Origin of the sequence: Methanosarcina horonobensis HB-1 = JCM 15518, assembly GCF_000970285.1 — an archaeon.
In the GTDB taxonomy this organism is placed as follows: domain Archaea; phylum Halobacteriota; class Methanosarcinia; order Methanosarcinales; family Methanosarcinaceae; genus Methanosarcina; species Methanosarcina horonobensis.
The window spans coordinates 2,190,967-2,248,637 of sequence record NZ_CP009516.1; the positions used below are offsets into that span (position 1 = coordinate 2,190,967).

46 protein-coding genes and 1 pseudogene (1 of these 47 running past the window's edge) are annotated in these 57,671 nt (G+C 40.8%); 32 read left to right on the plus strand and 15 right to left on the minus strand.

Translation table 11 applies throughout. The features are described 5' to 3' along the window. Nucleotides 1-298: 298 nt before the first annotated feature. The 4 genes from MSHOH_RS09585 to MSHOH_RS09600 all read left to right on the plus strand — a co-directional run bounded on the left by MSHOH_RS09585 (nt 299) and on the right by MSHOH_RS09600 (nt 4,207). Nucleotides 299-1,468, plus strand: coding sequence for a hypothetical protein (locus MSHOH_RS09585; protein ID WP_048139213.1), 1,170 nt, complete (start codon nt 299-301; stop codon nt 1,466-1,468). A gap of 694 nt (nt 1,469-2,162) precedes the next feature. Further along, nucleotides 2,163-3,059: a hypothetical protein gene (locus tag MSHOH_RS09590; protein ID WP_052730797.1), complete on the plus strand. Its 897-nt coding sequence runs from the start codon at nt 2,163-2,165 to the stop codon at nt 3,057-3,059. Between the two features lie 136 nt (nt 3,060-3,195). Further along, nucleotides 3,196-3,858 carry a hypothetical protein gene (locus tag MSHOH_RS09595; protein WP_048139214.1) on the plus strand — a complete coding sequence of 221 codons (663 nt, stop codon included), beginning with the start codon at nt 3,196-3,198 and terminating at the stop codon, nt 3,856-3,858. Continuing rightward, the gene (locus MSHOH_RS09600) at nt 3,851-4,207 is read left to right on the plus strand and encodes a hypothetical protein (RefSeq protein ID WP_048139215.1); all 357 of its coding nucleotides are present in this window, start codon (nt 3,851-3,853) and stop codon (nt 4,205-4,207) included. The genes MSHOH_RS09595 and MSHOH_RS09600 overlap by 8 nt, the downstream gene beginning before the upstream one ends. A 508-nt stretch (nt 4,208-4,715) precedes the next feature. Here the strand turns inward: MSHOH_RS09600 and MSHOH_RS09605 are convergent. Further along, nucleotides 4,716-5,894: a hypothetical protein gene (locus MSHOH_RS09605; RefSeq protein ID WP_048139216.1), complete on the minus strand. Its 1,179-nt coding sequence runs from the start codon at nt 5,892-5,894 to the stop codon at nt 4,716-4,718. A gap of 871 nt (nt 5,895-6,765) precedes the next feature. Here MSHOH_RS09605 and MSHOH_RS09610 point away from each other — a divergent pair. The 4 genes from MSHOH_RS09610 (at nt 6,766) to MSHOH_RS09625 (ending at nt 18,668) form a co-directional block, all read left to right on the plus strand. After that, complete coding sequence (locus tag MSHOH_RS09610) at nt 6,766-10,524, plus strand: NosD domain-containing protein (protein ID WP_052730798.1); 3,759 nt, start codon at nt 6,766-6,768, stop codon at nt 10,522-10,524. Between the two features lie 575 nt (nt 10,525-11,099). Next, nucleotides 11,100-15,407 carry a NosD domain-containing protein gene (locus MSHOH_RS09615; protein ID WP_158024108.1) on the plus strand — a complete coding sequence of 1,436 codons (4,308 nt, stop codon included), beginning with the start codon at nt 11,100-11,102 and terminating at the stop codon, nt 15,405-15,407. Nucleotides 15,408-16,020: 613 nt separating this feature from the next. Continuing rightward, complete coding sequence (locus tag MSHOH_RS09620) at nt 16,021-17,574, plus strand: dicarboxylate/amino acid:cation symporter (protein WP_239451311.1); 1,554 nt, start codon at nt 16,021-16,023, stop codon at nt 17,572-17,574. Nucleotides 17,575-17,939: 365 nt separating this feature from the next. Continuing rightward, nucleotides 17,940-18,668, plus strand: a complete 729-nt coding sequence (locus MSHOH_RS09625) for a right-handed parallel beta-helix repeat-containing protein (protein WP_048139217.1) — start codon at nt 17,940-17,942, stop codon at nt 18,666-18,668. 57 nt (nt 18,669-18,725) lie between these two features. Here the strand turns inward: MSHOH_RS09625 and MSHOH_RS09630 are convergent, their stop codons facing one another. Together MSHOH_RS09630 and MSHOH_RS09635 are read right to left on the minus strand one after the other, a co-directional pair. Beyond that, nucleotides 18,726-20,489 (minus strand): aldehyde ferredoxin oxidoreductase family protein, encoded by a 1,764-nt coding sequence (locus MSHOH_RS09630; RefSeq protein WP_048139219.1) that lies wholly within the window; start codon nt 20,487-20,489, stop codon nt 18,726-18,728. Beyond that, nucleotides 20,486-21,004, minus strand: a complete 519-nt coding sequence (locus tag MSHOH_RS09635; protein WP_048139221.1) for a 4Fe-4S binding protein — start codon at nt 21,002-21,004, stop codon at nt 20,486-20,488. The genes MSHOH_RS09630 and MSHOH_RS09635 overlap by 4 nt, the downstream gene beginning before the upstream one ends. Before the next feature lie 1,662 nt (nt 21,005-22,666). Between MSHOH_RS09635 and MSHOH_RS24300 the strand changes: the two genes are divergently transcribed. Continuing rightward, the gene (locus MSHOH_RS24300; protein ID WP_162197623.1) at nt 22,667-22,813 is read left to right on the plus strand and encodes a hypothetical protein; all 147 of its coding nucleotides are present in this window, start codon (nt 22,667-22,669) and stop codon (nt 22,811-22,813) included. A 61-nt stretch (nt 22,814-22,874) separates the two neighbouring features. On the opposite strand, the gene MSHOH_RS09645 is transcribed toward MSHOH_RS24300, so the two are convergent. The 3 genes from MSHOH_RS09645 to MSHOH_RS09655 all read right to left on the minus strand — a co-directional run bounded on the left by MSHOH_RS09645 (nt 22,875) and on the right by MSHOH_RS09655 (nt 25,682). After that, a complete protein-coding gene (locus tag MSHOH_RS09645) occupies nt 22,875-23,579 on the minus strand; it encodes a type 1 glutamine amidotransferase (protein ID WP_048139224.1) in 705 nt (234 codons plus the stop codon). A gap of 85 nt (nt 23,580-23,664) precedes the next feature. Then, nucleotides 23,665-24,306 (minus strand): HAD family hydrolase, encoded by a 642-nt coding sequence (locus tag MSHOH_RS09650; protein ID WP_048139225.1) that lies wholly within the window; start codon nt 24,304-24,306, stop codon nt 23,665-23,667. 326 nt (nt 24,307-24,632) lie between these two features. Beyond that, nucleotides 24,633-25,682: a tetratricopeptide repeat protein gene (locus MSHOH_RS09655; protein WP_048139227.1), complete on the minus strand. Its 1,050-nt coding sequence runs from the start codon at nt 25,680-25,682 to the stop codon at nt 24,633-24,635. A gap of 486 nt (nt 25,683-26,168) precedes the next feature. Between MSHOH_RS09655 and MSHOH_RS09660 the strand changes: the two genes are divergently transcribed. The 5 genes and pseudogenes from MSHOH_RS09660 to MSHOH_RS23705 all read left to right on the plus strand — a co-directional run bounded on the left by MSHOH_RS09660 (nt 26,169) and on the right by MSHOH_RS23705 (nt 30,668). After that, nucleotides 26,169-27,623 carry a phytoene desaturase family protein gene (locus tag MSHOH_RS09660; RefSeq protein ID WP_048139230.1) on the plus strand — a complete coding sequence of 485 codons (1,455 nt, stop codon included), beginning with the start codon at nt 26,169-26,171 and terminating at the stop codon, nt 27,621-27,623. Nucleotides 27,624-27,783: 160 nt separating this feature from the next. Next, nucleotides 27,784-27,918 carry a Rieske (2Fe-2S) protein gene (locus tag MSHOH_RS23695; protein WP_239451373.1) on the plus strand — a complete coding sequence of 45 codons (135 nt, stop codon included), beginning with the start codon at nt 27,784-27,786 and terminating at the stop codon, nt 27,916-27,918. 82 nt (nt 27,919-28,000) lie between these two features. Further along, complete coding sequence (locus MSHOH_RS23700; protein ID WP_048139232.1) at nt 28,001-28,291, plus strand: hypothetical protein; 291 nt, start codon at nt 28,001-28,003, stop codon at nt 28,289-28,291. Nucleotides 28,292-28,618: 327 nt separating this feature from the next. Beyond that, nucleotides 28,619-29,272 carry a methyltransferase cognate corrinoid protein gene (locus MSHOH_RS09670; protein ID WP_048143342.1) on the plus strand — a complete coding sequence of 218 codons (654 nt, stop codon included), beginning with the start codon at nt 28,619-28,621 and terminating at the stop codon, nt 29,270-29,272. Nucleotides 29,273-29,291: 19 nt separating this feature from the next. Then, nucleotides 29,292-30,668 (plus strand): annotated as a pseudogene (locus MSHOH_RS23705) (monomethylamine:corrinoid methyltransferase). Nucleotides 30,669-30,797: 129 nt separating this feature from the next. Here MSHOH_RS23705 and MSHOH_RS09685 read toward each other — a convergent pair. Then, nucleotides 30,798-31,043, minus strand: coding sequence for a DUF2769 domain-containing protein (locus tag MSHOH_RS09685; protein WP_048139235.1), 246 nt, complete (start codon nt 31,041-31,043; stop codon nt 30,798-30,800). Between the two features lie 712 nt (nt 31,044-31,755). Here MSHOH_RS09685 and MSHOH_RS09690 point away from each other — a divergent pair. Beyond that, complete coding sequence (locus tag MSHOH_RS09690) at nt 31,756-32,319, plus strand: hypothetical protein (RefSeq protein WP_048139236.1); 564 nt, start codon at nt 31,756-31,758, stop codon at nt 32,317-32,319. A gap of 537 nt (nt 32,320-32,856) precedes the next feature. On the opposite strand, the gene MSHOH_RS09695 is transcribed toward MSHOH_RS09690, so the two are convergent. After that, entirely contained in the window at nt 32,857-34,926 is a 2,070-nt protein-coding gene (locus MSHOH_RS09695) for an amylo-alpha-1,6-glucosidase (protein ID WP_052730800.1), read from the minus strand. 659 nt (nt 34,927-35,585) lie between these two features. Here MSHOH_RS09695 and MSHOH_RS09700 point away from each other — a divergent pair. Continuing rightward, nucleotides 35,586-36,590 carry an Nramp family divalent metal transporter gene (locus MSHOH_RS09700; protein WP_052730801.1) on the plus strand — a complete coding sequence of 335 codons (1,005 nt, stop codon included), beginning with the start codon at nt 35,586-35,588 and terminating at the stop codon, nt 36,588-36,590. A 2-nt stretch (nt 36,591-36,592) separates the two neighbouring features. On the opposite strand, the gene MSHOH_RS09705 is transcribed toward MSHOH_RS09700, so the two are convergent. Further along, a complete protein-coding gene (locus MSHOH_RS09705; RefSeq protein WP_082089301.1) occupies nt 36,593-37,576 on the minus strand; it encodes a TIGR03885 family FMN-dependent LLM class oxidoreductase in 984 nt (327 codons plus the stop codon). A gap of 306 nt (nt 37,577-37,882) precedes the next feature. Between MSHOH_RS09705 and MSHOH_RS25160 the strand changes: the two genes are divergently transcribed. From MSHOH_RS25160 to MSHOH_RS25625, 4 genes are read left to right on the plus strand one after another with little or no spacing between them, the layout of a single operon-like run. After that, nucleotides 37,883-38,215 carry a hypothetical protein gene (locus tag MSHOH_RS25160; RefSeq protein WP_239451312.1) on the plus strand — a complete coding sequence of 111 codons (333 nt, stop codon included), beginning with the start codon at nt 37,883-37,885 and terminating at the stop codon, nt 38,213-38,215. A 16-nt stretch (nt 38,216-38,231) separates the two neighbouring features. Next, nucleotides 38,232-38,336, plus strand: a complete 105-nt coding sequence (locus tag MSHOH_RS26005; RefSeq protein ID WP_394297762.1) for a hypothetical protein — start codon at nt 38,232-38,234, stop codon at nt 38,334-38,336. Nucleotides 38,337-38,396: 60 nt separating this feature from the next. Then, nucleotides 38,397-38,594, plus strand: coding sequence for a hypothetical protein (locus tag MSHOH_RS25165; protein ID WP_239451313.1), 198 nt, complete (start codon nt 38,397-38,399; stop codon nt 38,592-38,594). Beyond that, nucleotides 38,591-38,725 carry a hypothetical protein gene (locus MSHOH_RS25625; RefSeq protein WP_275425565.1) on the plus strand — a complete coding sequence of 45 codons (135 nt, stop codon included), beginning with the start codon at nt 38,591-38,593 and terminating at the stop codon, nt 38,723-38,725. Before MSHOH_RS25165 ends, MSHOH_RS25625 begins: the two co-directional genes overlap by 4 nt. Before the next feature lie 83 nt (nt 38,726-38,808). Here MSHOH_RS25625 and MSHOH_RS22125 read toward each other — a convergent pair whose 3' ends face one another. Beyond that, nucleotides 38,809-39,639 (minus strand): HNH endonuclease, encoded by an 831-nt coding sequence (locus tag MSHOH_RS22125; protein WP_052730802.1) that lies wholly within the window; start codon nt 39,637-39,639, stop codon nt 38,809-38,811. A 250-nt stretch (nt 39,640-39,889) separates the two neighbouring features. Here MSHOH_RS22125 and MSHOH_RS09720 point away from each other — a divergent pair, with 250 nt between their 5' ends. From MSHOH_RS09720 to MSHOH_RS09750, 7 genes are all read left to right on the plus strand, one after another. Continuing rightward, entirely contained in the window at nt 39,890-40,693 is an 804-nt protein-coding gene (locus MSHOH_RS09720; protein ID WP_048139238.1) for an indole-3-glycerol-phosphate synthase, read from the plus strand. Nucleotides 40,694-40,930: 237 nt separating this feature from the next. Further along, nucleotides 40,931-42,142: a tryptophan synthase subunit beta gene (trpB, locus tag MSHOH_RS09725; RefSeq protein WP_048139239.1), complete on the plus strand. Its 1,212-nt coding sequence runs from the start codon at nt 40,931-40,933 to the stop codon at nt 42,140-42,142. Nucleotide 42,143: 1 nt separating this feature from the next. After that, nucleotides 42,144-42,962 (plus strand): tryptophan synthase subunit alpha, encoded by an 819-nt coding sequence (trpA, locus tag MSHOH_RS09730; RefSeq protein ID WP_048139241.1) that lies wholly within the window; start codon nt 42,144-42,146, stop codon nt 42,960-42,962. A 36-nt stretch (nt 42,963-42,998) separates the two neighbouring features. Next, complete coding sequence (gene trpD / locus MSHOH_RS09735) at nt 42,999-44,111, plus strand: anthranilate phosphoribosyltransferase (protein WP_048139243.1); 1,113 nt, start codon at nt 42,999-43,001, stop codon at nt 44,109-44,111. Then, nucleotides 44,108-44,812: a phosphoribosylanthranilate isomerase gene (locus MSHOH_RS09740; RefSeq protein ID WP_048139245.1), complete on the plus strand. Its 705-nt coding sequence runs from the start codon at nt 44,108-44,110 to the stop codon at nt 44,810-44,812. Before trpD ends, MSHOH_RS09740 begins: the two co-directional genes overlap by 4 nt. Beyond that, on the plus strand, nt 44,799-46,505 hold the full coding sequence (trpE, locus tag MSHOH_RS09745; protein WP_048139247.1) for an anthranilate synthase component I: 1,707 nt from the start codon (nt 44,799-44,801) through the stop codon (nt 46,503-46,505). The genes MSHOH_RS09740 and trpE overlap by 14 nt, the downstream gene beginning before the upstream one ends. A gap of 33 nt (nt 46,506-46,538) precedes the next feature. Next, nucleotides 46,539-47,141: an aminodeoxychorismate/anthranilate synthase component II gene (locus tag MSHOH_RS09750; RefSeq protein WP_048139249.1), complete on the plus strand. Its 603-nt coding sequence runs from the start codon at nt 46,539-46,541 to the stop codon at nt 47,139-47,141. Nucleotides 47,142-47,248: 107 nt separating this feature from the next. Here MSHOH_RS09750 and MSHOH_RS09755 read toward each other — a convergent pair whose 3' ends face one another. The 5 genes from MSHOH_RS09755 to MSHOH_RS09775 all read right to left on the minus strand — a co-directional run bounded on the left by MSHOH_RS09755 (nt 47,249) and on the right by MSHOH_RS09775 (nt 52,442). Further along, entirely contained in the window at nt 47,249-47,998 is a 750-nt protein-coding gene (locus MSHOH_RS09755) for a hypothetical protein (protein WP_048139251.1), read from the minus strand. A gap of 513 nt (nt 47,999-48,511) precedes the next feature. Further along, on the minus strand, nt 48,512-49,111 hold the full coding sequence (locus MSHOH_RS09760; protein ID WP_048139254.1) for a hypothetical protein: 600 nt from the start codon (nt 49,109-49,111) through the stop codon (nt 48,512-48,514). A gap of 260 nt (nt 49,112-49,371) precedes the next feature. Beyond that, nucleotides 49,372-50,259, minus strand: coding sequence for a hypothetical protein (locus MSHOH_RS09765; protein WP_048139255.1), 888 nt, complete (start codon nt 50,257-50,259; stop codon nt 49,372-49,374). A 415-nt stretch (nt 50,260-50,674) separates the two neighbouring features. After that, the gene (locus MSHOH_RS09770; RefSeq protein ID WP_048139261.1) at nt 50,675-51,508 is read right to left on the minus strand and encodes a hypothetical protein; all 834 of its coding nucleotides are present in this window, start codon (nt 51,506-51,508) and stop codon (nt 50,675-50,677) included. Nucleotides 51,509-51,674: 166 nt separating this feature from the next. After that, nucleotides 51,675-52,442, minus strand: coding sequence for a hypothetical protein (locus tag MSHOH_RS09775; protein ID WP_239451314.1), 768 nt, complete (start codon nt 52,440-52,442; stop codon nt 51,675-51,677). Between the two features lie 826 nt (nt 52,443-53,268). Between MSHOH_RS09775 and MSHOH_RS09780 the strand changes: the two genes are divergently transcribed. From MSHOH_RS09780 to MSHOH_RS09800, 5 genes are all read left to right on the plus strand, one after another. After that, nucleotides 53,269-53,736: a peptidylprolyl isomerase gene (locus MSHOH_RS09780; protein WP_048139268.1), complete on the plus strand. Its 468-nt coding sequence runs from the start codon at nt 53,269-53,271 to the stop codon at nt 53,734-53,736. Between the two features lie 332 nt (nt 53,737-54,068). Continuing rightward, nucleotides 54,069-54,332 carry a hypothetical protein gene (locus tag MSHOH_RS09785; protein ID WP_048139271.1) on the plus strand — a complete coding sequence of 88 codons (264 nt, stop codon included), beginning with the start codon at nt 54,069-54,071 and terminating at the stop codon, nt 54,330-54,332. 254 nt (nt 54,333-54,586) lie between these two features. Next, nucleotides 54,587-54,994, plus strand: coding sequence for a helix-turn-helix domain-containing protein (locus MSHOH_RS09790; RefSeq protein WP_048139272.1), 408 nt, complete (start codon nt 54,587-54,589; stop codon nt 54,992-54,994). Nucleotides 54,995-55,324: 330 nt separating this feature from the next. Next, complete coding sequence (locus MSHOH_RS09795) at nt 55,325-56,992, plus strand: adenosylcobalamin-dependent ribonucleoside-diphosphate reductase (protein WP_048139273.1); 1,668 nt, start codon at nt 55,325-55,327, stop codon at nt 56,990-56,992. A gap of 209 nt (nt 56,993-57,201) precedes the next feature. Further along, nucleotides 57,202-57,671 carry the 5' end (the start) of a DMT family transporter gene (locus tag MSHOH_RS09800; protein WP_048139274.1) on the plus strand. The gene runs 496 nt beyond the window's last position, so 470 of the gene's 966 nt are visible here — the first part of the coding sequence; it begins with the start codon at nt 57,202-57,204; its stop codon lies beyond the right edge, outside the window.

The following is a 57,671-nucleotide window of genomic DNA, read 5'->3' on the forward strand; positions in this document are numbered from 1 at the left end:
CCTTTTCTTGTTTCCTGTTGAGCGCCAGTGAGTCTATGGATGAACCAATAGCTGACAATTCATTATTTGGTTCTAAATAACTTATTAACCTTCAAAGTTTTTGTTAGATTTCTCCAAACATGCTCTTTTTGATTCTTTCTTAAGTCTCAAAATTTACAGTTTTAATATTTAATTTAATACAGAAAGATTTTTTATGAGTAAAGACGTGATATTATTTGCAATGTATTCTCTATTTTGTAAGCTGTTTTAACTTAAGGATGGCTTACCGAATTTGAATTAATCATCTGGAGGGAGTTATTTGAACCCAAAATACTTGAAAACAATGATTTTATTGCTTTTTATACTCTGCACCGCAAGTGTGGCATGTGCGGAGCCGAGCAGCAAAAACTCAAAATGCGTAGCGGTTTTGGATTACACTGAAGGAGGACATAATGATACCGATTTTAATGCTAACTTTATGTCGGAATGGTGGTATCAGAACGGAGATATGAGACTTGTTGCAAAGGACGGAGAAAAGAAAGAACTTGCCTTCTTTGTTGTAATGGCTCATCAGGAGTCTCCGGAACTCATAGATCCTGATTCGGGAAACCAATTGTCATACCTGTCTACATTCTACGGACTTTATCCCTATGGGGAAACTGCTACTCACAATTTTACCCGGACGCTTGTGCCAAGGTCCAGTATTGAAAATTACATCGAGTTTCATGTGCCTTACCTTAACTTTATTTATCCTGATGGTTTGAAGAGATTTCATGGATCAGGTTCCAAAGGATACATGCTGAATTACTCTTTTGATGATATGCAGCTTAATTTGTTTTTCAAGCCCCGTGTCGAAAAAACGGTCGATAGTGCCATAGAACCTGTGAATTTCACCACATACGAACACGCTTACGGAAAGCTTGGGGGCAGTGTGGTACTTGATGGCAAGGAATACAGGGTTACGCAGACTGACGGGTATTTCGACCATATGATCCCTTATACCCCTGACCAAACTACATGGGAAATGGAAATGCATGGATGGAGCTGGTCGGAAGTTACAACGGATAGATACCAGACAATTTTCTACGGTGTAAGAAGCATTGATGATGGATATGAGAATTATACATACAAGCATCTGACCCTTATAAACAAACATACCGGGAAGGTAATCGCAGAATACTCCGGAGACGAGGTTAGTGTCGATGAAGAAGAATGGGAGTACATAACAGTAAAGGGCCGTACCGTGGAAAGGCCTTCCAAACTTGAAATCTCGACCCCCGACCTGGATATTTCCATAAATGCTCAAAGTGTGGTTCAACTTGATGAGACCTCTCTACCAAACGGACAGCCTGTAGGTTTTGTCGATTTCATGGCTTTCCAGCCCGATAACGCAACAATCAAGTACGGGGAAAATCATGAAAAGGGAAGCGCATTCTATGAGTATATGGTAACTGACCCAGGTATATCTACTTCTCAGAGTAATCCCTGAGAGGGCAGCGAATAAGATTTCTTGAGTTCCCGTTTGAAGGAACTCACTTTTTACCTATATTTCTTTTTTCATATAACTACCCCGAGCACTGCTGCAAGCACCCAGAGAGAGCTCATAAAAGGAGCACTTTTTGATTCCTGAGTAGTGTTGGATTTACAATTGTATCGGAATAGTTAGTTAACTCCTCATGAGTGTATAGTTCAAAGTCTACGCATATGCCAATCTCAATAGGTTCATTGTTATTATTTTTCTAGTTTGGCACTGTCTGAAGAATCGGGCAACATTAAAGCATTTGATGTCAGTAAAGAAAGAACCCCAAGCAAAAGTGTTCCATATTTTACAATATTCCTTATTGCACTGCCTTCAAGGATGGAGTAAAAATCAGTTTTGACTTAACATTTGGGCTTTTTGACTAACCTTTAATAAATCTTTGTAAAATTTTACGCTCAATCCATCAAATTAACTCTTTCATCTATTTTCCAAGTCCCTAATTATTTCCTGATCTCTGGTTGTTTGATGGCCTGGACAGAAAATTTATAAGGATTCAGCAAAAAGAAATTTATGGAGTTTAAATGCACTTTTCAGGTTCATCAGAACTCCGGTATCCTGAGATGCATGATTATGTTAGCTTTGCTAATTTTTAAAGCTTAACTTACCTGATCTGCCTCCTGGAAAATAAGAAGGAGTGAAATAAATGGCTATAAAGGAATTTGGAACAAGAACACTTCTTTTTGCAGTGTTACTAGCTGGTATGGTGATGATACCATCTGTTAATGCAGAGACTGAAAATAATTATTCTGTAACTTCGGAGGAAGCATTTAAGCATGCAAATGCTTATGTAATAAATTTTATAGCAGCCAATGCACCGAACTTTGAAAACTGGACAGGAGCATCTATTGATCCCAAACCACTGGAGCTCTATGATATAAATGGTCAAAAATTGTTTTATCAGTTTTCTGTGTATAAAAATGGTAACATAATAGGTACAATCGACATTTTTGCCAACAAAACTCTGGGGCATTCATTCAACGACATTACATTTGATCCATACCAGTTTAACAGGACTGAAGCTATGGAAAAGTCAATTGAAATAGCCAAAAACGAGTATCCAGCCGGAGAAATCAGGTCAACCATGATGGTTGTATACAGCTATCCCTGTATCGGGGCAGTAACCGTAGTAAAAGACAAAACAACAGGGGATGAGCATCGGATAATTGTAGACGTATATACTCTTGATGTAATACCAGATAGACCTGCAACTGAAACACAACCTGGAGTTTGGTCAATGTATGAACACAGATTGAGAAATGGAGTAGAGGGAAATTTAAGAGAGTGGCAGGCAAGTGAACAGCTTATCAGATCTATAGAACAGCAAGTGACTAAGAATGGAACTAATGTCATTGTGCCAATTACTGAAGAAAAGACGGAAAAAGTGAGTAATGATTCCGCGACAACGTCAACAGTTACAGATGACACACTCAAAGTCCCCTCACACGGACAGAAAATTAGCTCTCTAAGCGGCGGTATAAAAGGTATCCAGATGATTGCGCTTGCTAAATACTATATCGCAAACCCGAACATACATCTATAAAATAATATGTGGGGATATTGAGTCTGCTGTTGATGATAAACTACGTATGCTTCATTGAGACTGAATGGAAACTATCTGTTCCGGGGTGATAGAACGGTTAAGAGTATTAAATCTAGATTGTTCCAGAAAATCTAGATTGTTCCAGATTTTTCTCATTTTAATTCTTTTTTCACTGGCTTCGGATTTAGCCGCCGCAGAAGCGCCTGCAGAACAATGGAACCGGTCTTTTGGTGGGGATGGTGAAGATAACTCCAGATGTGTTGAACAGACGTCAGATGGCAGATATATAGTTGCAGGCACAACGGATTCATATAGTAAAGGCCCAGATGACCAGTCTGATGCCTGGTTAATTAAACTTGATAAAAACGGGGATATGGAATGGAACAAAACTTATGGAGAAACTTACGCTGAGTGGGGCTTTTTAACAAAACAAACTTCGGATGGAGGCTATGTGTTATCGGGTTACTCGTTTCCTCATGGATATAACCAATCTTATCTTGTAAAGACGGATAAGGATGGAAACGAAATCTGGAGCAAGATTTCTGAAGAAATAAGCCATGAAGATTATCTTCAGCATGTAGCTGAACGCACTGATGATGGTGGTTATATAGTCGGGGATATTGTTGAGTATGAAATTCCCGATTATGATAATTATGAGCTTTTCATTGATACTGATATCAGACTAACTAAATATGATATAAATGGCAATCAGCAGTGGAATAATACTTTTGGTAATAAGAACAATTCTGAAATGGCAGATTTGTGGTCATATCCTGTCAGGCAAACTCCCGATGGATGATATTGTGGTTTCTGTTTCGATAACTTCAGACAATGGTTACTTGCTGACAGGAAGATATAATGATTCTTCGTCTTTTGTTATAGATGGTTCTGCTTTTATACTTAAAACTGACAGCGAAGGTAATCAGAGATGGATTAAAACACTTTCAAATTGTACACTCTATTCTGTTCAACAGACTTTAGACGGCGGGTTTATTGCTGCTGGAGTTAAAAATGAGAATGCTTGGGTAGTTAAGCTGGCAGGAGATGGAGAAAGTGTTGAGTATGAGGATGCATCAGAAGGCAGCTTCAGCCAAATAAAAAATTGCATTTATGATGTTTTTCCATGGCTTTTCAGTGGAATAACTTAAGTAATTGAGATTTTTCTTCTTACTTTCTCCTTACCCCTCCAAAAAATTTATAAAAAAATTCCCTACTTCACTGTTTGGCAGTTTCTTGATTCCTCTGTCAAACTTTCCGGTTCGATTATTTCCATCTAAATGGCACAGCAGGAGAGATTCTTAAGTTTAGGATTAAAGGATACTGTGAACTCTTCCCAAATAACCGGGTGGGTGGCTCGAAGCATACTCCATCTTTAGGATTGGGGTGACCGCACATAATTTGATTTTTAAGAGGGCAAGGGCTCTTGCTTCCAATATTTTTGAGGTGACCTTAAATTAGCTTTTTTATCAAGAAATAGAAAGACTCTGAAGCCTGTCAAGAACCTATAAAAAATACCAGTTTATCCCCTATGAAAAGATTTCTGAGTTTTTAATGACATTAGGGGATAAAAGCCTGTTTTATTACTGTTTATACGACTTGTCGTTCCAAAAGATTTTGAGATATCTAAATATTTGTTAAATTAGCAACTGATGGATTTTAACTCTTAACTTCCCATCCTCTAGAAGTTAAATTGTTTGCATATGCCATTCCTATGACTGATGGTGCAGCATTTCCAGTTAAATCTAAGGATCCATCACTAGTATCATAAGCATCCAGTGTTTGGAGTATACCATCTACTGCTGTTTGATCTAGCGAATTACGGCTGACATTTAAATGAAGTAAACCAGGGTCATTGGAAATATCCAAACTTGTGAGGTTATTATTATCGATATTCAAAATACATTTTCTGCCAGCAGGGAAACAACCAGAAAAATTGACCGCAGTATAATAATTGTTGGATAATAGAACGCTTTTCAAATTTGTTGAAGTTAGGTTCAGAGTACCGTTTTGATTACAATTCCAAATAAAAAATTCTTCAAGCAGTGGGAACTGATTTACCGGGAACGTGCTGTTCATCTGTGGGTTATCCCTCACACATATATGCCATACCTGAGCCCCTGTATCACCCCAATTTATTGTATATGTTGAACTTAGTTGAGATGCTCCACGAAGATCAGCCAGAGAAGGAGCTTCTGATAGATCAAGATAAGAGATGTTACAATGCTCGAGGCAAAGCCTGGTAAGAGATGGAACGTTATGGAGTCTGATGGTCTCCAGTGAGGTACAATATAAACACTCAATCGTATGCAGTGCCGTGAAGTTACTGAAATCCAGTTCGGTTACTGGATTATAACTTGAAGCCCAAACCTGGAGGTATGGCGCAACATTTTCTAAACCAGTAACAGCTATTACATTCTGGTTTTTTAAATTTTCTATTGTATTGGGACCTGGAGTTACCCCTCCGTCTGAACCGTCATAACCTATATTAATCTTAGTTACTGCACTCCATGGTGTTACTACCAAAGTGTTTGCTCTTGTCCCCTCTGAACCAAAATTTACATTAGGAGATGTAGAATCAGATGTTGAACCGTCACCAAATTTCCATTGAATTTCAGGATTGCCTGTAACTGTGATAATTGGTGAAAATGATGAACCGGTGGTAACAAACGTGATATTTCCTTCAGGTACTGGATGTATCACCTTTGCATCTGGACTGGAGCTTGGATTGATCTTTTTCAAGACTGAATCCGTACATCCTAGACTAGAAACAACTAAAAAAATAATGGCTAATTGTCCTGCAAATTTAATTCCAAAAATTCTATTAGGGAATCGCATAACAGTCTCCTGGTATTATTTACTTTGAGATTTACTTTGAGATTATTTTTTCTGGAAATTTACATTATTTTTGAACAGAGTGAGTTTAGAAAAATACTTTGCTTTTACTAAATATTCAAATTTTCTGATCTAAAAAAGTTTTCTTTTTAACCAGTTTTTAAGATATCTGAACAAAAGATTATTTCTCTAAGAGCAGAACTTTCAAAAGAGACACAAGCAAATAAAATTTAAAAGCAACTCTGAAGATTTAAAGTTGCTCAAGAAGGCAGATTATCGAACTTTTTACCAAGACTATCTTTGTTATTTCATAAGTTTTCTATAAAACTCAGCATATATTTTTAATTTTATTCAAAATTTTGGCTAATTATGATTACCAGATCAAAATTGACTATAAGTACTGCCCAAAAACTTTTCTTCAAATAATTTTTATTATCTTTTCTGGATTTTCCGTTCCTTTTCTGGAGTCAACGCCAGACAGGCTGGCAGGGGTAAATTATAGTTTCTTGATTGAAAAGCGGTTATCGGGATTAAGGATAGTATTCCTCAGATTACATGGGATACTTTTCCGTTATTACTCAGCTACTGGTTTTTCAGAAGAGTGGACTATTTTATTCTTTACTTTTTCTCGACTGAGTTTCGCTTCCTTTCGGCAATTTCGTGCGTCTCATTTTTAATTTTTGGCCCTCAACGGACGCATTTTACTCAACAGTGTCCATTTATGATCAAATAGCTCTCTTAAGGATCAAATTATTTATACTTTAAATTACACTAATATTTTACAATATATAAAAATTTAGTAGATATTTCATCTGAAATAAAGTTAAACTCAGTGCAAAGCTTGTCCAATTTAATTATATGGGGATCTAAAAAAATGGGAAAACTATACAAAAAAAATAAGTTGCAATTTATCACGATTGCATTTTTTATCATTCTTGTTATGAATGGAACCGCAACCGCTTCACCTTCCACTATATATGTTGATGCAGAGGGTGGCGAAGACTATACAACTATCCAGGGAGCAATAAACAGTGCATATCCTGGTGACACCATCATTGTCTATCCAGGAATCTACACAGAAAGCGTGAATGTTTATAAAGCAAATCTGCAAATCCTTTCATATTCAGGAAATCCTGAGGATACAGTTGTAGAAAATCTGGGATCTGGATATAATTTCGCAATAAGTGCCAACAATGTAACTATCAGTGGATTCAATATTACCGGGACAAACTCTACAGGAATTTATATGAGTGGGATTTCAGGAGCTAACATCACCAACAATAAGCTTTCCGAAGTTGACCGTGGTGTTTACCTGGATTCATCCAGTAACTGTACCTTGGACGATAACACAGTTTCAAACACTTATGACTATGGTATATTTCTGGATGAGTCTGTGAGCTGTACTCTGACTGACAATGAAGTCTCAAACGTTGATGGTAACGGTATCTACTTGTGGTATTCCAGCGACTGTACTCTAACCGGTAACATAGTCTCAGATGCTTACGATGGCATTTACCTGGATTCATCCAGTAACTGTACCTTGGATGATAACACAGTTTCAAACACTTATGACTATGGTATATTTCTGGATGAGTCTGTAAGCTGTACTCTGATCGACAATGAAGTCTCAAACATTGATGGTGATGGCATCTACCTTTACTATTCAGGAAGCTGTACTCTTACCGGCAACATAATTTCAGATGCTTATGATGGTATTTACCTGGATTCATCCGATAACTGCACTCTTACCGGCAACATAATTTCAGATGCATATGATGGTATTTACCTGGATTTATCCGATAGCTGCACTCTTGCCTACAATACAGTTTCAAGCACTTATGATGAGGGTTTCTTCCTGGGTAACTCTGATAACTGTAGTCTGACCAGCAATACAGTTTCAAACGCTAATTATGGTATTGATCTGTATGATTCGAGGGAATGTATCCTTAGAAATAACACTGTAAGCTCAGGAATTTATGGGATCAGCCTTTGTGAAGTTCAAAACTGTACATTTACAGACAATAATATGTCAGGAAACTGGTACAATTTCAATTATGATATTTATGATTTCTACGATTTTGATAATGTAAGCGGGAATGTAATCGATACCAGCAATCTTGTTGACGGAAAAGTGGTTTATTTCCTTGAAAATGAACCAGATCCCTCTATTGGAATAAATGCCGGCGTTATTTACTGCATAAACTGCGGTGAAGTCGAAATTAAGGACTTTGTCCTGCAAAACAATTCTTATGCAATTTTCCTGTACAATACAAGCTCGAAAATGCAAAATAATACCATAAATAATACCGAATTTGGAATCTCGGTTTTCTCTTCCCAGGATGTCGAGCTCTCGGACAGCAGGGTAAATAATTCATGGGCCGGAATCGTGTTTGAAGAGGATCTGAACATAAATCTCACAGGCAACACAGTTAGAAACTCTACATATGGGATTGTCACCTATTACTCTGAAAATTGTACGCTTACGGGTAACTCTGTTCTGGATTCGATGGACTATTATGGATTTATTGCGTCCGGAAATTCAAAGCTTGTAAAAAGTGAAGAAAGTACTCCTGTACATGAAAATACTTTCATAAACTCTAACCTGATACAGGCCGTGATGCCCCGTAGTTATGGAATCTATTCTGTGTACTGCCAGAATCTCCGTATTGAGAACAATCTCATTGACCAGATAGCTTACAGAGGAGTTTATCTTGAAGATTGTCAGAATGCCAGGCTTGTGAGCAACTCGGTAAGGAATATCGAAAGTGTGGGAATTTATCTGGTTTCTTCTTCCGGTGTCGACCTTCTGGGCAATACAGTTCATAATGTAACAGGTACACTCTTAGTGTATGATGCAGGAGTAAAGGAAAGTATGGTAAGTACTCCAGTAAACTCGAGTCTTGTACAGGTCTCGAACAGATTCTCTGGAGTTGGGATCTTATCCGAGTACTCACAGGACCTCAGGCTTGAAAACAACGATGTTTCCCAGATGGATGTAGGAATTCTTCTTGGTGTGTGTCAGAATATCGAGCTTGTGAGCAATTCGGTAAGTGATGCAGAATATATGGGGATTTGTGCGGTTGAATCTTCCGGTGTAGACATTCTGGACAATGTAGTTCATAATGTAACAGGTGGGTATATACTACCTGCAGCTGGATATCTACCCCTTGTCAGTTCCCCCCTTGTCAGCGATAGTGTAGATCTCTTGGGATATGGAATATGTTTAGGCTATTTAGAGGATCTCAGGCTTGAGGGCAATACTGTTAAGGACTCTTATCAGGTTTGGGGCGTTTATCTTTATGAACCTGTGAATGCAACTCTTGAAAGCAACGTTCTTCAAAACTGCAAAGGTGGACTTGTTACCGTCCTGAGTGAGAACCTCAGCGTAAGTGACTGTTCCGTAATTAACTGTACTTCCGGAGGAGTCCTTGTCATTAATCCAGAGGAAGGAACAGGAAACGGATATACTGTCTCAAGCTGTACTGTAGACGGAAGTGATATTGGACTGCTGGTAACAGGAGAAGGTACCCTTAGAGGGAACACTTTATCCGGAAATTCTTACGGACTTGTGCTCTATGACGTGAACAACAGTCTTATCTATGGCAACACAATGACTGAGAACAGCCTTGCAGGACTTGCCATTGATCTCGAGGATTCCGAATTTATGTCACACATCGGGCTTGTAAGGAGCATGGAAAGCCCCGAAAGTGGCAATAATACTATTTACAACAACTACTTCAAAAACATAAATAACACCCTTATTAACAGCGAGGCAAATAACACCTGGAACATTAGTAAAACCTCAGGAGAAAGCATAGTTGGCGGTCCTTATCTTGGAGGGAATTACTGGGCAAATCCCAATGGGACGGGCTTTTCCCAAAACTGCATTGACGCTGACAAAGACGGAATTGCAGATTCCTCCTATGAAATTGTGAATGGAACCTTTGACTATCTGCCCCTTAAGATTATTCCAACACCACACAAAAGCTCTGCCAATTACATTCCTTCGAGTGGAAATTCCGGAGTCACAGGTGTTGACAGCGCACAGAAGAGGGTTGCTGCAGGAACTCCGACAAGCTTCAACTTCAATAATCCTGTTTCCGGTATACTGGGACTCAGTTTCACTTCCCAGCAGTACTCCGGAAATGTCATTGTAAGGATAGAGGTGCTCGGAGAAGGAGCTTCCGGAGAAGCCCCTGATGGAGAAGTCTATCGGTTGATGAACATCCTTGTCGGAAACGAGAGGTTCGAAAGTGGAAACAACGTCAACGGAGCATCCATTAACTTCAGGATCTCAAAGAGCTGGATAGAAGAAAATAACATTGATGTCTCAACCATAGCAATGAACAGGTTCCATGATGAAGAGTGGAATGAGCTTCCAACAGAAATGACCGGTGAAGATGAAGAATACTACTATTTCACGGCAGAAACTCCGGGATTCTCCCGCTATGCAATTACAGGAGACAAACTGGGTACTCAAACAATTACTCCTGCTGAAGAGGAAGAAAACGGGACAATCACTGGGGATAAACAAACAAATGAAGATAAGAGTACACCCGGATTCGAAAGTGCCTTTGCGGTCCTCGGAATCCTTGCTTCGGTATTCTTTGCAAAGAAGAGCATCAGGAAATAAACAATTAGGAAAAACAAGAAGTCTATAGAATTGGGGATATCATTTCATATCCCTAATTTTTCATTTTTTCGATACTTATAACTCATTAAAACTTTTTTGCTTTTATTCTTCTAAACTTTTTTGCTTTTATTCTTCTCTTTTTTTATTTTACATTTTGAGCACAATTTATTTCCTATTTGATAGCTGAACAGAATAAATTTCACTCTATCTATCAGTCCTATCCTATCTTTCTTCTACGGTTTCAAGGTGATGCATCAATAACGCTCCAAATATTTTATTATTCAAATCTTTTATTAATTTGATTGTTTACAACCCTGATGTCCCTTAATAACAGTGTCCATTTTGATCAGGTAGCTCTCATAGACAGCTCTCATCAGGATCAAACTATTTATACTTTTAACTCTTAAATATTTTAACAATATATAAAAATTAAGAAGATACTTCATATGAAATAAAATTAAACTTCATGCACAGCTGATCCAATCTAAATATATGGGGACCTGAAAAAAATGGGATTACTAAGTAAAAAAAATAAGTTGCAATTTTCGATAATTGCATTTTTTATCATTCTTATTATGAACGGAACTGCAGCCTCTTCCGCTCTATACGTGGACGCAGAAGGTGGCGAGGACTTTACAACTATTCAGGCTGCAATAAACAATGCAAGTCCTGGAGACACCATTATTGTTTATCCTGGAACTTATACGGAAAACGTGAACGCTAATGTTGAAAACATAACCATCCGTTCCCTTTCCGGGAATCCTGAGGATACAATTGTAGTACATGTGGGTTCTGGTAGTAATTTCAACATAGACGCTGATAGTGTGACTATTAGCGGATTCAATATTACCGGAACAGACTCTACAGGAATTTATATGAGTGGGATTTCAGGGGCCAATATCACAAATAACAAGTTTTCCGGAATCGGTTGCGGTGTTCAGATGGAAAGTTCCGGCATGTGCAGTCTGATAAGTAACACAGTTATTGATTCTGCTCAACATGGATTTTATCTCGAGTCCTCAAGTGACTGTATCATCTCCAATAACGTAATATCGGACACAGGAGAAGAGGGTATATTACTCGAGAATTCTGTTAACTGTACTCTGACTAATAATACAATTTCAAATACAGAGTATGACAGCATCTACCTTTACTATTCCGGAAGCTGTGTTCTAACGGGTAACAGTATATCAAATAGTTACGATAATGGAATTTCTCTGTATGATTCCGGAAGCTGCAGTCTTGCCGGCAATGCTATCTCAGGCAGTTACAACGGCATTGAGCTGAACTCTTCAAGCAACTGTAATATCACTGATAATATTATTTCTTACAGTTGGGATGACGGTATTGATCTGGATTCTTCCGGCAACTGTAATATTACTGATAACACAATTACAGACGCTGAGGATGATGGAATTGATCTGAACTCTTCCAGTAATTGTGATATTACTGGCAATACAGTTTCAAACATTGAGGAGGATGGCATCTGTCTGGAGTATTCTGAGGGTTGCAGTCTGATCAATAATACAATTTCAAATACTTCCTTTGGTATCTATCTGGCTGGTTCTGACGGAAGTACCCTTAGAAATAACACTGCCAGTTCAGGAACATACGGGATCAGCCTGTGGGGTAATAAAAACTGCACTCTTACAGAAAATGTTATGTCCGGAAATCGGTATAATTTTGATTACGATATATACGAAATCTCAGATTTTGAGAATGCAAGTGGAAATATAATCGATACCAGTAATCTTGTTGATGGAAAAGCAGTTTATTTCTTTGAAAATGAACCAGATCCCTTAATTGGAAATGATGCAGGAGTGATCTACTGCATAAACTGCGGAAACGTTGAAATTAAGGATCTTGTGCTGCAGAACAATACATACGGAGTTTTCCTGTATAATACAAGCTCTGAAATGCAGAACAACACCATAAACAACACCATATACGGAACCATGATCTTATGTTCTCAGGACGTAAGGCTCTCTGGCAGCAGGATTGAGAATTCCATGGCCGGAATAATTCTCGAAGAAGCTATGGATACGACTCTGACTGATAACACTGTTCGGGTATCATTTTTTGGGATTGAGGCTGCCGGCTCTGAGAACTGTACATTTACGAACAATTCTATTCAGAACTCTACATTTGTTGGGATTGCCACAATTAGTTCAGGTAACTCTACCCTTGAGAACAATTCTGTCAGGGACTTCGCATATTATGGGATCATCACCTTAGGTTCCGAAAATTGTACGCTTGCGGGTAATTCCGTTCAGGGCTCGATGGAATACTACGGGCTTACTGTCCCTGAGAGTATGAATCTTATTAGAAGCGGAGATAATTCCCTCATAAGTGAGAATGATTTAATTAACTCTGACCTCGTACAGTACGTGGCACCCTACGGCTATGGAATCTATTCTTTAAGTTCCGGGAATCTCAGGCTTGAAAACAATACTATTGATCAGATACTTAAAACCGGAATTCATCTTGGAAATTGCCAGAATGCCCAGGTTGTGGGCAATTCAGTGCAGAATATCGGAGAAGTGGGAATCAATCTGAGTTATTCTTCCGGAATATGCCTTCTGGACAATACTGTTCAGAATGTAACAGGTGAGCATCTGTTTGTAGCCGGAACTTCTTCCTTTGTCAGCGGAAGTTCGACACCATCTGGATATGGAATCTATTTTGACACTTCCCAGAATGTCAATCTTGTTAGCAACTCGATACGGGATATCGGAAATGTGGGAGTTTATTCGTATAATTCTTCAGGTGTAGATATTCTGAACAACATGGTTCAGAATGTAACAGATACATCCTTTACGGTTTTCTCCGGATTAAAGGAAAGTCCTTTAACAGGTTCGAATCTCGTACAGGTTTCGGAGCCCTCTGGTGTTGGAATTTTATTTTTACAGTCACAGGATCTCAGGTTCGAAAACAATACTATTGACCAGATAAATAACGAAGGAATTCTTCTCGGTATGTGTCAGGATATCGAGTTTGTTAACAACTTGGTACAGAACATCGGAGATGTGGGAATTTATCTGGTTTCTTCTTCCGGTATAGACTTTCTGGACAATACGGTCCAAAACGTAACGGATAGAGCCATACTATATGATTCTGGATTAAAAGAAAGTCCTTTAACAGGTTCGAATCTCGTACAGCTTCCGAGGCCCTCTGGAGTTGGGATTTTATCTGTACAGTCACAGGACCTCACGTTTGAGAATAGTGTTATTGGCCAGATAGATAACACAGGAATTTTTCTTATGAGATGTCAGGATGCCGAGCTTGTTAGAAGTTCGGTATGTGATGTAGGATACATGGGTATTTATACGGGAGGCTCTTTCGATGTTGATCTTCTGGATAATACCGTTCAGAATGTAACTGGCAAGTATGAACTGCGTAGATCTGTAAATTTACCCTTTGTCAGTTCTCCTCTTGTTAGCGACGGTCCTGATTTCGAAGGATATGGAATCGGTTCGGACTATTCTGAGAACATCAGGCTCGAGGGCAATACTGTTAAAGACTGTTATCAGGTCTGGGGCATTTATCTCTATGAACCTGTGAACACAACCCTTAAAGGTAATACTCTTGAAAACTGTAAGATTGGACTTGCAGCGTACGATGGTGACAACTGCAGCATAAGTGACTGTTCCGTAACTAACTGTACTTCCGGAGGAATTCTGATCGAAAACATTCAGGAAGGTACAGGGACTGAATATACAGTGACAGGCTGCACTGTTGGGGGAAGTGAAATAGGGCTTCTGGTTACAGGAGAAAGCATCCTTGCAGGAAACACTTTATCCGGCAACTCTTATGGACTGGTACTCTATGATATGAATAACAGCTTTATCTACGACAACACCATGGTCGAGAACAGCCTTGCAGGAATGGCAATAGATCTGGACCAGAACGAAATCTGGACTCGTCTAGGGCTTGTAGGGAGCATGGAATATCCTGAAAGCGGCAACAACACGATCTACAATAATCACTTCAAAAACATAAATAACACCCTTATTAACAGCGAGGCAAATAACACCTGGAACATTAGTAAAACCTCAGGAGAAAGCATAGTCGGTGGTCCGTATCTTGGAGGCAACTACTGGGCAAACCCCAATGGGACAGGTTTCTCCGAAACCTGCACGGATGCTGACAAAGACGGAATTGCAGATTCCTCCTATGAAATTGTGAATGGAACCTTTGACTATCTGCCCCTTAAGATTATTCCAACACCACACAAAAGTTCTGCCAATTACATTCCTTCGAGTGGAAATTCTGGAGTCACAGGTGTTGACAGTGCACAGAAGAGGGTTGCTGCAGGAACTCCGACAAGCTTCAACTTCAATAATCCTGTTTCCGGTATACTGGGACTCAGTTTCACTTCCCAGCAGTACTCCGGAAATGTCATTGTAAGGATAGAGGTGCTCGGAGAAGGAGCTTCCGGAGAAGCCCCTGAGGGAGAAGTCTATCGGTTGATGAACATCCTTGTCGGAAACGAAAGGTTCGAAAGTGGAAACAACGTCAACGGAGCATCCATTAACTTCAGGGTCTCAAAGAGCTGGATAGAAGAAAATAACATTGATGTCTCTACTATAGCAATGAACAGGTTCCACAATGATGAATGGAATGCTCTTCCTACAGAAATGACCGGTGAAGACGAAGAATACTATTATTTCACGGCAGAAACTCCGGGATTCTCCCGCTATGCAATTACAGGAGACAAACTGGGTACTCAAACAATTACTCCTGCTGAAGAGGAAGAAACCGGGACAATCACTGGAGATAAACAAACAAATGAAGATAAGAGTACACCCGGATTCGAAAGTGCCTTTGCGGTTCTCGGAATTCTTGCTTCGGTATTCTTTGCAAAGAAGAGAATCATAAAATAAATAATCCGGAAAAAAGGGGATATTACTTCATATTCCCTTAATTTCTATTATTTTTTCTACATCTTCTTCGATAACCCGTATTCAGTATATTTTCTCTTAATTGCGGTATCGTTTTGTCGGTCCCTTTTTTCTGGCCGGTAGGCTGATTCAGGCGCCGGCGGTGCAGAGAGAAAACTGAAAGATTTCATTTCCAGGTGCCGGAACAGATCAAAGATTAATTAGAGATAGCAAAAACCCTGAAACCCCGAAAAGGAGAAGAGCAAAAACAAAAATAAAGGGAGTTTGTAAGAAAATAACCTCAAAGTGGAACATCGATGTTATCAATGAGTCTATCGAAAACTCTATTTTATGCCAGTTTTGTCACCTGTTCTTCTCTATTCTTTAAACCTTTTTCTATTCTCCATACCATTATTTTATAAAGAAATTCATGTTTGTGGAGACATCTCAACTTGATAAGTTATTACGTATTTTTCTAAGCTTTTATATAATTTAATGTGAAAGTAATATACAATTGAATGAAATATACAATTGAACCGGATGTTCAATTAAACCAAATTCCTGAAAAAAAGACTCAAACTTTTGAATCTCCTAACGATTTTTACTGTGATCCCCCATGAAAGATAAGGACAACCGTTATATCCCGAACCCGAGGGAGTTCGCTCAGGAAATCGCAGAGGAAACCAGGATGCTTCGCAATGAAATAACTGGCGGAATTATGCGTATTTATTACCCTCTGGATTTCAGGCGCAATAACTCCCTGAAAAGCCTTAGCAATCAGCTCCGTGATTTGCTTGAAAAGAAACTCTGGCTGAAGATCCTCATAGGCATGGGGCTCGGCGTATTTCTGGGACTTTTTCTCGGACCTTTTGGAGGGTATGTCGATCCCGTTTATGCAGAAATTATAGGCGAATGGATTGCTCTTCCTGGTTATATTTTTCTCGGTCTTTTGAAGATGATCGTAGTTCCGCTTGTTTTTGCCTCCATAATTTTAGGGGTAGCTTCAAGCCAGAGCATGAGCGCCCTGAAAAAGACAGGGGTCTCAACAGCCATTTATTTTGTAATAACGACTGCAATTGCAACTGCTATTGGTCTAGGAATGGCACTTTATATTCGCCCCGGACAGTTCATAAGTGGAGATCTTATTGAGAGTGCAATGGGAAGTGAGGTTCAGGCAGGATCAATTGATTTGAGTTTCGATACTTCGATCCTGACTCTTCCCGCATCACTTATCGGAGGGCTCTTCCCTTCTAATCCTCTAGGGGCTCTGGTTAGTGGGGAAATGCTGCAGGTTGTGATTATTGCAATAATTATAGGTGTTGCTCTCGTGTCTCTGAATAAGGATCAGTCAACCCCAATGGTCAGCTTCCTTAATTCTGTTCAGGCTGTCTGTATGACTGTGGTCAAGTGGAGTATGAGTCTTGCCCCTATTGCAGTCTTCGGGCTACTTACCAAGTTTACCATCAAACTGGGTATCGAAGCCCTCCTCGGAATGGCAGTATACGTGGGTACGGTACTTGCAAGCCTGTTGCTCCTTATGTGCCTCAATCTCTTTATTGTCTCCGTTGTTGCAAGGTACAACCCATTTGAGTTTTTGAATGCTATCCGGGATGTTATGCTACTTGCTTTTTCCACTTCCAGCTCGGCTGCAGTCATGCCCTTATCCATCAAAACCGCAGAAGAAAGGTTAGGGGTCAGGCCTTCGATTTCACAGTTCGTAGTCCCTCTGGGAGCCACCGTAAACATGAACGGAACTGCGCTTTATCAGGGCGTGGCTACAATCTTCCTGGCTGAAGTTTTCGGGATAGACCTAGGGCCTTTCCAGCTCCTTGTAGTTATGGTCATGGCTGTTGCAGCATCCATTGGAACGCCTTCGATTCCGGGAGTAGGAATTGTTGTCCTTGCCATGATTCTTAGCAGCGTGGGGATTCCTACAAGCGGGATAGCTCTCATAATGGGTGTTGACAGAATTCTTGACATGAGCAGGACTGCAGTAAATGTGGCAGGAGACCTTGTGACCTGCAAGGTTATGGACCGCTGGGTCGGAGGAGAAGTTAAAGAAAATGTCAATGAAATAGCCAATGTCGAAACTAAAGCATCTGAAGAGAAAATTGATGATAAAGTTAAAACAAACACTGATCTTACAGCTTCTGAAAGTTCGAGTGTTTGATTCTTGAGACATCTAATCATCGAAATATTTACTCCTCAAGTAAAATTTTTTCTGACTTATTCTAATTTATTTTGGCAAAATCTTAAATTAATTTAAAATGAAGTCCTGGATTGCTGTGTTCAATGAACTCTCAGGAGTCAGGGTTAATGACTGGCTGCGACTGCAGGTTTTAAACGAATTCTCAGATTCATACACTTATAAAAAATATTTTCTCACATTAATAAAAATCTTTTTATTCGTTAATATTCTATATTTCTCCGGGCAATTTGTCATCATTTAAAATTATAATTTGTCAAATGCTCTGTTTACGGCACCTTACTTATGGGCTAAGAAAGGTGCTTAAGTGGTAGATGTGGTGATGTTCATTGAAAAAAGGAAGAAACCTTTTACTCTTAGCGGCAGCTTTGCTCTGTCTCGCAACATTTTTTACAGGTTCGGCAGAACCTCAATCCCCTCATGTCTGGAATGTGGATGATGATATGGCTGATTTTCCAAACGCAGATTTTACCTCTATCAGTGTTGCGGTTGATGAAGCACATCCAGGCGATACGATCCTCATACACCCGGGGACGTATGCAGAGAAGATTGTTGTGGAAAAGAGCCTGAAAATAATAGCCGATCCTGAAACCTCTCCCAGCCAGGTAATCATACAGGGAATCCCGGGATCTGAGGAAATTTTCCTGGTGACTGCAGATTCAGTTGAAATCAGCGGTTTTACTCTTACTGGCACCAGCTGTGATGTAGGGATTTACCTTAACAGGGTAACCGGAAACATAGTTAGCAATAATATCATCGAGGGAACCATAAACGGGATAGTGCTTATGAAAGCAAACTCCAATACCGTCGAAGACAACACCGTGCGTTTCACGCAGGCTTGCGGGATTTCTCTTAGCGGGTCGGATGAAAACCGGTTACTTCGGAATGAAATAACCGGCAATTCTCAGGGCATTTGTCTGCTGAATTCAAAGAACAACCTGCTCGGTGAAAACAACATTGTGGATAACCATAAGGGTTTCTATCAGGAAATGTGTGCCGATAATACGCTCTCGAACAATCGGATATACGGCAACAAACATAACTTCAAAATTTTTTAATTATACGATCTTACATCTCTTTGAGATCCCCCGGGCTGTAACAGCTTCAAGGGATTTTCAAACACCTCTTTTTTCTCTGTACATTTCGATCGCTTTTCTGACTCTTTCTTCTTCAAGCTTCCCTGTAGTAGAGGCTGTTTCAAAAAACCTTTTCGGGAGGGTAAGGTTTTCAAACTTAAAACCGAATTTCTTTTTCAGTTCGTATTTTTTCCTGAAAATGTCCTTTCCCAGTTCTTTTAATTCCTCTTCGGTTCTTTCTATCCCTATAGACTTAAGGGCCAGGATTATGTTTTCGTATGTGTAAACATTTCTGGCAAAAAGGCAGGAAACCATGCAATTCAGGATATTTCTGCGGTCCTCTTCATCGATTACATATTCAACTATTTGCTCGTCGGAAAGCGGACGGTTGAAAGCAGCCTGGTCTGCTGCATAGCCTGCGTTATCCAGGTGAGAATGCCGGGCTCCAACAGAAAGCCCAAGCACGTTTCCAAGCCCTGTGTGGTATCCTGGAATCTCCAGCCCACCCAGCCGGATGGCAAAATCTTCCCCCCCATATTTCTTTGAGGCATAGTCCACACCTTTTCCAAGGGCTTTATAGAATTCATTAGGAGCCTGGACTACAAGCTCTATTGCCCTGAGGTAAGCGGCTTTATCTCCCCAGGACAGTTTAAGCCCCATGGTCTCTTCGGTGGAGATTTTTCCTCGCTGCTGCATCTCCGTAGCCCAGGCAAGCACCACTCCCATACTGATTATATCGACCCCGGCTTTTTCGCAGGCATCAATAAGTTCGAGCACGGCTTCAGGGTCCGCCACTCCAAGGTTCGAACCAAGAGCATAGATCAGTTCAAAATCATAGGAGATATTCAGGGTTTCGTACTCATGAGCTTTTGAGAACTGGCGCTTTAGCATAGCTATGTGAACGCAGCCTATGGGGCAGCCTGCACAGGAAACCCGCCGGATAAGGTATTTATCCGCAAAAATCTCTCCCGATATCGTTTCGGCTCCTTCGAAAGAAGCTTCCTGCAGGTTTCGGGTAGGAAGGCCTTTGAGTTCGTTTAAGACCAGGATATTTTCACTTGTGCCCAAGTTATGGTACTTCTCGGTAAGTCCTGTTTTCACAATTGTATCATAAAGCATGCTTACAGTCTTTCTGTAGGCCTTGTGTTCAGGGCTTTTTATCTCCCTGTTTCCGGAAATAAGAAGTGCTTTAAGTTTTTTTGCTCCAAAAACGGTCCCTATTCCGAGGCGCCCGAAGTGGCGGTAGGTATCAACATTAACACTTGCATACGTGATCCCTTTTTCCCCAGCAGGCCCTATCCGGATAATACTGCGCCTGCCGGCTCCGGGCTCCACTTCGCGGAGAATTTTCCCCACATCAATTGCTGAAGATAGGTGCCATATGGAAGATGCGTCCCTGAAAGTAACCTTATCATCGTGAACTGCCACATAAACAGGGTATCTGGAAGCCCCTTTGATAACAATTGTTTCGTATCCCGAATAACGCATGGACATAGCAAGGTGGCCGCCTGCGTAGGATTCGCCCAATTCTCCGTTAAGAGGAGAACGGAATAATGCAACGGTTTTGGTGCAGGTTGGATATACACCTGATAGAGGTCCCGTACTGAGAATTATTGGCATTTCAGGATCTAGAGGTCCTGTTCCCTCTTTATATTCTTCAAGCATGAGGTTTGTGGCAACCCCTATACCTCCAAGATACTTTTCATAAAGATCCGGCCTTTCTTCAATATGATAACTCTGGCTGGTCAGGTCAATATAAAGTACATTTGTAAGACCTGGAATAGCATATTGTTCTGTTGTCATTTTTCCTCCCCGGATTCCTTTTCCCCGTAAAGTTCCTTATGGGATGCAGTAGGGCTAACCGGACTTGTATCTTCGACCGGGCCTGTATCGGTTACTATTATTTCTCCGCTATCTTCGACTTCAATCATTTCCAGTACATCATGGGGGCAGAATTTCGGGCAGACTCCGCAGTGTTTGCAAATAACCGCTTTTTTCTCCGCATCCAGATGGATAGCCCCCATTATGCAGGCTTCCATACAGTTTCCGCAACCATCGCAGATTTCTTTGTTAAGATCGACTCCTCCCCCTTTCCGTTTTGTCAATGCGCCAAGAGGGCAGGCTCTCATGCAAGGAGGGTCTACACACGCATGACAGACAATTTGAACATAAGGAGTTTCGATTCCGCCCTTTGTCTGGATGTCAATTCGGCTGTTTTTCAGAGATATGGTGTCGTACCACGTCCTTGCGCAGGCCATCATGCAGGAGTAACAGCCTATGCAACGTGCCGGGTTTGCGACTTTTAACCTTTTTGCCATTGCTTTCCCACTCTGGAGTCCCTTTTATAAAAAATAGTTCCCTCAGTTTATATAATGTGGCATTGAAATGCCACAGCATTCGAGCACCGAATTTATTAAGATTTTAAAAACGGCAAGGATTTCCTGTGTGTAAAATTTTCTATGTAATATATTAAGGCAGTGTTATAAGAAACCATTCCACGAATACAAATAGAAAGGTCTTTATTGTCTGATCACATAAATAGGATAGCGGATTCCGGTTTGTCGAATCGCCGAAAAAATAGTTATCGGAGATATTTGGTCTGGAAGATTCGTATGCAGCAAGATGAAATTATACAGCACAATAAAATGATGCAACAAAACAAGGTGATAATTGGCACTTTCGGCGTATTGTTTATTTTGTTAGCGCTAGTCAGTCTGTACTTGATCTGACCTCAAAACCCTTTTGGGTAAGGATAGTTCAGATACAAACAAACCGTCGTAAACATGGAACCGGATATTTTCTATATGGTTCCATCAGTTACCTGAAGTTCATCCTGGATCTCAGGAAGTCCAAAGTTCCCTGAACTTTTCCTGACAGGTCTACAGGTTGATAATCGTTCCAGTTTGGCCGGCCCGGCAGAGGACGTTGTAGAAAAATGGCCATGGCTTAAAATAGCGGAACATAACTCATCATTCACTTTATTCCACGCCCTGAAAAGAAGCCCCGAGAAGAAGATGTTGCTGCAAAAAAGGGTTTTAAGAGGCTGGAGGAAGGTGCAAAGACAGGAAGTATGCAGGGAAGTGTGAACCTGCAAAAGAGTAATCGTGGAGATGCCCTGAGAGACGAGGAGACGAAAAAGGATTTCATTTTTTCCTTGATTTCAGGGTACTATTTTCGAACAGAATTTTTCCGAGTCATCGTTTTTAAGAACTGCATGTTTCAGGATCACTTTTCTGGATATAACATTTTCAGATAAAAATAGTTCAGGCTCTAAAAGCTAAAAAAAAACCGTTTCCTTACTCTTTTAAATTAGTGAACTGTACAAAAAAATTTGCCATTGAGTAAGAATAGAAAGCTTTTTATCCTTATTTTACATAAATAATACTGTAGATTTCGTTTTTTATAATTACAAATTGGTTATCGGAGATATTTGACAAATCTTTACAGGAAGGTTCCCATGCAGCAGAATAATGTGATAGTTGGCACATACGGTGTGTTGTTTACCTTTGTTTTGATTATCGCCCTTTTGTTGTTATAACACTAAATCCCGCGGGTGTTTTTGCTACGGTTTTCGGCCTGCCCTGAAAACCGGCAATAAGAAACGAAATGGTCTGATGTTTTTTGGGCCTGTATATGAATTTATGTTTTAACTTTCCCTGTGGATCGAGTTCTTGAAAAGCTTCTGCTGAAGAAGTGGTTGAAAAGAAGGAGCTTTTAGAATCGGATCGATTTCTTTTATGAATCGGACATTTCAGAATAGCGTAGTCTATGAAAGTTCCGATCAAAACACGAAAAGATATTCAAAGTCTCTTTAGTCTGATAAATCAGCAAGTCTCAGAATATTCGTCTCAACATATTCAATTCAATAATTTTCTTCTATGCGAAATTGTTTTTTCTAGTAAAGTATTCCTTTCCTGGAAATTAATTATCTTGAGGGCTCTTTAAATGTGTGAATCAATCAGCTACATTCATTACCTGGGGTGAAACAGATAACCAGATGCGAAAACTGCGGAAAAGATGTTGAAAGCTTTATCACCATCAAAGGACAAAAATTGTGTGTCGAATGTGCCGTTAAGCAGCAGAAAGACCTTAATCCCAACAACCTGGGTTATACTGCGTATATATGACGGTCATTATTTTTGCGATCCAGGCTATAAGGATTAATTTTTAACTATCTTTTTGATTTATTCAGGGCATAATTATCTTTTCAAGATTGTCCATTAGCGTGAACATTAATTTTCTGGATTCTATAAAAAAGTCTTTTCTGTCCAGCATTTCTTCTTCTTTCTGGATATATTTTCCTTCTACAAGTTCATCCCTGCAGTTGCCTATCACATTTCTTATTGTCTGTTCGCTCATTTCCAGGTGAAACTGCAACCCTATTACCCTGTTTTTATAAACGAATCCCTGATTTTTGCAGGCTTTGCTTTCAAAGAGTCGACCTGCTCCTGCAGGCAGACTGAAGGTATCTCCGTGCCAGTGAAATGCAGTAAACTCGCCAGGCATGCCTTCGAGGATAGAGACTTCGGATTCCTCTTCTTTGACCACAGAGACCGGAAACCATCCTATCTCCTTATAATAATTCTTAAATACCTCCGCTTTCAGGACATCAGCAAGTAGCTGGGCTCCAAGACAAATTCCGAGGACTGCTTTACCTTTTTCAATGGATTTTTTGAGAAAGGCTTTTTCTTCTCTCAACCAGGGATATTTTTCATACTCATAAATGTTCATGGGTCCGCCCATAACTATAAGAAGGTCAAAGGCGTCGATTTCCGGAAAACCTTCGCTGTCGTACAGGTGAGTGGTTGAGAGAGTATGATTTTTCTTTTCTATCCATTTGGTAATGGTTCCGGGGGCTTCAAATTTGACGTGCTGGATGCAGTGAATTTTCATGTTTAGTTTCCTGTGTTTAGTTTATTTTCTACTTAAAGAAATTATATAATTTTCGAGATTAAAATGATCTGATTAAAGGGATCTTTTACTGATTAAAAAGCTCTGATAAATTCTCTAATATTTTCACACAGGGATATTGTGAAAACTCATTTTCTTTTGTTGTTCCTGTTGTCACTGCCGCAAAATCAACATTTGCAGCTAAAGCCGTTTGAGCGTCTACGAGACTATCTCCGATATACAGTACATCACTCACCTGTGCTTTAAGGCTGTCAATTGCAAGTAACAACCCTTCAGGAGACGGCTTTGGCATTTTAACATCTTCTCCCCCCACAATAACATCTACTAAGTCTGAAATGCCGTGCGTGTTCAATGTCTCAACTATCCTGTAATGATATTTTGTGGTCACGATTCCCGTGTTAATTCCATCACACTTTAACCGCTGCAGTGTACTTACCGTGTCCTCAAAGAGCACGGTGTTCTTTGACATGACCTCATTGGCTTTTTCCCTGAATAAGTTTTTAAAACGTTTTATTCTGGCTTCATCTTTATTGCCTGTCAGCTGCATGAATGCTTCGTCCAGAGATAATCCGACAGTTCTTTTTATGCTTTCACTGTCATATCCGGGAATTTCCATCCTGCTAAATGCGTGGTTAAAACTTGATACAATACCACAGGTCGAGTCTGCCAGTGTGTAATCAAAATCAAAAATAATGGTATTGTACTTCAACTTCTCACCTCTGTTACTTCAACGGTTCTTAGAAGAGTCCTCGTATATTTTATATTATTCTATATGTTTAATCAAAGGAATTTAATGATTTTTTGCGCATATATTAAGCTTATAAAAAAAGATCCCAATTGTCCATGCTTTAACTGAGATGTAGTTTAGTTTTGCTATTTCGTCAAATTAGTGTACAATAACTGTAACAACCTCTGATTTCATATTTTTAGAGACATGACCTTAAAGATTCAGAATTTAATTATCTTTATAGTCCAGTTCTTATAGTCCAGTTCTTATATATCTCGGATATTAAGTAAGTTATGTTTAATGTTTATTTATTCTTCATCCAGTTTGAGTTTATACAGGATAGTGTTTTTGAGATTTAAGGCATTTACATCCTTATCGTTAATTCTTAAAGCATTCTCTACCGCTAATAGTGCCTGCTTATATCTTTCGAGTTCAAAGAGAATAGATCCTCTATTGAACCAGGCTTCAAATATGTTTGGATTTTTTTGCAGTGCTTTATCCAGCGATTTCAGGGCTTCTTCTGGTCTGCCAAGCATATAAAGAGTAGAACCTTTGAAACCCCAGGCATATGCATTCTTTGGATCAATCTCCAGGGAGTTATTAAATGCTTCCAGCGCTTCCTCATATCTGCCAAGCACATAAAGGACAAAACCTTTATTTCTCCAGATCTCTGCGTCTTTCGGATTACTCTCAAGATCCTTGTCGAATTCCTTTAATGCTTCCTCGTACTTCTCCAGCTCGGAAGAAGATATCCCTCTACTCTCCTGTGTACTAGAATTTTTCGGGTAGTAATCAGGAGTATTACTCTTTCCTCTGGTCAGCCTCTGTTTTTCAAGAGTATGAAGCATAGTCTTATGTGACTCTATTTCAGGATCTATTGGATAGATGGCTGAGATCTCATCAAGTGCATTCAGTGCCTCCCTGTATCTTCCAAGTTTACAAAGAGCAAATGCCTTGAATTTCAAAGCATATCTATAGTTAATACCATTGATTTTTTTCCATATATCCATTTTTTCTTCAGAGATTTCTTTTGGCATAGTTTCCAGAGCGCCATCAAAGGCATCTATTGCACCATTATATTTACCGGTTTTGTAGAGAACTGTACCTTTAATCAACCACGCTTCAGTAAAATTTCTATCATCATGTATCTCTTTATTAAGGAAAGATAATATTTTTTTGATGGTTAGAGTGCTCTCGTTTTTTAATGGAAAGTGCTCATCATGCATTAAAGACTCAATAATATTAATTATATCCAGGTAGTCTTCCCTTTGTTTATTTATTCCTGAGCCAGTAGATTCTTCTTTATATGAGCTTTTTTTTACTTGTTCAAGCTCGTATTCTTCTTCTTTCTCAGTCATAATACCAGAACCTCACTAAAACACGTATCAGAAACCAATTTTCTATTTAGGAGATTTTATAAAACCCTGAGTCATTGATTTAAATCCAGATAGTTTCCTTTTAACCAGTACTCGCCCAAAACAATATATTTACAACAAAATACTAAAATATACTTTTTAAAAGCAGATCCTGGAAGAAGTGTGTATTCTTGAAATAAAAGGAAATTTTCAGTATTCAGGCTATTAATTATAAATACTATTTTTTTCTCTATACTACTCTACAAATAGAAAGGAGAAATTAAGTTAACTTCTTTAGATCATAAATTACATATAAAATAATTCCAAACATATCCCGTGTTTAAAATACTTCATTAAGATTTCGAACATAATTTTTGTTAAAACATGTTCGGTGTATATGAAACTCTGTTGTGAGTTAAGATAATATGGTGCATTAAATGCATTAACCGAGAACTTGATTCACTGGAAAAAATAGAGGTAGTTTAGGGAATGAAGAAATATGATGTAATTGTTGTCGGGGCTGGCGTAAGCGGGCTTCTGGCTGCGCTGACGCTTTCCAAACATGGAAAGCATGTCCTTGTTCTTGAAAAGGGACGGTATCTTGGGGGAAACTGCAACAGCTACATGGTAGACGGGTATCAGGTGGACACAGGAGCACATGCGATAACCCATCTTATCGAGGGGCCTCTCCCGAGGTTGATGGATAATTACTTTGATTTTTTGCCTGTGTTTGAGGACTACGGGCACTACTATGTAAGAACTGAAAATGCTTTAATCAAGGTTCCTTCGAACCTGAAGGACTTTGTGACTTTTGATGTGCTCCCGAGGAAGGACAGGCTTATCCTTTCACAGACCCTGACGAAAGCACTTACTCTTTCATCTTTCGGAATAGATCTCTCGGACCAGTCGGTTTATGATTTCCTTCCTAAGAACCTTTGCAAAGATACCTATGACTTTGTGGACACTATCTCGGGTTTTCTTTCGGGAAAGTCAATGAAAGAAACCTCTGCTCAACGTATTCTCTCTGGAAGCAGTTTTGTCAGGGACAGTATTACGCAGGAGCAGTTTGACGCCATGATTGGAAAGTTCGAGCCTAAAAAACGCCAGTCCACTGAGTCTATCCTCTCGTCGATACTTCCTTACCATCTTCATGCTTCCCTTCAGGCCCGTATGGATAAAGTAGCCCAGCCATTCACATCTCTTGAGAGGCTTGCTACAAACAAGGTAAACTATTCTCAGGGATACCCGAGAAAAGGGTTAAAAGCCCTGCTGAATGCGATCATTTATTCCTTCCCTGACACGGTGGAAATTAAAACAGAGTGTGAGGTAAAAAGCATCCTGGTGCAGGATGAGAAGGTTTCTGGTGTGGAAGCAGACGAGATCTATCTGGCTGAACTTGTTATCTATACAGGCTTTGCAACCGAGCTTCCGAAGCTCATTAAAGACCTGCCGCAGGCTTACAAAGAAGAACTCAAAGGGATTGTGCACAGTAAAAGCCTGACAATCTGGCTCGGGCTGAAAGAAGAGCTTCCCGAGTTCAACTACACAGGCTCTGAGATATGGTTTAAAGACTTTGCCTACTGGGCAATGCCAATAAGTAATTATGATCCTTCTCTTGCTCCAAAGGACAGGCAGCTTGTTGGCTTTTCCTTCGTGATAGACTCGGACCAGACCGAAGAGCATGAGCTTAAAAAAGCCTATAACACCATTTTCCGTGCCCTTCCGAATATAGAAAAATACATCGATGTGCAGCACGAGCAGATCATGATACCTGAAAAAGCCGCAGTCACAATTAACGGAAAATTTGCGGATATCCGGACTCCGGTCAAAAACCTCTACATTGCAGGCACGGATACTGATAAACGCAGCATGGGAATTACCAGGGCATCATACTCGATAATCGAGCTTTTAAAAATCCTTAACGAGGATGGAAACCTCCATTAAATTGTATATTCCAGAAAAAAATCGAACTTCCTTTCTATTTCCTTTTTTATTTTTTTATTCTCCTTTTACTTTCCTTTTTTATTTTCCTTTTGAAAAGAACTTCCAAATCAAGAATGAACCCTGAATAGACATAATCTTATACTTTGGGTCTTTGATTACGGTGGAATGCCCTCTGGATAAGGGCAGGCTTGAAGAATTTATGCTAATATGCCCGTGTCATGGCAGAAGATTCGATATCAGGACAGGAGAGTGCCTGAATGATTCCCTTAAATTGAGGAGGTATATCGAAATCTGAGGGTGGAAGAATAATTGAAAGTTGTCCTGAGTATAGATATCTGCCTCAAAATATAAATTGAAGGTCTGTTGATTAGAATATTATGGTTTCACAGGAGGAGACAAAAATTAACGGAAATTCTGAATTTAAGGGAATCTTAAGCCTCATTTTCGGGCTAATCAGTATATTCCTTTCTCTTTCTTTCTGGTTTGGAATAGGTAGCCTGTTTTTTACATCTTTTGCAATACCCTTTGCTTTTGCAGGTATTGTCCTTGCCAGATCCCGTCTCAAAAAGAGCCCGGATGCAACTGCAAAAGTAGGGCTTACGGCAAGCGTATTTGGCTTTCTGCTGAATATTGCATCTTTTGTCATGTTTCTTGTCTATTTCAGATAAGCCCATCTATCGTAAAGCCTGGTTACCACATTTTGCGCTGCCTACTGACAGCTTTTCTACTGACAGCTTTTCTACTGACAGCTTTTCAGTTTTTTATAAATATTATTTTTTTACATGATTTATTCTGTCTTTATTTTATATTTCTACCAAATATTATTTATAATTAGATCCTTTTTTTGCCTTTTTCCAGGATAAAGTATATATACTAATCAAATCCGATGGAAATCTATATATAGATTTAATAGGTAAGGAGATTCCGTTGTCCGGCAAATAGAGTTGATCCTCTGTACGGGCAAGAACTATAAAACAGAAAGAAGTGATGATGGGATGACAGATAGCGAAATATTTAGCAAGTTAACCAACGCGATTGTAACTCAGAACATCGCAGGATCCGCACAGTTAGCCCAGGAAGCCCTGGATGCAGGAATTCCACCTCTTGACATTATCACAAAGGGCCTTTCCCCAGGGATGAAGATCATTGGGGATAAGTTCGAAGCCGCAGAGATCTTTCTGCCACAGATTATGATGTCCGGAAAAGCCATGAGCAGTGCAATGGAAATCCTTACTCCCGAACTGGAGAAAAATAAAAAAGAGGGAGAAGAAACCGGGCTTGCAATCACCTTTGTTGCAGAAGGGGACATCCACGACATAGGACACCGTCTTGTAACAACCATGCTCGGAGCAAATGGGTTTGACATTTTTGACCTCGGAGTAGACGTCCTTAATGAGACAGTTGTGGAAGAGGCTGCAAAGCACAAAGGAGAAAAGGTCTTACTTGTTGGGTCAGCCCTTATGACCACCTCCATGCTCGGCCAGAAAGACCTCATGGACAGGCTCAGGGAAGAAAACCTCAGGGATAGCGTAAAATGCATGTTCGGAGGAGCTCCGGTATCCGGCAAATGGATTGATGAGATCGGTGCTGACGCAACCGCAGAAAACGCTGCAGAAGCTGCAAAAGTTGCACTCAATATCATGAAATAACCCTGGGAGGCAAAAGCACATGACATTCAGAAAATCATTTGACTGCTATGACTTCTACGACAGGGCAAAAGTAGGAGAGAAGTGCACCCAGGATGACTGGGACCTTATGAGAATCCCAATGAAGGCAATGGAGCTCAAGCAGAAGTACGGGCTTGACTTCAAAGGAGAGTTTGTCCCAACAGACAAAGACATGATGGAGAAACTCTTCCAGGCAGGATTTGAAATGCTCCTTGAGTGCGGTATTTACTGTACTGACACCCACAGGATAGTAAAGTACACTGAAGATGAAATCTGGGATGCAATCAACAACGTGCAGAAGGAATTCACCCTCGGTACAGGCAGGGACGCAGTAAACGTAAGGAAGAGAAGCGTAGGCGACAAGAGGAAGCCAATTGTGCAGGGTGGTCCTACAGGTTCTCCAATCTCAGAGGATGTCTTCATGCCTGTTCACATGAGCTATGCTCTTGAGAAAGAAGTGGATACCATCGTCAATGGTGTCATGACTTCAGTCCGCGGGAAACCTCCTGTCCCAAAAAGCCCGTACGAGGTTCTTGCCGCAAAGACCGAAACCCGCCTTATAAAACAGGCATGCGCCATGGCTGGAAGGCCTGGCATGGCTGTCTAGGGCCCAGAGACCTCCCTGTCCGCTCAGGGAAACATCTCCGCCGACTGTGCTGGCGGGATGACCTGCACGGACAGCCACGAGGTCTCTCAACTCAACGAGCTCAAGATCGACCTTGACGCAATTGCAGTAATTGCCCATTATAACGCAAACAGCGACATCATTATGGATGAACAGATGCCGATCTTCGGAGGTTACGCAGGCGGCATTGAAGAAACAACAATTGTTGATGTTGCAACCCACATCAATGCCTTTGTTATGAGCAACGCAAGCTGGCACCTTGACGGTCCTGTTCACATCCGCTGGGGTTCAACCAACACAAGGGAAACCCTTACCATTGCAGGCTGGGCATGTGCAACAATCTCAGAATTTACTGACATGCTCTCAGGAAACCAGTACTACCCATGTGCAGGACCATGTACCGAGATGTGTCTCCTCGAAGCCTCAGCCCAGTCCATAACTGACACGGCATCAGGAAGAGAAATTCTCTCTGGTGTTGCTTCTGCAAAGGGTGTCGTAACTGACAAGACAACAGGTATGGAAGCCAGAATGATGGGAGAAGTAGCAAGAGCAACTGCAGGTGTCGAAATCTCGGAGATTAACAGAATCCTCGACAAGCTTGTTGCACTCTATGAGAAGAACTATGCAAGTGCACCGGCAGGAAAGACTTTCCAGGAATGCTACGACGTAAAGACAATTACCCCAACTGACGAATACATGCAGGTCTATGACGGAGCAAGAAAGAAGCTCGAAGACCTTGGACTTGTATTCTAAACCGAAAATTAGAAATCAACTGATTCGGGCTTTCAATCCCGGATCAGTCATTTCTCTGAGAATAATCTCTCTGTGTAATTTTTTCGCTTTTCGATAGTAGCTGTTCAGGGATTAGAACAAAGTTACTGATTATTTTTCTTCTGGTTCCCTGGTACAGTAATACGAATCACTAAACCCAACTCTGTTTGCAACAGGACAGCTCGAACATATGCATCCTTTTTCTTCGCTTATGTATCTGCTTTTTGGTATCGTTTCAAAGCAAAATCCACCTCTTTCTCCGCCTTCAATCCACGAAGGACAGTCAGGGCAGATACACATCTGTGTGACAATTTCTTCCTGCTTTGTAATCGGCAAAGTATGCGTAGTTCCCTCCATATAATTTCCCTCTGTTCCATGAGCTCGTTTTACCCAGAAATAATATTAGCCTTTATCTTTTAAAAAATCTGTCATTTGAGAAACCACAGACTTTCTTTTTCTTCTAGCCATGGCTTTCAATTCTTTTCACTTCTCTCAGGAAGAAGAGAATTCGGAACTTCGGGCACTTCAGAAAGCAAAAGTCAGTGGTGTAAAGTGCTTTAATTTCTGATTATTGTTCAGGAATTGAGACGCCCGAGAGACCCATTGATAGCGTATTTTAGGAAGGTAGTTGAAAAGAAGAGTTTAAAGCTTGATTTAGATTGTTAAAGGTTTGCTAAAATAATTCTGAAATTATATTTACATAGTTTGCAAATATAAAAAGTTTTTGAGTGAGATACGAGTTTTTTTTATCTCTTTTTATCTCTTACAGTATAACTTGATACTTTATTTTCTAAACTTTCAGTATAATAGTTGATTAGATTTATCTTATACAAAAAATCTGTATGAACTCCAATCTGTATTATCCTTTTCCGTATTTTATACTCTATAGATTATTTTATATAAATCCTTACGTTTTTATAGGCAGCTTGGTTTATTTTTTAATAGGGAAGAAAGTAGGTTAAGTTCCGTCAACTTATGTAAAGTTCCTTCAAGTATTGTTAAGATTCGATAAAAAATTCCTATAGATAGTTTCTACAAGTTCTGACAAACGACAGTGGGGTAGATTGTTATGAACAGAGATAAGGTTTTTTACCTGTGGATAGCCGCAGGACTCTTCATCACTCTGGCCGTGTTTCCGGCTTCAGCCGAAACAGCTACTGGAGATAGCATAATTCTTGCAAATGAGACCGGAGAAATAAATTTCACAGAATATTCGACGACTTCGTATAATGAAACCGAGGTTATTGAAACTGAGCTGGGGCTTGGCTTCAAATTTCTTGCATCCATGCTTCGCCTGCTTCACCTCAACCTGAATCTTATGAATGAAACTCTCAATGAGCACTCCGAGGAATATCCTTTCCTGCAGTCCACAATAGAGGGAACGGCTACAGGTATAGATGCTGTGGATTCAGCAGTTATTTTCGTGGATGATCCCACTAACATGACTAAAGCGAATGCCACTATGCACACCTTTGATGATGCTATTGCGGACCTGAACGCAAGCCTGGTATATCCTCAGGACATGCTGGATGCTGCAAATGCAACCCTCGGGCAGCCTGAAGCTACTACACCTATACTTGAAGACATGTACAAAATAACAAAGGCGATGGTTACGGTTTATGACCACATTTAAAATTTAACAGCTAAAAGGGGACCTGCGAAATATTATATTTTTTCGTGACAAATCCCGAATCTTCTATTTTTTGTCTTTATAATTCCTGGCCGTTCATTTTACCGGAAGATATTTTTTTGAGGAACTGAGTTTGTTTCTACCTGTTAAGCGATCCCGCAAGGTTAAGTCCACAGCTTTTAACAAAAAACTAAAAATTTTAACTATAGTCTCTGAAAAGAGTATGAAAAGAGTATAAAACTCATACAATTGTTTTAGCGCTTCCAAGAGAACCTCAATCCTGAAAAGGGTTAACAGAATCGCAAATTTTTTACTGGATAACTGATCAGGTATTTTTTACCGGATAGCTGATTAGGTATTACCATCATCTCTATTCCAACCCCTTTGTTTCTTATGGAAAATTTTGAGTCAGATGTTCTACAACCATCGAAAAAATCTCAAAAATATACTCTTAGACCTCAATGAATTAAATAACCCTCTTTTCATCAGGAACAGTATGTTAATAGAATCAAACATTGATTAACTCCTTAATCCTGACCATCAGTCTGATAATCTAACTTCTGAACGGCCTTTTCCTACAAATACAGAAAAATTTTTATCGAACAGCCTGATGTTTTCTACACAAATGTCCTCAATTGCTGCAGGCAAATGCGAATTTATTCTTATATTCTCTTTTTTACGGTCAGGTTCCAGCCCTAAAATCAGTCGTAAAAACAATATGCTTGAACCGGCAGCCCATGCCTGCGGTAAGGATGAGGTTGGATAGCTTACTGGAAAATCAACTTCGGATCTTTGATAACCTGCAAATACTTCGGGAAATCTATTATCGAAATATTTAGATGCTTCCAGTAGATTTACTATTATTCTATTTGCTTCATCTCTATATCCGTACCTTATAAGCCCCTCTGCAATCAAACTATTATCGTGAGGCCATACAGTTCCATTATGATATTCTATAGGGTTATATCCTCTATCCTGAATGGATAATGTCCGAATTCCCCAGCCACTGTAAAGATGACTGCTCATCAATTGTTTAACAATAATTTCAGCCTTATCATCATCCACTATCCCGCTCCAGAGAAGATGTCCCATGTTCGACGTCATCGAATCGATTTTTTCCTTGTTTTTATCCAGTCCAAGAGCGAAATATCCTCCTCTATCCTCAATCCAGAAATCTTTATTAAAGCGCCGTTTTAACTTTTTGACATCATTTCTTAACTTTTCTGCAAGAGCCGGATCATCCCAGACTTCTTCTGCTAGTTCAGCGAGCCTTAGCTTTGCATCATAAACATATCCCTGAAACTCAACCGTAGCTATAGGAGGTTCAGCAAGCCTTGCATTACTGAAGATCATGCTTGTACTCGAATCTTTCCAGCAGTGATTATCAAGCCCTTCTTTGGATCTTCTCTGGTATTCTATGTATCCGTCCCCGTCCATATCTCCATAATTGTCAATCCAGTTAAGAGCTTTTAACGCTGGCTCCTTAAATTCATTAACTAGTTCTTTATTACCTGTCCACCTAAAAGCCTCATGAAGCAGAATAAGGAATAACTGGCAGGAATCAGCAGCTCCAAAGTATGGGCTATAAGGTTTTTCTCCCAGTAGCGTTTTCTCTCCGAATCTCAGTTCATGAAGAATTTTTCCGGGTTCTTCATCCCTAAAATCATTATATCCTTTTCCCTGAAGCCTAGCTAAATTCCTTAATGTAGTAAACGCGATATCCGGAGCAATAAAGCAGCATTGATAAGACGTAATCAGGCTATCACGCCCAAATAAAGCCATATACCATGGCATACCTGCTGCGATTACAGGTTTATTCTCCGGGTCTAGGTAAAATCTGAGTGCAGCTAAATCCATTAGGCTGCGTTCATATGTTTTTGATAAAATGCTGCAGTGTCCGGTTAATCTTGGGACCTGGTTTGCCCACTCCTGTAAGGGTTTATGTATAATGGGTTCATTTTTATCAAGGTCTTCGCATAAATATTCCGGCTCTTTAACTTTATCCTCCCAGACAGGCCGGATTGTCAGGCAGGTTCTCCATACACCTTTTGCAGGAATATTAATTTTAAAACTTATCTTTTTATTTTCTATTTCTGCACCTGGCTCACATTGAATTACAGTCTTCCTGCATATTCCATTAACCTGATATACGAAAATATGCTGGTTTTTTTCCGAATTAATCTCAATAACAGGTTTTCCTTCAGGACTCTGTGCTCTTTTTAACTCTATTATATCTACAAAGTCAGCATCAAGCTGTATTGATAAAGTCAGATCCACAGGCTCAGTTTTATAATTATGTATTATGATTTCTTCTCTGGCTCCGTTACCTACTGCACGTTTTCTAATAATTGTAATAGGATGAGCTTCAAATATAGATTCGAACGGGAGAGTAGCATAATGGGTTGACCAGAAATAGTTTACTTCTTTTGCGCTCAGTATGGATAAATCCAGGTCATTTATTTTCAAAATTAGCTCTGATAAAAATCGTGTGTCCCTGAAGAAGAAACCAAGGTTACCAGTATCCTTCTGATATATATTCCCAACAGAATCTGAGATGATGAATGTTTCTCCGTTGACGATTCTTATTTCAGATTTTGTTTGATAAGTCACGGTTTTGTCCCCTCACAGCCTTAGTCATTATGAACAATGAGATCTCTATAAATATTGAATATGCGGTGAACAGCAAAGAGGAATTCTGGTAAAAGAGTTGTACCAGCATCAAAGATTCTTTGAACCACAAGCGAGCAAATGAACAGGCGTGCAGTCCCACTCCGTACCGCCTGTTTTGATACAGGGGCAGTAGCTACCCTTTCCGATTCATACGATAATTAAAGGATATACAGTCTCCCTAAAAAGACTCAAAGGACATAATTATCTCCTTAAAATAACTCTTACAGGAGCCCCATCAGTATTTATTTTTATGGGTAGTGCAATGAGCTCATATTCTCCTGGCTCTGTATTCAGGAGATTTACCCCTTCAATAACTACAACATTATTCAGGATTCTCAGGCATTACAATTGTGCCTTCGTCTATATCGAGGCTTATATCAATAATTTCCGTCATTCCTGATACTCCCCAACAAATCTCCATAGTAAATGTCGATCCCGGTAAAAGATAGTAAAATTGTTTAAAATCATTTAGCTGATATCAGAGATTCAACAATGACAAATGTAATAAATGAATCTCTATATAAACAGTTATTATCTTGCTTTTTATCTTAATATTTAACCTGATTTCTAAATCGAAGCAGAAGCAAGGGAATAATCTAATGGGTAATATTAAGGGTAAAATTCCAGCAGCGCCAGAGGGATCAGAGAGATTAAAATGGATTGGCCCAGGCATTATCTGGATGATCTCGGCTATTGCCACAGGAGAGCTTATTTTTACACCGAGAATATCCTCTCTTTATGGCTATGCCGTATTATGGGCACTAATAATAGCAATACTACTTAAAGGACTTATAGCAAGAGAGATCGGACGATATGCAGTTGTTACGGGAGGTTCTCTTTTACATGGCATAAAAAACCTGCCTGGACCGGAAAACTGGGGAATCTGGCTGATTATTCTGCCGCAAATCTTTGTTGCCGTTACAACCATTGCAGGCATGGCAGGAGCAACCGGGACAGCTCTGATTCTTATTTTCCCTGGAAACTTTATTCTCTGGAGTATCATAGCACTTATAGTTTCACTAATTCTTGTGGCTTTTGGTAAGTACAAAGCTGTTGAGTGGACATCTATTTTGATGACCGGGGTTATTGCTGTCGCCTTATTCATTGCTTCTGTATCGGTCTTCCCAGGCTTTGCAACTTTAGCTGGAGGATTATTGCCACAGTCACCTGAAAACGCAGAGTTCTCCGAGTTGCTCCCCTGGCTCGGATTTATGATGTCAGGTGCAGCGGGGCTAATTTGGTACTCTTACTGGTTATCAGCCAGAGGCTATGGTGCAGCGAAGTACACTGACCCTGATAACCCGGAGTTATTGGATTTTTCAATACTGGAAGCTGAGGACAGGCAGAACCTTAGAAAATGGGTAACTGTTATGACCGGGTCAACAGTTGCAGCAGTAATGCTTGTTCTAATAATATTGATATCACTTATGATTCTTGGAAGCCAGCTGCTCAGGCCTGAAGGACTGGTGCCCGAAGGGCCGGATGTCACCCGAGTATTAAGCCAGCTTCTGGGCGGAGTTTGGGGATCTGTAGGAGCCTGGCTTTTAATAGTTGCATCATTCTTTGCAGGCTATTATATTTTTGAGGAGTTTCTTATGAGCTGAATTCAGTTGAATTCCTTTTTAATTACAGGAAGAACTTTCTCTCCAAAATCCTCTATAAATCTCTCCTGCTCAAGATTGGCATTATGCAGAATGATATTACTGAATCCAAGCTCGATATCTTTTTGAATCCACTCTATATGATTTTCCGGCTCAGAAGAAATCCTTATATGTTCGTCCAGGTCATCGGGTCTTATATATTTTGCAGCTGCATCAAACTGCTCAGGAGTATAGATCTCCTCTTCAACAATACTTTCGATAGTATTGTTTTTCCACTGCTCATATGCTCCCTGTCGAGCTTTCTCATCGGTATTGGAATATGAAAGGTGAACCTGCAAGTACATGGGTTTGCCTTCTCCGCCGCCTGCATGAAAAGCATCTACCATTTTCCGAAGTTTTTCATAAGGCTGAGACACCGTCACCATTCCATCTGCCCAGCCGCCTATCCATTTTGCAGTCTCAGGAGTAAGGGCTGCTCCAATAATCTTTGGTGTAACTCCAGGTTGAACATACAGCTTTGCTTCTTCTACAGTTATGTGGGTCCCGTAATAAGTCACTGTATCTCCTGCAAACAATGATCTTATTACTTCTACGCATTCCTGTAGCCTTTCATTTCTCTCAAATTTGGAAGGATACAAATCTCCGGTTATTCGCTCGTTTAAAGCCTGCCCGCTTCCAAGTGCCATCCAGAACCTGCCAGGAAACATTTCAGCCAGGGTCGCTGCAGCCTGAGCAATAATTGCAGGATGGTATCTCTGTCCCGGAGCGTTCACAACTCCAAACTCAAGTGATGTAGCCTGCATGGCTGCTCCCAGCCAGGACCATGCAAAACCGTTTCCACCCTGTTCAGCCTGCTTACTGCTCCAGGGTTTAAAGTGGTCAGAAGATAAAGCTCCGGTAAATCCGGCTTTTTCAGCTAACTGAACCCAGTTTAAAAGCTCCCCGGGCCTGAACTGCTCATGAGAAACGTGATACGAAAACCCCACCATAAAAATTCCTTATTACTTATTACACATAAATGTAATTGAAGGCAATAATTATCTGAGAAGAGAATAATCCGATCGCAGGTTTTTTACCAAAAAATTAATCAGGTATTGTCATATTGTCGTATTCCAACCCCTTTATTTCTCATGGAAAATTTTGGAACAGATTTTTCATGATTTCTGAAAAGGTTAAAAATATACCCTTAACCCTCAGCAATTAAACATTCAACTTTTCAAAGTCGCAGACATCCTGCGTGTTCAGTTTAGATAAAGCGCATGGAAAATTTAAATTTTTAATTCTTTAAGCAGTACTTGATAAATTCAGAAAGAGTAACTATTCCGGGGAAACTGAGTATCTTTTCCCGACCGTTCTTGTCACGCTCCACGGAGGAGAGCGATCTGTCCCAAAAAGAAGAAAATAGGAAGACAAAAGAGAAAAGCCAGATAGAACATGCTCCACATTTCAACGCTCCCTCCAAGCTATTAAACAAATCTGAAATTACACCTATCCTACATCAATTGGTATTATTATCTGCGTTACCAGTAGCAGGATTAGAAACAGATTTTGCTATCGACTCAACCGGATTTAGAATTACTACATTTAACGTATATACTGAGACAAAATACGGAAACGAAGGAACATAATTGGTTGAAAGCTCATATGTGTATAGGAGCGAAGACAAACATAGTAACTGCGGTTATAATCACTGATGGAAATAGTAATGATTCTCCTCATTTCTGCCCGCTGATTAAACAAACATCTTAAGGATTCACAATCAATGAAGTTTCTGCTGATTTAGCTTATTCATCAAGAAATAATCTTGAATTGGTAGATAATGTTGGAGGAACGCCGTATATTCCTTTTAAGAAAAATGCAACTGGAAAGCTAGCAGGATCGTCTATGTGGAAGAAGATGTATCATTATTTCCAGCTTAACAGAGATGAATTCTTAAAGCATTATCATAAGAGAGGTAATATTGAATCTACAAATGCAGCATTAAGAGGAAGTTTGGAGAGACTTTGAAGTCTAAAAATAGAATTGCTCAGGAAAATGAGTTATTGGCTAAGATTGTAGCTTATAATTTAACTGTGGTGATCCATGAAATATATGAGAATGAGATTAATCCAGAGTTTTTACAAGTGAAGGGCTTGTGATGTAATTGAAAGTGGAAAATAAGTGAATTATATTGATTCTAATGCAAGTACGAGAAAAAAATGAATTAATTTTTAAAATTAATTCATCTCCATTGAACATTTTCTTTTAATTCATATAAAATTGGCAACATATCTTTCATAGTTAGTTGGTTACAGCTTGAACGTTCTAAGCTTTTAAATGCATTTCTAACGATTTCGTTTGATTCTCCAAGAATATTTTGACATTTAAGTAAAGCCACTTGTATCTCAGGAAATATCGATTTTTCATATTCACGTTTAGTTTTTTCAAAATTTTCCATCATGTTTTTTGTGTAATCATTCCAATTAATCTCGTTTCTCTCAAATCTATTCCTTAAATCATAATCAATTGAATTGCATACCAAAAGTTGATCTAAAAAACTGTTAAGACTCCTAATCGCAATAATTAAGTCGTCAATTGTAGATTGTTTAAAATCATCGTCTACTGAATTACTTACTGCCCTTAATTCTGCTTCTTTTTTCCATGATTGTAATACTTTTATTGTAGCCCAATCAGGCTCACTATCTATTATTTTGTGGCATCTTAGACATAACCATATTCCATTATTTGGATGTTTTCTATCTTCCGAGTTCATTTCAGGATCTGCTCTAGGACCATTTACCCGGCTGGCCGATACAATATGGGAAGCCTGACCTACTTCGTCCCATCTATACGGATCGTTGATTTTGGGTTTTAAAGTATACCTTCTGCATGTTGGATTCGAGCAAATATAATTAACTCTCATTGCGATACTTTTTTTAGTCGCAGGAGTAAAATCATCTCGATCCTCTTTGCCCATCAAACGCGCCAACCAATCTTTTATCTTATTCAATAAATTACAGATTAATTGGAGTATGTTATCTAATTCTTTAAACAAGTATTCATTTAATCTCATCTAAATCTGCCTCTATGACTAAAAAATAACATTAACTTTTTTAATATTTTATTTATTTTATAGTACAATTTGCCGACGCCTACAGAATCTCAAAAGATTAATTTTTTCATTTTGCACCTAAAGTTCATAATCTGCACCTGAACTCAGGCAAAAATAGGACTTTAGGTGCAAAGCCTTCTTGTCCAAAACCTTTTTATACCAAGTACGTTATTAGACATTGTTGTACACAAATATACACCAGTGATAATTAATGCACGATTCTATCCTCCACATTCTCAACACAACAAAGACTCGTATCCAGGCTTTTGGACCCGATATCCATAAAGAAGAACCGCAGCCTCAGTTCCAGAAAAGGGACTTTATTGCTGCAATTGCAGCTGCAAGGGCAGAAGGTCGGGCGCCTGTAATTGCAGAGGTCAAGCCCGCATCCCCGGGGAAGAGTTTCAGGGAAATTTCGCCGGCAGCAGCTGCTGAGCTTGCATGGGAAATGGAGGAAGCAGGTGCAGTTGCAATTTCTGTCCTTACCGAACCGGGAGTATTTCGGGGCTCGCTCGAAAACCTGAAAGAAGTCAGGAAAACAGTGTGTCTGCCTGTTCTCAGGAAGGATTTCGTTATTGACAGGGTGCAGCTTGAAGAAGAGGGGAGCGATCTTGTGCTCCTGATTGCAGGCATCCTGGGGAAAGAACTTGGGGCATTTGTCGAGCTTGCCATTGAAAAAGGGTTTGAGCCTCTGGTTGAGGTGCATAGCAGGGAAGAACTTAAACTTGCCCTGGAAACCAGTACAAGAGTAATAGGGATAAATAACCGGAATTTCGAGACCCTTAAAATTGACCTGGCTACCACGGAAGAGCTTGCGCCTTTTATCCGGGAATATGACCTTGACCATGGGACCAGCCACATTATTGTAAGCGAGAGTGGCATGAATAGTTCCAGTGATGTCAGGAGAGTAATGCAGGCCGGGGCGGACGCTGTGCTTATAGGGTCTGCACTTATGGAAAGCGACTCTGTTTTTGAAAAAACTAAAGAATTCGTCCAGAGCTTTTGCTGGCGTTAATAACTGCTTTTCTTTGACTTCGAGGGGTTTTCAGCCTGCAAAATAGGGTTGAAAAGTCTGTTTTCATTTCAAAACTAAGGACATAATTCTGTTTCACAAAATCATAAACAATGGGATCAGAAATTAGGAAACTAAGGGTTAATAGAACCTAAATAGAAAATTTAGGGATCAATAAGTTAGAAATCAGGGAATTACAACTCAATAAACCAGAAATCAAGAGATAAGGGAGTAATCAAATTGGCAGGAACTACAATTTTAGAATTACAGGTAAAAGGAAAGTACGGGAAATACGGAGGGCAGTACGTGCCAGAAGTCCTCATGCCGGCTCTGGAAGAGCTCGAGGAAGGGTATGAGAGATACAAAAATGACCCAGAATTTCTTGCAGAACTTGACCACTACCTGAAGGATTTTGCAGGCAGAGAGACTCCTCTTTACCTTGCCCGAAACCTGAGCAAAAAATACGGGACAAAGATCTACCTCAAAAGGGAAGACCTTGTGCACGGAGGAGCCCACAAGTTAAACAATGCCATAGGACAGGCCCTTCTTGCGAAATATATGGGAAAAACCAGGCTGATTGCAGAAACAGGGGCAGGACAGCACGGGACTGCAACTGCAATGGCAGGGGCAAACCTGGGGTTTGAAACCGTTGTCTACATGGGAGCAAAAGATGTCAAACGCCAGCAGATGAACGCATACAGAATGGAACTCATGGGCACAGAGGTAAAACCCGTAGAAACAGGTTCAAAAACCCTTAAGGACGCAATCAATGAGGCTTTCAGAGACTGGGTTACAAACATAGGAAACACCCACTACCTCATAGGATCGGTTGTGGGTCCCCATCCCTATCCGATGATTGTAAGGGACTTTCAGAGTGTTATAGGGCGTGAGGTAAAGGAACAGGCAATGGAAAAAGAAGGCAGGCTTCCCGATACAATCATTGCCTGTGCAGGAGGTGGGAGCAATGCGATGGGAACTTTCTATCCCTTTATCGAAGACAGAGAGGTCAGGCTGATTGCCGTAGAAGCCGGGGGAAAAGCCTTGAAATGTACGGAAAAGGCAGCTCTTCACTCGGCTTCTCTCTGCGCTGGAGAAGAAGGGATCCTTCACGGAGCAAGGACAAAGGTCCTGCAGGATAAAAACGGGCAGATCCTTGAATCAGAATCCGTGTCAGCAGGGCTTGACTACTCGGGAGTAGGACCTGAGCTGGCTGCCCTGGCTGAAAGCGGTAGGGTTACAGCTCGTTATGTAACGGATGACGAAGCACTTGAAGCTTTTAACGAACTGAGCCGGCATGAAGGAATCATTCCTGCTCTTGAATCTTCGCATGCCCTTGCATACCTGAAAAAAGCGTCAGAAGCAGGAGAGCTTGGAGAGTTTGTGGTAGTAAACCTCTCAGGAAGAGGGGACAAAGATCTGGAAACCGTACTGAGCCTGAAGAGAGGGATCTGAAATGAGGACTGAACTTAGGGCAATTGAACTTAAAAGGCAAAAAATCTCCGAAAAATTCGATGAACTCAAGAAGAAAAAAGAAGGGGCCCTGATTGGCTATGTGATGGCAGGAGACCCCTCTGTTGAGGCAACCTTCGGGATTGTAAAGGCTCTGGCAGAAGGGGGAGCAGATATAATCGAGCTTGGATTCCCGTTCTCTGACCCTGTGGCTGACGGGCCGACAATACAGGTCGCAGGACAGAGGGCACTTGCAGCAGGCATGGATATTGAGCGCTATTTCGAACTTGTCAGATCCCTTGACGTTGAAGTTCCTCTTGTGTGCATGACATACTACAACCCCGTGTTCAGGTACGGAGTGGAAAAATTTGTGGAAAATGCCGCAGAAGCCGGAATCAGCGGACTGATAATACCCGATATCCCGGTAGAAGAAGCAGCTGACCTGAAGACAAGCTGTAATACATATGGGCTTGACCTGATCTTTCTGGTCGCACCTACCACAACCGACGCAAGGATCCGGAAGATTCTGCAGAAAGGTTCGGGCTTTATCTACCTCGTATCAAGGCTCGGGGTTACGGGAGCAAGAGACGATGTTGCAGGCTCAACAAAAGAACTGCTTGCCAGGGTAAAGACAGATATTCCGAAAGCTGTGGGTTTTGGGATTTCGACAGGAAAGCAGGCTGCCGAAGTTAGAAAAGCCGGGGCGGATGGTGTAATTGTAGGCTCGGCTTTTGTCAGGATCGTCGAAGAAGGAAAAGACGTAAACGAAAGGCTGGAAGCCCTTGCAAGGGAACTCAAATCCGGCATACTTGAAGCAAATTGAAACAGGGGGACCAAAGGAGAGAAAGGAGAGAGGAAAATGAAGGAAATAAAGGTATATACTAAAAAGCTGGAGGAAGGCTGTGACCTGAGTTCAGAAGAAGCCGAAGCTGCATTGGGTGAAATTCTGAGCACAGCAGAAGATGAGGAGATAGGGGCATTTCTGCTAGCTCTTAAAGCAAAAGGGGAAAAGCCGCAGGAAATTGTTGGTTTTGTAAAGGGCATGAAAAAAGCTGGCAATACTATCAGACCAAACATGCCTTTCAGGATAGTGGACACGTGCGGGACAGGAGGAGACGGACTGAATACCATTAACGTCTCAACTGCAGCTGCAATTGTGACTGCGGCAGCCGGGGTCCCAGTAGCCAAACACGGAAACAGGGCAGCTACCTCGATGACAGGAAGTTCTGATGTGCTCGAAGCCCTGGGAATTAAAGTGGATCTTACGCCTGAACAGGTCAGGAAGACAATAGAAAAAATAGGTATAGGCTTCATGTTTGCCCCGGTTTTCCACCCTGCAATGAAAAGGGTTGCAGGTGTCAGGAAAAAACTCGGGGTAAGGACGGTTTTCAATATCCTTGGTCCCCTGACAAATCCGGCAGGGGCAAAAGGTCAAGTTGTGGGGGTTTTTGATAAGAGCCTCTGCGAACCCATAGCTTATGCTCTTGCAGAACTCGGGACCGAACATGCTCTGGTTGTTAATGGGGAAGGAATGGATGAAATCACAAACACAGGGGAAACCTATGTTGCGGAATTAAAGAACGGAAAGGTCTCAACCTATACACTTACCCCTGAGTCCCTTGGAATGCTGCGGGCAAATCCCGAAGACGTAAAAGGAGGTACCCCGAAAGAAAACGCAAGAGACCTGCTCTGCATCTTTAAGGGCCAGAAAGGACCTAAAAGAGATCTCATAATTCTGAATGCAGCTGCAGCTCTTTACGTGAGCGGGATTGTTGGCTCTATCAAGCAGGCAATTCCTATTGCAGAAGATGCCATAGATAGCGGAAAGGTTATGGTCAAGTTCAACCAGTTCCGGACTTTTACCGGTAGTTTTTACGAAAAGGATAAAAAACAGGGCTCTATTTCGGGAGAAGCAGCTTTATCATCTTCCCGTATATCCATGTTAAGCCCGGCTTCCGGGGAAAAGACATGAGAACAGGATTAAAAACCAGGATAAAGATCTGCGGAATGCGTAATCCTGAGGATATAGAACTGGCAGCACTCTATGGAGCTGATGCAGTAGGATTCATAACTGAAGTCCCTGTGGAAAGCCCGAGAAAACTCGATTCGGATACTGCTGCTATCCTTATCTCAAAAGTTCCGAAATGTCTTGATTCGGTAATGGTTATGATGCCTGAAAACTCTTCCAGGGCACTGGAACTCATTGAAAAAGTAAGACCCGACATTGTTCAGATCCATTCCAGTATGTCTCCTGTCGAACTTGAGATTATAAGGGAAAAAACGGACATTCCCATAATAAAAACCCTTTCTGTACCTGCCGGGCTTGGAGCTTCTAAAGTCCAGAGCCTTATAAACCGCCTTCTTGACGAGGTCCGCAAGCTGGAAAAAAGCGGAGTTGTAGACAGCGTACTTCTGGACTCGGGGGTTGCCGGAAAAACCGGTGGTACAGGATGCATACATGATTGGGATCTAAGCCGAAGGATTGCCGAAGAAACGGAACTTCCCCTTATCCTCGCCGGCGGGCTCAAACCCGAAAACGTTCAGGAGGCAATAAGGGTTGTTTCCCCTTATGCTGTGGACACGGCTTCAGGGGTAGAAACTTCAGGAAGAAAAGATGCTGTAAAAATCAGGAATTTTATTGAAGAAGTGAGGTGTGCCAATGCTTTCCTTTGACATTGGAGAAGAAGAGTTTAAGAAACTTGTTTCAGGGTTCGAAAAACCGGGCCTTGTCCAGCTCCTTGCAAAAATTAATTCCGAATATTCTCCTGCCTGTTCTCCTCTCGAGCTTTACCAGGCATTGAAAAGCTTAGGGACTGCGGGTTACTCCTACCTGCTTGAGTCCGTGGAAAAGCAGGCAAGCAAAGCAAGATATTCTTTTGTCGGAAGCGACCCCGATGCTCTGTTGGCGATAAATGACCGGAAACTTTCCCTTGAGCTCCTGAACCCGAAAGCCTCTGCTTTCTTTGAAGAGATAGTTTCAAAAGCAAAAGAAGTATGTGCAGTCGGGACAGGAGAAGCAGGAGATAAAGACAATGAAAATAAGGAGAGTGAAGGTAAGGAAAGTGAAGGAAAGAAAACTGCAGTGCAAACTTCCCGCAGATTCATGGCTTCAATTCCAAAAGGAAAAGACTCTTTTGACGCCCTTCGCCTGGCTTTCCCTCCGGAAAACGGAATTGAGTTCCTCAACGCAAAACGTTTTGACAGGCAGACCTTCCTTGGAGGAGCTATAGGGTACACGGCTTATGATGCAATTTATGACAGCTGGCTTGGAACTGAGAAGGATTTTGAGTCTGAAATCCCGGAACTTCAGTACCTTCTTGTCTCGAAAAGCTTTGTTTTCGACCACCTGACTGAAGAAATCTACATTGTAGTCACTCCTTTCGTAAGGCCAGGATCGGATGCGGGCAAAGTATATGAAGAAGCTCTCTCTGAGGCAGAAAAGCTTTACTCCGTAATCAAGGAAGTTTCCCTGTCCGGAGATGCCGCAAAAGCAGCAGTTTCTGGCAAGTCAACAGTATCACAATCAACAGATTCGGGTTCACCTGTGCAGGTCTGCAGCGCTGATCGGTCTGAATTTGAAACGTCGGTACTCCAGGCGAAAGAACACATCTTTGCAGGGGATATTTTCCAGGCTGTCCTTTCCAGAAAATGCGAATTTAAACTTGAACAATCTCCGTTCGAGCTTTATATGCAGCTCAGGTCAATAAACCCAAGTCCTTACATGTATATCTTCGAGTTCGGAGACCTGGCAATCGTAGGAGCAAGCCCTGAAACCCTGCTGACCGTACATAAGCGTACTGTTATGATAAACCCTATTGCAGGTACCTGTCCGAGAGGAAAGTCAGATGCTGAAGACGAAGCCCTGGCTTCCCACATGCTCAATGATGAAAAAGAAAGGGCAGAACATGTAATGCTTGTTGACCTGGGTCGAAATGATGTCCGCATGGTCTGCGAAAGCGGTTCTGTAAAAGTATCAGGGTTTATGAAAGTCCTGAAATATTCTCATGTCCAGCACATAGAAAGCACGGTTTCCGGGACCCTCAGATCTGAATGCGACCAGTTCGATGCCTTCAGAGCAATCTTTCCTGCAGGGACCCTGTCAGGGGCTCCGAAAATCCGGGCAATGGAGATTATTTCCGAACTTGAAACAGCTCCAAGAGGAATCTACGGCGGCGGAGTCGGGTATTACAGCTGGAACGGAGACGCTGATTTTGCAATCGTGATCAGGACTCTGCTTATAAAGGGTAAAAAGGCTTCGGTACAGGCAGGGGCAGGAATTGTTGCGGATTCCGATCCTGCATATGAGTTCAGGGAAACTGAGAGGAAAATGGCAGCAATGCTTGCGGCTATAGGCGGAGAGAATTGAGCTGAAATAAAAGGCTTCAGGAGGGATCTTCAGATGAAAATAGTTTTCATAAATAACAAAGATTCTTTTGTATGGAATCTTGTGGATTATATCTCATATTTCGAAAAAGATACTCTGGTTCTTCCCAATACGGTTACTCTGGAAGAGTTAAGGGAAATAAAACCTGATGCGCTGGTAATTTCTCCGGGACCCGGAAATCCTTCTGACCCGAGGGATATAGGAAACTGCCTGGACATAATCAGGGAAATGGGTAGGGAAACTCCCCTTCTCGGAGTCTGCCTTGGGCACCAGGCAATCAACGTGGCATTCGGCGGACCTGTCAGGAGATGCAAAGTAGGACCTGTGCATGGGAAAAGTTCAAAGATATGGCACACGGAATCGGCTCTCTTTACAACACTCAAAGAGCAGTTTGATGCAGGCCGCTACCATTCGCTTGAGATTGGTGAGCCAGCTCCGGGAATAAAGGTCACTGCTCGTGCAGAAGACGGAACAATTATGGCAGTAGAACATTCAGAATATCCCATCTACGGCCTGCAGTTCCACCCCGAATCGGTACTTACTCCAGAAGGTTTAAAAATAATAGAAAGATTCCTGGAAATCTCAAGGAACTTTAAGAAAAGACAACCGGCTGTTTGAAACAGCCATGAATTTTTTCTGCCTGTTGGGCAGAGAAATTTGTCCGTAATTATCAGGCAGCGAATCCGTTTTTCTTTAGTTAGCTGCCTTCTATATGCATTTAATTGTTACTTTCCTTTTCCAGAAGTCCCGGTTTCAGGTTCTTCTTCCTCTGCCTCTTCTTCGAAGAATTCTTCTTCCGTGAACTCTTCGTTGGGTCTGCTGCCTCCATAGCCTGCAGGCTGAAGGTTCTGCATGTCTGAGAATTCGCTTAACGTCTGGGAGATAAGCTGGGGGTATTTAACAATTTGTTCCCTGGGAATGAATCCATTGTCTTCAGAGAGCTTTATAATACTTTCCCTGGCAGCTTTTGCTGCGCTGCTAAGCTCATCAAGTTGTTTTTTGCCTGCAAGATAGCCGATCTCTTCAAGTGACATTGTTGTCCAGAGGGTTACGACCTCCATCCTTTTTTCAACAGCTCCTCGCCCTATCACTTCGAGGGTGTTAACAGCTTTTTCTGCAGTTTCGGGCATGTCAGCCTGTGAGGCTCCCTTTCCAATTTCCTGTACAGCTTTTGAGAAAGACCAGAGGGCATTAGAGTAGCCTTTTTCTATGGAAGGACTTGCAAGTGTATCAACGGCTTCTACCGCACCAGACGCAACGTTTCCAATCCGTTTCTGAACAGCTTTGTTGCCGATATTTCGGAGTGAAATGGCAATTCTTTTTAAATCGGTCTCAAAATCTGCGTTGAGTAGTTCTTCCCCTAGTTCTCGAAGGTACTCTATATACTGAAGGGCATCATATTCGTTTTGTTCCCTTACCGCTCTTTCTCCAGATTCGCCAAGTTCAATAGCTTTTTGTTCGTTCAGTGAAAACATATTTAAACCCCTTTCCAGTCAAATCCTGTAAAAAATGCTCGATTTAAGAATTTAACTATTTATATAGGAATACCCTGATATTAGTCTTCCTATATTTTTGGAAATTTGTAAAGAGTTTTAAACTTTTATATCACGATTTCACATCGTCATGAATTTTTATAAATAAAATTTATATTCTTCTGACTGAAAAGATTTCGAAATAATTAATCAAAACAGTCAAACATTGTTATTAAAGGAAAAGAGTTAAATACATTTCCTATATAATATATATCATATGAATATAAACTTCTGCGGGTTTCTGGCATATTTACCCGTATGAATACCAACAACACACCTCCATGGAAAGGGAAAGGGTTTACTCCTTACCTTTCCCCTTCCAGCATAAACCTTTTTAATATTTCTTAAAGAACGATATCTGGACAGATATTAAAAAGGAATAAGCATCTATCGGATTCAACTTGATAAAGAGCGATAGATAGTTGTTTTTATACCCTGACAGCTTTTCTAATGCAGTTAGAGATCTTCCATCAGTGCAGCTGCATTTATTGCAGCTGTTTCAAGGCCTGCGTCTGTAGCGCATCTTCCAATGTCTCTGATTAAAGAAAAAAAGTCTTCATTGAAAGTTTCAGACTCATTTCCAAAGTCTTTGCAAAAAATGTGAAGTTCCTTTAAACAAAACTGGCTTGTAATAGCTTCTTTTTCCATTCCCTGCCTGATAGCTTCTTTTCCGACTTCTTTCATGGAGATAGCTATCAATCTGAGAGAAAAAAGAGTTTTTATCTCAGCTGTTTTTTCCCCCAGAGCCTTAAGAGCAAAAAGGATATCGAGCACAGCTTCATTTTCTCCATTTCTTGCCGCTTCCTGCCCGATCAGCCCTAGAGAGGCAGTCGCGTTAAGGACACTCGAGTTCATATTTCCCTCAGCCGCAGCTAGTCCCAGAGATTTTATGCATTCAATTGCTCCATCTGCCGTTTCTTGCAAGATGGTACCTGAAAAAAACTTTATCCCAACTTCAGCCAGCTCATCTATTATCGCGAGAAGTCGGGTTTCATCTCGAGTCCTGACCGCTTCAAGTCCGGGCTCAAGCAGAAGGAAATTTTCCGTTAAAATCAAATTTAACCTCCAGTTTCACAGCCATTTTCACAATTTATGAACCTGGAGGTTATTACTTTTTCGTATTTCTCCTGTATATACTCATTAACCTAAAAACCGGACGGAAAAAGTTGAAATTGGAAGATAAATATGTTGAAAAATTGGAAGGTAAATATGTTGAAAAGTATGTTTTGAAACGATATGATATATAAAAAGATTAAAACAAGTATAAAAAATAGGAAAAAAAGCAAAAAAAATGGAATTTTAATGGGCTCTTCGTGTTACAGATTTGAATAAACCTTTCTCTGCAGTTCCTTTATCTCCTGAAGTTTCTCTGTGTTTTCATCGCTTTCTGCGACGTCTGTGAGTTTAAAGCTGTCAAGTGCCATTTCCGTAACAATGGGAGAATTGGTCAGGGATTTTTCTTCAGCCTGAACTTTTAGTGTTTTAAGAGACCACTGGCTCTGAAGTGCAGCTTCACGAAGTCCGTTCTTTAAAGAAATCTTTCCTGTATCTTCAATTGAAAGAGCTATCGAGCTCAGGGCTTCATCAAAGTATTTTTCTGCAGCAATCCTGCCTGTTTCTTCAAGCAGCAGAAGAGTGCTGATAGTTTCAGTCTCAAGACCTTCGGAGGCTATTTTTTTTCCAACTTCTCCCAGGCAGGTTATTGCGTTGAGCAAGGCCTCTTCCATATCCTGTGCGGCAGCAGCAGACCCGATATCTCTTAAGAGCAGAGAAAAAGCAACCATTTCCTCCCGATCTTTCTTTTCTGGAGAGGAAAAGTTCCAGATTTCCATCAGGGTTGTGGCAGCTACTTTTGAACCTGCTTCAAGCGAACTTGAAGCTGCTGCTCTTCCGAGTTTCCCTGTTGCTACCATTGCCCTGTTCAGAGCTGATTTATATCCTTTTTTTGCGGCTGCTTTTGCCAGTTTCCCGAAGGCAAGGACTGAGTTGATAGTAACAAGTTCCATACCTTCCTGTGCAGCTGCCTGTGCAATATCCGAAATTGATAGGATAACCCTTGAAGCATCTGCCTCTTCGTTTTCAGATAGGAAACCTTCTGCGATTCCCGTAAGGGAATCCAGGGCCTGGAAAACCCTGCTCTCGTTTCGTTCCTCAACTGAGGATAAACCTACGTCAACTGCCTCTGCTTCGTTTAATGTTATCATTCTTTTTTCCCCTCTCTATCAGTCTATAGCAATTTAAATTTCAAACTGACTTTTTTGCAAATTTATACAATCATTATGTCTAATTTTTTATGCTATTGTTGCCAGTTTAAGCGATTATAGAGCATGAAATAATTGGGTGGAATAGAACTGTTACTGGGAAATATTGACTGGACTGCCTGGCTTACTTTATGAAATTAGGAGATTATTAAGTGTTGCTATTTTGTAATGGAGATTCTATTTATAAAGCTTCTCAGGCTTTGGGCTATCGATGAGCCTGAAAAACTATTTTTTTCATAGAGAAAAAAAACTGCTTTAAAAGTACAGGAGAACAGGCTTCAGCTGAAAAAAAGGAAACATTGAATTTTATGAAAAATTGAAATTAAGGGTTGTAAGCTCCCTTTTGAGACAAATCGAATTATTCAAATGATTCAGCTTCGTGGACGTACTCAGAACTATTAAAGGTTTCAATAGAAAGCTTTGTCACAAGCATATAACTTACGAGAAACTTTTCTTTAGGTTCAAGCATTATCGTTCCAAGTGCATCAGCAGCCTTTATAATGATATTTTCAAAGTTTCTAAAGTCAGTTTCATGAAACTGATATTCAGAAAAAACAGGTACATGCTGGTAAGAATGGATCTCTCCCCTGTGTTCCATAAGGTGCGTCAGGATGCTCTGGAACTCTTCAGATAAAAGAGGCGCCTCCATGCCCTGGGTAGATAAGAACATGCCTGAACCGGGAGAAAAAAGTCCTCCGTTCTCCGGAACCCTGATGATCTGCTGCCTGGATGTTTCTTTTCCTATAGCTCCTATGGCAAGAGAAGAAACAAGAGATTCCCTTTTCAGGTTGTGAAGAGATGCAGAGTTTGCAATCTCTCCAAGATATGCAACTGCAATTCTGACTGCCGCTTCCATCTCCTGTCCAACTGCGGACCTTCCAACTGCACAGAGAGAGTAAATAATGCTTAAACCGGTGTTAGACATTTTCTGCTCTCTGGCAGCCTCAGCCATCCTTCCCAGAGAGACCAGGGAGATTAGAACTCCAAGCTCCATTTTTTGAAGAGCAGCGGCATTTCCAATGTCTCTTATGCTGATAATAGTTCTCTTTGCGTCAGGTTCAAGCCCTTTATTTATATATTTCGTCCCCTGCTCTGTTAGAAAATCTATGGATTTTAACACACCCAGTTCATTATTATCTTTGACAGAGCTCAAGCCAAGGTCTATTGCCCCGGTTTCATTTAAAATAGACATTCGGAACACCCCATTTAGATTCTTTACTTCCAGAAAGGTGATCTCGACATGAGATAGCCTTACCGGCACTCAAACCTCTTCGTTATAATACAATTAGTTTTTATGTAATTCAGGCGCTCGTATGAGTTTTGCCTGGACTGCTTCATTCAAAACCCAAAAGAGTTTTTCAATCAATATAAGTAAACTTTCTTTTTCCTCTAAAATTTTTATTTAGCTTTTCTTCCAGTTTCTCGAGGCCTGCACTGTCAAAACGCATGAGAGCTATTTCGGCTATGATGGATGCACTCACAAGATAGCGATCTTCCGCATCAAATTTGATTACCTCAAGGGAATAAACTGCCTGAAGTAGTGCCCTTTCAAGTCCCTGCCTATCGGCAGCCCTTCCAATATCCCCGAGTAAACGGGCACTGGTATCAGCAGTTTCTTTCAGGTTCTTTTCAATTGCTCCTGTTCCTATTTCCTGTAACAGAAGTTCAGCGTTTAACGTTGCATCTTCAAAGTTCTGGTTTGCGGCTACTTTCCCTGTTTCCCCGAGTAAAGCTACCGTACTGTTTGCAACCTCCCCCAGGCTCTGTTTTGTAAGGCTTTTTCCAATCTCCCCAAGAGCGAAAATGACTGCTATTATTTCTTTTCGGGTTTTTGTGAAGGCTGCAGTATTTCCCATCTCTCCCAGACAGGAAGCTGCAGTTTTTGCCGGGACTTCCATTCTTTGCCCTGCTGCTGTCTTTCCGATTTCACCAAGGGCGAGAGCGATACTCACAAGAGCATTTTCCAGCCCGCGTCTGCAAGCTTCTTTTGCAGCAGGGGTAAAAAGCAGAATGGCATTTGTAACAACCATCTCCTGCCCTGAGAGAGCCGATGCTGTTCCTATCTCTTTCATGTATTCAATTAATCTTTTAGTATCGCCTTCCAGTCCTTCGTTTGCGTATCTCACTGCAAGTCCTGATAGGTAGTAAAGGATCTCAATTACACTGGCTTCGTCCTTCTCATCTACTAAAGCCAGCCCTATCTCTAACGCCTCGTTTTCATCAAGCGGTAGAATCCTTCATGCCCCCAGATTCTCTCTTAATTAAGTATGGATATGTGAGGATATTAGCTTTGTCATAAAGGAGATAAGAAAGGCATCGAAAAATTCTGCTATTTTCCTTTAAGGAAAGAAATAAATTGCTTAATCCTGCTGAATATTAGTAAGTATGTATCAGAATGGGCAAATCGTTCAGAACCAAAAATTATAAATAGAATTATACGGTAGTAAGATACCGGTTGCTTACGAGAAAATCAAAGCCTCATTTCACACACACACGAGAATCGAAACGATTACTCTAGAAGGATAGGTTTCATCCCTTCTTCCTGTCCGTTCCTAACGTTGGCTCGTGAGCAACTACCCTCTCCATCTTTTCTTCAAGACTTCTCAAGGTCTGAGGCTTCAACTTGCGTTCACTTTTAACCCTGCTGCATTTCGTAGATATGCCACTCCTGCAGGCATGAGCAAATTACCAAATTAACCTGGAGCTCTGCCCACAAATTAGTCCTCTTGAGCGCAGCGAAAAGGACATCGAACTGTTGCGACCATATCGCAACTCCCAGAAAATCTATGATTTTCTGTGATCCCGAAACGAAACTCGGGAAGGACAGCACACTGCAGAGCCGCAACTCTGCTGGCGAAGCATTTACATGCAAGGCGAGCATAAAGTGCACAAAAGCCGACAAAAAGACAGGCACACATAGAAATTAGATTAAAAGACGAAAGAGGAACAGAAATGGCTGTATGGAAGGGAAAGAAAGTGGTTTTGCACACCACTATGGGTGATATTACCATCGAACTTTTTGAGGATATGCCGATTACGGCGGGGAACTTTGCAAAACTCGTGGACCAGGGTTTCTATGATGGCGTGATTTTCCACAGGATAATTGACAAATTCATGATCCAGGGCGGAGACCCTACAGGAACAGGCATGGGCGGGCCAGGCTATGAAATCCCTGACGAGTTCACAAAACACAACAGGAACGACAGAGGCACGATTTCAATGGCAAATGCAGGTCCGAACACAGGTGGAAGCCAGTTCTTTATCAACCTTGTAAATAACAACTACCTTGACAAAATGCATCCTGTCTTCGGAAAGGTTGTGGAAGGCATTGATGTTGTCGATGCCATGGGTAAGGTAAAGACCGACCGACAGGACCGTCCGAAAACAGAAGTTAAAATCGTGAAAGCTGAACTGGTCTGAAGAATTAAGTAATTGTTAAAGCAGGAACTATTAAATAAGGAAGGGATTATTGAAGAAGTTCGGAAGAGAAAACAATTTTCAATATTAGGAATAACTTCAACTCAAATTTAACTTATAATCTGTCGTTTTCCAGAAATCTAATTCCTTCACTTATTTTTTTCTGAGTCCACAATTCATAAATTGTTTTTTTCAGTACTTTTGGTTTAACTTAATTTTTCGTTTTCCTTTTTGAATTATTCTTAACTTCTCAACCGTTATGTTTAATCGAACATAACGTTATTATAGTTTGTCCGCATTAAATGGCAAAGTGAGGATCACAGGAGCGAAAAACGGTGTTTGAAAACAAGCTGTCAGTCCCCGAAACCTGGCGGAGAAAAGTAACTCTTCTTTCCTGGGCCTTATCTCTTCTCAGGGAAAAGAAAGTCTTCTATTTTGAAACCCTTGCTCCAGGAACAATAAAAGAGAATACCGGAAACTGTTATTTCCTGAAGGACATCGGGATCGGAGAGAAAGTTAAGCTCTGCTACAAAGAAAATATGACATGGATAGACACCGTTTTTTCTACTTTAATCCAGCAGGGATGGTACACAGGATAATGATCCTTTCCCTTTTCGGGGATGAGATTTTACGGGTGGTCATTGGCAAGCCTGGGAATTTTGAATTGGAAAGGGGATACTGATCCATGCTGCAAGCGAGTTGACGTAAGCCTTTCCACCTCCCGATTAACAGGTAGTCCGAAAACTTGCTTTATCCTGTGCTCCTCAAGTAAAGACAAAAAGGTTGGGCTTGGGAAGTCCAGATTTGCCCAGATTAGCTTTAACGAAAGCAAAACTCCTTAAATAGTGGTTTTATGGTAGATTCTATTCATGAAATGATCAGAGCAAGCTTCAGATGCGAGGACATGGTAAAATGTGTGCTCGGGTTGAAAGCTCTTGATATCGAAGCATACAAGGTTTTACTCATGCACGGTTCTACTACAACTGACAGGCTTGGGGAAATTCTTAACAGGGAGAGGAGTACTGCATATCGTTCTCTACAGAATCTCATAACATGTGGAATTGTTTACAGAGAAACGAAATCTATCGAGACTGGGGGACACTATTATGAATACACAGCCATCGAACTCTGGGAAATGAAACAGATAGTAAAAAAGAACGTTGATGAATGGTACTGCCAGATGAACGAAATGGTTGATAAACTGGATGATAAAATATGTGCCCTTATCTTGAGAATGGACAATGAGAAAACACAGATCTAAGAATAGGTTTATTGAGAAATCTTGACTCTATAAAGTCTTTATAAAATCTTAATCCTGTGATATCTTCTGCCTGCTCTTTTCTAATACTTTTTTCAATCAGGTTCCGTAGTCTTCTCTAATATATTTCCATTTTATTTTTTAAACATTATTTATATAGTTCTTTCTCACCTTAATTTCTGATAATAACTTCTCATCTTATTTTCGGAAACAATGATAAAAAAATCCCGCATAATATTGAACATAACTTCTACATTGGACGTGATTTTTTTTATAAAAGACTAAAGCCTGCTAATATTCGGGATTGCTGAGTATTCGGGAGAAACGATTTTTGTGTCGGAAACTAAAGAAGGATTGGACTTACTGGCAGCTGAGACTCTTAGATCCAGATACCTTCGGGAGGGAGAAGAGGACTGGAAAGACGTCTGTGAGAGGGTAGCAAAAGCAGTTGCAACAACCACGGAGGAGTACACTGAATTTTTTAATCTTATGAATAGTAAAGTCTTTCTCCCGAGTTCCCCAACCCTTATGAATGCAGGAACAGCTTCAGGGCAGCTTTCAGCCTGTTTTGTCATACCCGTGGAGGATAGCATAGAAGAAATATTCGATTCTGTCAAGACCGCTGCCCTTATACAGAAGACCGGAGGAGGTACAGGTTTTAATTTCTCAAAAATCAGGCCAGATGGTTCTCCTTCTGCCTCAGGTACCGGTACTGCGAGCGGTCCCGTAGCTTTAATGGGTCTCTTTAATCAGGCAACTGAGATAGTAAAACAGTTCGGGAGAAGAAGAGGCGCCAATATGGGGATACTTGATATTTCTCACAACGATATTATTCCTTTCATCAGAGCAAAACGCACGGAGGGTATTCTGAGTAATTTTAATATCTCTGTAATGATTCCTGATGCTTTCATGAGTCTGGCTGACGAAGGCAGAATGAATGAGATATGGAACTCAAAAACAGGCGCAAAAGTCGGAGAGATATTTTCAGAGGTTGTTGATGGAATCTGGAAAAACGGGGAACCTGGAGTTCTTTTCTATAACCGCATAAACAGGGACAACTTCACCCCTTCACTTGGAGATATCCATGCCACAAACCCCTGTGGAGAGGAACCTCTCCTGCCTTTTGAATCCTGCAATCTGGGTAGCATTAACCTTTCCCTTTTTGTTGAGGACGGGAAAATCAACTGGGACTCTCTCAGGGAAACAGTCGGAAAAGCTGTCCGTTTCCTTGATAATGAAATCGACGTAAATGTCTATCCTGTCCCGAAGATTGGGGAAGCAACCAGAAAGACAAGGAAAATCGGGCTAGGAGTTATGGGTTTTCACGATATGCTTTTGAAACTTGGACTGCCCTATAACTCAACAGAAGCTCTCAAGCTTGCAGAGAAACTTATGGGGCAGATTAACTGGGCTGCGGTCCGGGAGTCAAGAAAACTTGCGGCAGAAAAAGGATCTTTTCCGGAACATGAAAACTCCATATGGAAACTTCCAATGAGAAATGCCACGCTGACCGCAATTGCCCCTACAGGCACCATCAGCATTCTAGCCGGCTGCTCTGCAGGAATTGAGCCTGTTTTCAGCTGGGTTTACAGGCGTACCCGGACGGTGGAAAAAGAATTCATGCTTGTTCACCCGCTCTTTGAGGCACATTTTAAGCCAAAGCTTTCAGAATCAGATTACAGCTGGCTCCTTGAACATGTCTATACTCACGGCACCTTGAAGGACATAAAAAACTCAAAAGTAGTGAGCGGAGAAGAAAAAAGGCTATTCAGGTCAGCCCTTGATATTAGCTGGAAAACTCATATTGACATACAGGCAGCCTTTCAGCGCCACTGCCATGCAGGAATCTCAAAGACTATCAATATGCCTGCAAATACGAAAAAAGAAGATATCGAGAAAGCTTTGATTTATGCGTGGAAGCAGGGGTTAAAAGGACTTACAATTTACAGGACCGGAAGTAGACAGCATGTAGTTCTCAGCTTAAAGAAATCCCAGTTTTAAATTTCTGAAATTTGAGGCCTTAAAATTTAAATTGTCTAACGGGATACTCTGAATTACGGGCTTCGATTGCAGGATAAAATAACTTCTGTTACTATAAGATAAAAATAAGTTTGTTATTAAGCTTTTAAATTTTATTACTAAGTGTTATACCACTGGAATTGCAGTTATCTTACTAAAAATATATATACATTCGCGCCCCCTGATATAGCATGACTGCTGCCCCCAAACATCACCTTGAATTGCTAACCGCTTGCGTTATTTATGGTACTGTCGGAATTTTCATGACATTGCTCGAGGATATGTCTGTAGGATCTATTATCTTCTACAGAGTCCTTTTCGGACTTTCAGCCATATTATGTTACCTTGCAATTACCGGAAATCTCAGTCAGCTTGCCTTGAAACGGAAGAAAAGGTATCTGCTTCTTCTTGGAATTCTATATGTTTCGCAGATGTTTTCCTATTATACTGCAATCCGATATCTGGGGGCTTCTTCTGCTGTCCTTCTTCTGTACACCGACCCTATATACCTTACCTTCCTTGCACCTGTCCTTCTCGGGGAAAAGAATACCGAAAAGACCATTCTTGCTCTTTTCCTGGGCCTGATAGGTGTATTCTACGTAACAAGACCTGAAGGCGGCTTTGAACAGCTTGCGTTTGGAAGCAGCTATCTGAAAGGTGT

Coding starts and splice junctions, on each gene's coding strand:
- MSHOH_RS09755 (WP_048139251.1), bottom strand. CDS start 47,998: ATGTTTTCACTGAACGAACAAAAAGCTATTGAACTTGGCGAATCTGGA.
- MSHOH_RS09780 (WP_048139268.1), top strand. CDS start 53,269: ATGGCTGTATGGAAGGGAAAGAAAGTGGTTTTGCACACCACTATGGGT.
- MSHOH_RS09740 (WP_048139245.1), top strand. CDS start 44,108: ATGAGAACAGGATTAAAAACCAGGATAAAGATCTGCGGAATGCGTAAT.
- MSHOH_RS09720 (WP_048139238.1), top strand. CDS start 39,890: ATGCACGATTCTATCCTCCACATTCTCAACACAACAAAGACTCGTATC.
- MSHOH_RS09700 (WP_052730801.1), top strand. CDS start 35,586: ATGGGTAATATTAAGGGTAAAATTCCAGCAGCGCCAGAGGGATCAGAG.
- MSHOH_RS09620 (WP_239451311.1), top strand. CDS start 16,021: ATGAAAGATAAGGACAACCGTTATATCCCGAACCCGAGGGAGTTCGCT.
- MSHOH_RS09765 (WP_048139255.1), bottom strand. CDS start 50,259: ATGATAACATTAAACGAAGCAGAGGCAGTTGACGTAGGTTTATCCTCA.
- MSHOH_RS09770 (WP_048139261.1), bottom strand. CDS start 51,508: ATGTCTATTTTAAATGAAACCGGGGCAATAGACCTTGGCTTGAGCTCT.
- trpE (WP_048139247.1), top strand. CDS start 44,799: ATGCTTTCCTTTGACATTGGAGAAGAAGAGTTTAAGAAACTTGTTTCA.
- MSHOH_RS09610 (WP_052730798.1), top strand. CDS start 6,766: ATGGGAAAACTATACAAAAAAAATAAGTTGCAATTTATCACGATTGCA.
- MSHOH_RS09685 (WP_048139235.1), bottom strand. CDS start 31,043: ATGGAGGGAACTACGCATACTTTGCCGATTACAAAGCAGGAAGAAATT.
- MSHOH_RS09605 (WP_048139216.1), bottom strand. CDS start 5,894: ATGCGATTCCCTAATAGAATTTTTGGAATTAAATTTGCAGGACAATTA.
- MSHOH_RS09635 (WP_048139221.1), bottom strand. CDS start 21,004: ATGGCAAAAAGGTTAAAAGTCGCAAACCCGGCACGTTGCATAGGCTGT.
- MSHOH_RS09645 (WP_048139224.1), bottom strand. CDS start 23,579: ATGAAAATTCACTGCATCCAGCACGTCAAATTTGAAGCCCCCGGAACC.
- MSHOH_RS09690 (WP_048139236.1), top strand. CDS start 31,756: ATGAACAGAGATAAGGTTTTTTACCTGTGGATAGCCGCAGGACTCTTC.
- MSHOH_RS26005 (WP_394297762.1), top strand. CDS start 38,232: ATGTGTATAGGAGCGAAGACAAACATAGTAACTGCGGTTATAATCACT.
- MSHOH_RS09705 (WP_082089301.1), bottom strand. CDS start 37,576: ATGGTGGGGTTTTCGTATCACGTTTCTCATGAGCAGTTCAGGCCCGGG.
- MSHOH_RS09660 (WP_048139230.1), top strand. CDS start 26,169: ATGAAGAAATATGATGTAATTGTTGTCGGGGCTGGCGTAAGCGGGCTT.
- trpA (WP_048139241.1), top strand. CDS start 42,144: ATGAGGACTGAACTTAGGGCAATTGAACTTAAAAGGCAAAAAATCTCC.
- MSHOH_RS09655 (WP_048139227.1), bottom strand. CDS start 25,682: ATGACTGAGAAAGAAGAAGAATACGAGCTTGAACAAGTAAAAAAAAGC.
- MSHOH_RS09590 (WP_052730797.1), top strand. CDS start 2,163: ATGGCTATAAAGGAATTTGGAACAAGAACACTTCTTTTTGCAGTGTTA.
- trpD (WP_048139243.1), top strand. CDS start 42,999: ATGAAGGAAATAAAGGTATATACTAAAAAGCTGGAGGAAGGCTGTGAC.
- MSHOH_RS09790 (WP_048139272.1), top strand. CDS start 54,587: ATGGTAGATTCTATTCATGAAATGATCAGAGCAAGCTTCAGATGCGAG.
- MSHOH_RS09615 (WP_158024108.1), top strand. CDS start 11,100: ATGAACGGAACTGCAGCCTCTTCCGCTCTATACGTGGACGCAGAAGGT.
- MSHOH_RS22125 (WP_052730802.1), bottom strand. CDS start 39,639: ATGAGATTAAATGAATACTTGTTTAAAGAATTAGATAACATACTCCAA.
- MSHOH_RS09670 (WP_048143342.1), top strand. CDS start 28,619: ATGACAGATAGCGAAATATTTAGCAAGTTAACCAACGCGATTGTAACT.
- MSHOH_RS09630 (WP_048139219.1), bottom strand. CDS start 20,489: ATGACAACAGAACAATATGCTATTCCAGGTCTTACAAATGTACTTTAT.
- MSHOH_RS09600 (WP_048139215.1), top strand. CDS start 3,851: ATGGATGATATTGTGGTTTCTGTTTCGATAACTTCAGACAATGGTTAC.
- MSHOH_RS23700 (WP_048139232.1), top strand. CDS start 28,001: ATGGTTTCACAGGAGGAGACAAAAATTAACGGAAATTCTGAATTTAAG.
- MSHOH_RS09750 (WP_048139249.1), top strand. CDS start 46,539: ATGAAAATAGTTTTCATAAATAACAAAGATTCTTTTGTATGGAATCTT.